The sequence below is a fragment of the Melioribacter sp. Ez-97 genome (genome assembly GCF_051488665.1).
In the GTDB taxonomy this organism is placed as follows: domain Bacteria; phylum Bacteroidota; class Ignavibacteria; order Ignavibacteriales; family Melioribacteraceae; genus Melioribacter.
In genome coordinates, this window is sequence record NZ_JBPSEG010000006.1 from 1 (window position 1) to 57671 (window position 57671).

At 41.4% G+C, this 57671-nt stretch carries 54 protein-coding genes; 46 read left to right on the top strand and 8 right to left on the bottom strand.

Annotation, left to right across the window (positions count from 1 at the left end; genetic code table 11):
- Positions 1–52 precede the first annotated feature (52 nt).
- Entirely contained in the window at positions 53–676 is a 624-nt protein-coding gene (locus ACSSWA_RS08345) for a T9SS type A sorting domain-containing protein (protein ID WP_437356110.1), read from the top strand.
- Positions 677–701: 25 nt separating this feature from the next.
- Entirely contained in the window at positions 702–1088 is a 387-nt protein-coding gene (locus ACSSWA_RS08350; RefSeq protein ID WP_437356111.1) for a hypothetical protein, read from the top strand.
- A gap of 70 nt (positions 1089–1158) precedes the next feature.
- On the opposite strand, the gene ACSSWA_RS08355 is transcribed toward ACSSWA_RS08350, so the two are convergent.
- The 4 genes from ACSSWA_RS08355 to crcB are packed head-to-tail and all read right to left on the bottom strand — an operon-like array spanning position 1159 to position 4607.
- A complete protein-coding gene (locus ACSSWA_RS08355; protein WP_437356112.1) occupies positions 1159–3084 on the bottom strand; it encodes a sialate O-acetylesterase in 1926 nt (641 codons plus the stop codon).
- A 15-nt stretch (positions 3085–3099) separates the two neighbouring features.
- The gene (locus ACSSWA_RS08360) at positions 3100–3891 is read right to left on the bottom strand and encodes a phosphatase PAP2 family protein (protein ID WP_437356113.1); all 792 of its coding nucleotides are present in this window, start codon (positions 3889–3891) and stop codon (positions 3100–3102) included.
- Complete coding sequence (locus ACSSWA_RS08365; protein WP_437356114.1) at positions 3888–4235, bottom strand: DUF190 domain-containing protein; 348 nt, start codon at positions 4233–4235, stop codon at positions 3888–3890. The genes ACSSWA_RS08360 and ACSSWA_RS08365 overlap by 4 nt, the downstream gene beginning before the upstream one ends.
- Positions 4236–4238: 3 nt before the next feature.
- Positions 4239–4607, bottom strand: a complete 369-nt coding sequence (crcB, locus tag ACSSWA_RS08370; protein ID WP_437356115.1) for a fluoride efflux transporter CrcB — start codon at positions 4605–4607, stop codon at positions 4239–4241.
- Positions 4608–4695: 88 nt separating this feature from the next.
- Here crcB and ACSSWA_RS08375 point away from each other — a divergent pair, with 88 nt between their 5' ends.
- From ACSSWA_RS08375 to ACSSWA_RS08425, 11 genes are all read left to right on the top strand, one after another.
- A complete protein-coding gene (locus tag ACSSWA_RS08375) occupies positions 4696–5595 on the top strand; it encodes a DUF4097 family beta strand repeat-containing protein (protein WP_437356116.1) in 900 nt (299 codons plus the stop codon).
- A 232-nt stretch (positions 5596–5827) separates the two neighbouring features.
- On the top strand, positions 5828–6067 hold the full coding sequence (locus tag ACSSWA_RS08380) for a hypothetical protein (RefSeq protein WP_014857053.1): 240 nt from the start codon (positions 5828–5830) through the stop codon (positions 6065–6067).
- Positions 6049–7269, top strand: coding sequence for a type IX secretion system plug protein domain-containing protein (locus ACSSWA_RS08385; RefSeq protein ID WP_437356117.1), 1221 nt, complete (start codon positions 6049–6051; stop codon positions 7267–7269). The genes ACSSWA_RS08380 and ACSSWA_RS08385 overlap by 19 nt, the downstream gene beginning before the upstream one ends.
- The gene (locus tag ACSSWA_RS08390) at positions 7262–8269 is read left to right on the top strand and encodes a Gfo/Idh/MocA family protein (protein WP_437356118.1); all 1008 of its coding nucleotides are present in this window, start codon (positions 7262–7264) and stop codon (positions 8267–8269) included. The genes ACSSWA_RS08385 and ACSSWA_RS08390 overlap by 8 nt, the downstream gene beginning before the upstream one ends.
- Before the next feature lie 19 nt (positions 8270–8288).
- On the top strand, positions 8289–10796 hold the full coding sequence (locus ACSSWA_RS08395; RefSeq protein ID WP_437356119.1) for a putative LPS assembly protein LptD: 2508 nt from the start codon (positions 8289–8291) through the stop codon (positions 10794–10796).
- Positions 10797–10955: 159 nt separating this feature from the next.
- Complete coding sequence (locus ACSSWA_RS08400; RefSeq protein ID WP_437356120.1) at positions 10956–12206, top strand: ammonium transporter; 1251 nt, start codon at positions 10956–10958, stop codon at positions 12204–12206.
- Positions 12207–12220: 14 nt separating this feature from the next.
- The gene (locus ACSSWA_RS08405) at positions 12221–12559 is read left to right on the top strand and encodes a P-II family nitrogen regulator (RefSeq protein WP_437356121.1); all 339 of its coding nucleotides are present in this window, start codon (positions 12221–12223) and stop codon (positions 12557–12559) included.
- 22 nt (positions 12560–12581) lie between these two features.
- Positions 12582–13298 carry a glutamine amidotransferase-related protein gene (locus tag ACSSWA_RS08410; RefSeq protein ID WP_437356122.1) on the top strand — a complete coding sequence of 239 codons (717 nt, stop codon included), beginning with the start codon at positions 12582–12584 and terminating at the stop codon, positions 13296–13298.
- A gap of 187 nt (positions 13299–13485) precedes the next feature.
- A complete protein-coding gene (locus tag ACSSWA_RS08415; protein WP_437356123.1) occupies positions 13486–14811 on the top strand; it encodes an ammonium transporter in 1326 nt (441 codons plus the stop codon).
- 39 nt (positions 14812–14850) lie between these two features.
- Positions 14851–15558 (top strand): TorF family putative porin, encoded by a 708-nt coding sequence (locus ACSSWA_RS08420; RefSeq protein WP_437356124.1) that lies wholly within the window; start codon positions 14851–14853, stop codon positions 15556–15558.
- Positions 15559–15577: 19 nt separating this feature from the next.
- The gene (locus ACSSWA_RS08425; RefSeq protein WP_422881611.1) at positions 15578–15916 is read left to right on the top strand and encodes a P-II family nitrogen regulator; all 339 of its coding nucleotides are present in this window, start codon (positions 15578–15580) and stop codon (positions 15914–15916) included.
- Positions 15917–15952: 36 nt separating this feature from the next.
- Here ACSSWA_RS08425 and ACSSWA_RS08430 read toward each other — a convergent pair whose 3' ends face one another.
- Complete coding sequence (locus ACSSWA_RS08430) at positions 15953–16711, bottom strand: nitrilase-related carbon-nitrogen hydrolase (RefSeq protein WP_437356125.1); 759 nt, start codon at positions 16709–16711, stop codon at positions 15953–15955.
- A 90-nt stretch (positions 16712–16801) separates the two neighbouring features.
- Here ACSSWA_RS08430 and ACSSWA_RS08435 point away from each other — a divergent pair, with 90 nt between their 5' ends.
- The 11 genes from ACSSWA_RS08435 to accD all read left to right on the top strand — a co-directional run bounded on the left by ACSSWA_RS08435 (position 16802) and on the right by accD (position 33781).
- Positions 16802–18370 carry a nucleoside recognition domain-containing protein gene (locus ACSSWA_RS08435; RefSeq protein ID WP_437356126.1) on the top strand — a complete coding sequence of 523 codons (1569 nt, stop codon included), beginning with the start codon at positions 16802–16804 and terminating at the stop codon, positions 18368–18370.
- Positions 18371–18373: 3 nt separating this feature from the next.
- Complete coding sequence (locus tag ACSSWA_RS08440; RefSeq protein WP_437356127.1) at positions 18374–19333, top strand: 2-hydroxyacid dehydrogenase; 960 nt, start codon at positions 18374–18376, stop codon at positions 19331–19333.
- A gap of 56 nt (positions 19334–19389) precedes the next feature.
- A complete protein-coding gene (ald, locus tag ACSSWA_RS08445; RefSeq protein ID WP_437356128.1) occupies positions 19390–20511 on the top strand; it encodes an alanine dehydrogenase in 1122 nt (373 codons plus the stop codon).
- Positions 20512–20525: 14 nt separating this feature from the next.
- Positions 20526–21878: an acetyl-CoA hydrolase/transferase family protein gene (locus tag ACSSWA_RS08450; RefSeq protein ID WP_437356129.1), complete on the top strand. Its 1353-nt coding sequence runs from the start codon at positions 20526–20528 to the stop codon at positions 21876–21878.
- Entirely contained in the window at positions 21875–22564 is a 690-nt protein-coding gene (locus ACSSWA_RS08455) for a metallophosphoesterase (RefSeq protein WP_437356130.1), read from the top strand. Before ACSSWA_RS08450 ends, ACSSWA_RS08455 begins: the two co-directional genes overlap by 4 nt.
- Before the next feature lie 168 nt (positions 22565–22732).
- Entirely contained in the window at positions 22733–29557 is a 6825-nt protein-coding gene (gene sprA / locus ACSSWA_RS08460; protein ID WP_437356131.1) for a cell surface protein SprA, read from the top strand.
- 15 nt (positions 29558–29572) lie between these two features.
- Positions 29573–31135 (top strand): response regulator, encoded by a 1563-nt coding sequence (locus tag ACSSWA_RS08465; RefSeq protein ID WP_437356132.1) that lies wholly within the window; start codon positions 29573–29575, stop codon positions 31133–31135.
- A 1-nt stretch (position 31136) separates the two neighbouring features.
- On the top strand, positions 31137–31577 hold the full coding sequence (gene tsaE, locus ACSSWA_RS08470) for a tRNA (adenosine(37)-N6)-threonylcarbamoyltransferase complex ATPase subunit type 1 TsaE (protein WP_437356133.1): 441 nt from the start codon (positions 31137–31139) through the stop codon (positions 31575–31577).
- Positions 31567–32217, top strand: a complete 651-nt coding sequence (tsaB, locus tag ACSSWA_RS08475) for a tRNA (adenosine(37)-N6)-threonylcarbamoyltransferase complex dimerization subunit type 1 TsaB (protein WP_437356134.1) — start codon at positions 31567–31569, stop codon at positions 32215–32217. Before tsaE ends, tsaB begins: the two co-directional genes overlap by 11 nt.
- Complete coding sequence (locus ACSSWA_RS08480; RefSeq protein WP_437356135.1) at positions 32214–32942, top strand: DUF1573 domain-containing protein; 729 nt, start codon at positions 32214–32216, stop codon at positions 32940–32942. Before tsaB ends, ACSSWA_RS08480 begins: the two co-directional genes overlap by 4 nt.
- A complete protein-coding gene (accD, locus tag ACSSWA_RS08485) occupies positions 32942–33781 on the top strand; it encodes an acetyl-CoA carboxylase, carboxyltransferase subunit beta (protein WP_437356136.1) in 840 nt (279 codons plus the stop codon). The genes ACSSWA_RS08480 and accD overlap by 1 nt, the downstream gene beginning before the upstream one ends.
- On the opposite strand, the gene ACSSWA_RS08490 is transcribed toward accD, so the two are convergent.
- A complete protein-coding gene (locus ACSSWA_RS08490; RefSeq protein WP_437356137.1) occupies positions 33782–34936 on the bottom strand; it encodes a cysteine desulfurase family protein in 1155 nt (384 codons plus the stop codon). It lies immediately after the preceding gene.
- Positions 34937–34950: 14 nt separating this feature from the next.
- Positions 34951–35718 (bottom strand): biotin--[acetyl-CoA-carboxylase] ligase, encoded by a 768-nt coding sequence (locus ACSSWA_RS08495; RefSeq protein WP_437356138.1) that lies wholly within the window; start codon positions 35716–35718, stop codon positions 34951–34953.
- A 230-nt stretch (positions 35719–35948) separates the two neighbouring features.
- Here ACSSWA_RS08495 and ACSSWA_RS08500 point away from each other — a divergent pair, with 230 nt between their 5' ends.
- The 11 genes from ACSSWA_RS08500 (at position 35949) to ACSSWA_RS08550 (ending at position 47582) form a co-directional block, all read left to right on the top strand.
- On the top strand, positions 35949–36383 hold the full coding sequence (locus tag ACSSWA_RS08500) for an Hsp20/alpha crystallin family protein (protein ID WP_437356139.1): 435 nt from the start codon (positions 35949–35951) through the stop codon (positions 36381–36383).
- A gap of 64 nt (positions 36384–36447) precedes the next feature.
- Positions 36448–38364, top strand: coding sequence for a molecular chaperone DnaK (gene dnaK, locus ACSSWA_RS08505; protein ID WP_437356140.1), 1917 nt, complete (start codon positions 36448–36450; stop codon positions 38362–38364).
- A 34-nt stretch (positions 38365–38398) separates the two neighbouring features.
- A complete protein-coding gene (locus tag ACSSWA_RS08510; RefSeq protein WP_437356141.1) occupies positions 38399–38797 on the top strand; it encodes an Hsp20/alpha crystallin family protein in 399 nt (132 codons plus the stop codon).
- 71 nt (positions 38798–38868) lie between these two features.
- Positions 38869–40845 carry a M1 family metallopeptidase gene (locus tag ACSSWA_RS08515; RefSeq protein ID WP_437356142.1) on the top strand — a complete coding sequence of 659 codons (1977 nt, stop codon included), beginning with the start codon at positions 38869–38871 and terminating at the stop codon, positions 40843–40845.
- A complete protein-coding gene (locus ACSSWA_RS08520) occupies positions 40842–41729 on the top strand; it encodes a hypothetical protein (protein WP_437356143.1) in 888 nt (295 codons plus the stop codon). The genes ACSSWA_RS08515 and ACSSWA_RS08520 overlap by 4 nt, the downstream gene beginning before the upstream one ends.
- Before the next feature lie 16 nt (positions 41730–41745).
- Positions 41746–42288, top strand: a complete 543-nt coding sequence (def, locus tag ACSSWA_RS08525) for a peptide deformylase (protein ID WP_437356144.1) — start codon at positions 41746–41748, stop codon at positions 42286–42288.
- A 17-nt stretch (positions 42289–42305) separates the two neighbouring features.
- Positions 42306–43208, top strand: coding sequence for a methionyl-tRNA formyltransferase (fmt, locus tag ACSSWA_RS08530; protein ID WP_437356145.1), 903 nt, complete (start codon positions 42306–42308; stop codon positions 43206–43208).
- A 10-nt stretch (positions 43209–43218) separates the two neighbouring features.
- A complete protein-coding gene (locus tag ACSSWA_RS08535; protein WP_437356146.1) occupies positions 43219–44196 on the top strand; it encodes a PLP-dependent cysteine synthase family protein in 978 nt (325 codons plus the stop codon).
- Between the two features lie 56 nt (positions 44197–44252).
- A complete protein-coding gene (locus ACSSWA_RS08540; RefSeq protein WP_437356147.1) occupies positions 44253–45038 on the top strand; it encodes a DUF4380 domain-containing protein in 786 nt (261 codons plus the stop codon).
- Between the two features lie 85 nt (positions 45039–45123).
- Complete coding sequence (locus ACSSWA_RS08545; protein WP_437356148.1) at positions 45124–46443, top strand: trans-sulfuration enzyme family protein; 1320 nt, start codon at positions 45124–45126, stop codon at positions 46441–46443.
- Positions 46444–46445: 2 nt separating this feature from the next.
- Positions 46446–47582 carry a TonB family protein gene (locus ACSSWA_RS08550; RefSeq protein ID WP_437356149.1) on the top strand — a complete coding sequence of 379 codons (1137 nt, stop codon included), beginning with the start codon at positions 46446–46448 and terminating at the stop codon, positions 47580–47582.
- Here ACSSWA_RS08550 and ACSSWA_RS08555 read toward each other — a convergent pair.
- Entirely contained in the window at positions 47570–48181 is a 612-nt protein-coding gene (locus ACSSWA_RS08555) for a thioredoxin family protein (RefSeq protein ID WP_437356150.1), read from the bottom strand. The genes ACSSWA_RS08550 and ACSSWA_RS08555 overlap by 13 nt on opposite strands.
- Positions 48182–48328: 147 nt before the next feature.
- Here ACSSWA_RS08555 and ACSSWA_RS08560 point away from each other — a divergent pair, with 147 nt between their 5' ends.
- The 11 genes from ACSSWA_RS08560 to guaB all read left to right on the top strand — a co-directional run bounded on the left by ACSSWA_RS08560 (position 48329) and on the right by guaB (position 57669).
- The gene (locus ACSSWA_RS08560; RefSeq protein ID WP_437356151.1) at positions 48329–49084 is read left to right on the top strand and encodes a DUF6600 domain-containing protein; all 756 of its coding nucleotides are present in this window, start codon (positions 48329–48331) and stop codon (positions 49082–49084) included.
- Between the two features lie 117 nt (positions 49085–49201).
- Complete coding sequence (locus ACSSWA_RS08565) at positions 49202–50101, top strand: phosphoribosylaminoimidazolesuccinocarboxamide synthase (RefSeq protein ID WP_437356152.1); 900 nt, start codon at positions 49202–49204, stop codon at positions 50099–50101.
- The gene (locus tag ACSSWA_RS08570; RefSeq protein WP_437356153.1) at positions 50091–50387 is read left to right on the top strand and encodes a DUF971 domain-containing protein; all 297 of its coding nucleotides are present in this window, start codon (positions 50091–50093) and stop codon (positions 50385–50387) included. Before ACSSWA_RS08565 ends, ACSSWA_RS08570 begins: the two co-directional genes overlap by 11 nt.
- 1 nt (position 50388) lies before the next feature.
- Positions 50389–50985 carry a CDP-diacylglycerol--glycerol-3-phosphate 3-phosphatidyltransferase gene (pgsA, locus tag ACSSWA_RS08575; protein WP_437356154.1) on the top strand — a complete coding sequence of 199 codons (597 nt, stop codon included), beginning with the start codon at positions 50389–50391 and terminating at the stop codon, positions 50983–50985.
- Entirely contained in the window at positions 50969–51427 is a 459-nt protein-coding gene (locus ACSSWA_RS08580; protein ID WP_437356155.1) for a phosphatidylglycerophosphatase A family protein, read from the top strand. Before pgsA ends, ACSSWA_RS08580 begins: the two co-directional genes overlap by 17 nt.
- 15 nt (positions 51428–51442) lie before the next feature.
- Entirely contained in the window at positions 51443–52699 is a 1257-nt protein-coding gene (locus ACSSWA_RS08585; RefSeq protein WP_437356156.1) for a competence/damage-inducible protein A, read from the top strand.
- The gene (gene thpR / locus ACSSWA_RS08590; RefSeq protein ID WP_437356157.1) at positions 52689–53264 is read left to right on the top strand and encodes an RNA 2',3'-cyclic phosphodiesterase; all 576 of its coding nucleotides are present in this window, start codon (positions 52689–52691) and stop codon (positions 53262–53264) included. Before ACSSWA_RS08585 ends, thpR begins: the two co-directional genes overlap by 11 nt.
- Entirely contained in the window at positions 53254–54303 is a 1050-nt protein-coding gene (gene recA / locus ACSSWA_RS08595) for a recombinase RecA (protein ID WP_437356158.1), read from the top strand. Before thpR ends, recA begins: the two co-directional genes overlap by 11 nt.
- Complete coding sequence (locus ACSSWA_RS08600; protein WP_437356159.1) at positions 54300–54929, top strand: regulatory protein RecX; 630 nt, start codon at positions 54300–54302, stop codon at positions 54927–54929. Before recA ends, ACSSWA_RS08600 begins: the two co-directional genes overlap by 4 nt.
- A gap of 56 nt (positions 54930–54985) precedes the next feature.
- Entirely contained in the window at positions 54986–56155 is a 1170-nt protein-coding gene (locus ACSSWA_RS08605; protein WP_437356160.1) for an acyl-CoA dehydrogenase family protein, read from the top strand.
- A gap of 35 nt (positions 56156–56190) precedes the next feature.
- Complete coding sequence (gene guaB / locus ACSSWA_RS08610; RefSeq protein WP_437356161.1) at positions 56191–57669, top strand: IMP dehydrogenase; 1479 nt, start codon at positions 56191–56193, stop codon at positions 57667–57669.
- Positions 57670–57671 lie beyond the last annotated feature (2 nt).

The following is a 57671-nucleotide window of genomic DNA, read 5'->3' on the forward strand; positions in this document are numbered from 1 at the left end:
ATTCGGTTTATTTGAGGGAAAGACTTTGATATTAATATCAGGAGGCGACAAAATGTTACGGTATTTAATTATATTAATTCTCTTTTGCGGTACGGACAATTACTTTCAGACAATTCACGAAATACCTTTCGGAAGCCGTAACAATTTAATAGAACTGGAAATTGTAAACGGCACGGAAGTGAATTTAAGCGGCATATATCTTGAAATCAAAAGCAAACCCGACTGGCTGGAAATAGTGTCCGTTGATGACAAAATCGACGAAATCAAACGGGGAGGACAAAAAACGGCGGAAATTATTTTTTCCGTTGACAAAAATGCCGAATTAGACAAAGAAGAATCGATGACTATCGAAATTCGTAATCAATACGGAGTGATTGAAGAAAAAGAGATAAAGATTAAAGCGGCGCCTCCGAAGGAATATCTGCTCGAGCAAAACTATCCCAACCCGTTTAATCCCGTAACTAAAATCGGATATCAGATTCCTTCGGAAGGAAAAATAACACTGATAATTTACGATATTCTCGGCAGAGCAGTAAAAGTCTTGTTCGAAGGCGTGCGCAAACCCGGCTATTACGTAGCCGAATTTAACGGCGCTAATTTATCCAGTGGCGTTTATATTTGCAGTTTGAAAGGAAACGGCATCAGAATCGACAGAAAAATGCTCCTTCTGAAATAAGTTTTAATAATAAAAGGCGTTCAAAATGAAAAAGAACTTAGTTTTCATACTTATTTGCTTTTTAACGATTAATAATATTTACGGTCGTCTTCAGGACAAAAATAAAATCCTGACCGATATTAATAGCCCGGTCGATTCCGTAAGAATTAAAGCGGTCGGTATTGTTATTGAACATAATATTAAAGAAGCGCTGCCCGTTCTGGAAAATGATTTCGAGAAACAGGACATTTCAATCATGCCGTTATATCTGGAAGCACTGAAACGTCTCGGCTCCGCACGCCTGGAAGAAAAACTCAATATATACATCGATAAAATCGGATCTCAATCGTCCGCCAAAGGGGAAATATTGGACGCTTCCGTAAGATCAAAAATTCAGTCCGGTTTTATTAATAAAATAGGGATTGGGGATTAGTGGCCGGAAGCCGTAATGAATACTGAATATTACATTGAAAACATTTGTTAATCGAAGCGCGTGTTGCAGCTTACCAGTCGTCGGTTCTGAAAGGCGAGGCGGGAAGACCCTCTTTGTTGTAAAGATTAGCGCCTTCGGGATTATCCGCCCACGCATATCGAACGGCGACCGGATTTTTAATCTCATCGCTCCAAACAATTACTTTATTGTCTTTAATTTCCGCATTAGCCCATACGAATTTTTTGTCGGCGCCTGCAATGGCAAAATGTTTTAATTGATTTCCTTTGCAAACTAGACCTCCGCCCGTATGCGAAAAATCGATAATTATTTTGTTCCCTTCGATTCGTATCGATTTATATACCGGTCCGGAAAAAACCAGTTCTTCGTCATAAGCAATTTTCATTGCCGCCAACGCAAGTCTTTTGCCAGCGTCTTTTTTGTTTAGTGGATGTATATCGTTCCATTCGCCGATATCGATTGTTACAGCCATTCCTGTATTCGGCAAATCGAGAGCTTTTGTTTGAGCTTCCCTCAAAAGAGCCCAATTGCTGTTCGAAGGCTCCGAATCGGGTTCCATAAAATTTGCCAGTTGAACGAATAGGAACGGGAAATCACCCTGATGCCAGTTGTTTCGCCAGTCCTTTATTAAAGCAGGGAAAAGACGCCTGTATTCAACCGGTCTGTCCGCATTCGATTCGCCCTGATACCAAACGACGCCTTTGATTTTATAATTGAAAAGCGGGGCTAACATTGCATTAAAAAGTCCGCCTGGTTTCCATCGGATAAAAGTCTGACTTTCGAGCGGAGGCATTACTGCTCCGGTTTTATATTTCCAGTATCCCTTCAGGTCGATTGTCGTGTCTTTTAAAAAGAGTTCGTACTGTTTGTCGGGCACGAACCCTCCATTGCCGATATTGCTTATCACTCTAACGGTAATCAGGTTTTTGCCGGGCTTAAGAACGCCTTCTGGTATTCGATATCTCCTCGGCGGATATTGGTAACTGACAGAGCCTGCGAATTTACCGTTTATAAAAACCGAATCGGCGTCCACAATTCTGCCGAGTATAAGAAGTCCCGAACTTTTATCGGCGGATTCAGGTATCTCGATTTCTTTTCGAAACCATACCGCTCCGTTCGTTCCTTCGAGCGGGGTATTTGTCCAATATCCCGGAATTGCAATCGAATCCCAGCCGGCAGTATTCAAAGCGGTCGAATACCATGGCGTATCGGGATTTTTATATCCCTCGTCTTTGCGCCTGAGGGCAGTAAACCAATTATTAATTCTTACGCTGTCGCTTTTTCTGATTTTTTCGATTAAACTATAATCCTTGAACTTTTGGAGCTCTTCGTAATAATGCGGAAATTCTTTTAAAGCTTCTTCGCTCATCCAGGCTTCGGCAGGCGAACCGCCCAAACTCGTATTTATCAGTCCGATCGGAATTTTATATTTATCGTATAACTCTCTTGCAAAAAAATAACCGACGGCGGTAAAGTCGAGAACGGTTTGAGGATTCGCTTCAGTCCATTTAGCGTCCGAAAAATCTTCCTTCCTTTCGGTAAAACAATATTCGCGCGGTACGTAAAACTGTCGTATGTATTTATTGCTTGAGTTTGCAATTATATCCTTATAAACGGGTTCGACCCTGCGCATCGGCAGTTCCATGTTCGACTGACCCGAACAGACCCAAACGTCGCCGATTAAAATATCTTTTATGGTAATTTTATTGGAAGCCGAGATTTCCATTTTATAGGGTCCGCCGGCATTTTGAGGAGGAATCATTATCTGCCATTTGCCTTTATCGGAAGCCGCGACGCTATAAGCGGAATCGATAAATTTGATTTCGACTTTTTCGCCTGGCGAAGCCCATCCCCATATTTTAATAGGAACTTCGCGTTGCAATACCATTCCGTCGCTTATCAATTTGGGAAGACGAACCTGCGCATACAGAACAGTCGCAAGCAAAAGTAGAATGATTGTCGATTGAAACTTTTTCATAATTATCCCCCCGATTTAAAAATTAATTTTTACATATATCCAGTTGAACTCACCGCCCCGCATAAAACCGATTTGTTCGCTTGAATCGTTTCGAGCGTGTTTGCCGTAGACCCATCTGGCTGTTAAATAACCGATTGCCGCCCCGAGCAGTACATCGGAAGTCCAGTGATTGTCGTGATAGACTCGCGAAACTGCCGTCAAAACAGCCGGAAGATAGAAAAGAGCTTTCAGATAATCGGAATCCGTATTGTTTGCAAGAACGGTCGACAAACCGAAAGCAAGCGTGGCATGACCGGACGGCAAAGAATGATAGTCGTCGTCAAAAAGGGTAAAAGGTTTATAGAAAGAAGAACCTTTATCCGTAAAAGGGCGAGCGCGTCCCGCAGCTGCTTTAATAAAACCCGTAACCATGCCCGAATAGAGCATCGTTTGCATAATTTCAAACCCGATTTTAGAATAAGTTTTATTGCCTGACAGATTTCCGTACAAACCGGTCAAAAGAGCTATGGCGGGAGCCGTATAAAGATCGCCCCAGGCTTTCCCGAATTTCATCGGAAAAGAAGAATAGTACCGCCGGTCTTTCATTACGGCGTCTCTTACGGGTTGGTCCGCTTGCATGGCAAGAAAGGCTCCGGCGCTTATTATGCCGAGCGTGATAAAATCATTCCTGTCGGCTTCGAGCGGTATCTTAACAAATTCGATTGTCTCTTTTCCGAATTGATTGAGGTTATAACGGTTTTCTGTCTGGGCAAAAAGAAGATTGAAAGAAAAAAATAGAAAGAAGGACGACTGAAAGATTAACTTCATTTGTTTGCCGTGTATTTAATTATTTCAGCGCGTTCGAGCGTAATCAACCCGCCCGAATTCGATTCTTCGAAGATTTTTTCGACCGTGGGAATAAACTTTTCGATTTTCTCGGCTTCGTCCACAATTTCGATAACCAGCGGCAAGTCTTCCGAGAGGCGCAAAAATTTTGCGGTGTGAATTCTGCTAGTTCCGCCATAACCCATAATTCCTTTATAAACCGTCGCGCCGGCTAAATTCGATTTGCGGGCTTCCGTCACAATCTTTTCATATACGGTTACCGTCCCGCATTTGTCGGACTCGCCTACAAAAATCCTGAGCAATTTGGCTTCGCCTGATATCCTCATAATTTACCTCGTTATAATATATGCCGTGTAAACGCCGGCGAGCGATACAGCAACGTTAAGCAATATATTCAGTCCGCCGAGAAGGAATTGCGATTCTTTTAAAAGATTGAGAGTTTCCAGCGAAAATGTTGAAAACGTAGTAAATCCGCCGCAGAATCCCACTCCGAGCAATAACTTCATATTCGAAGATATCAATTCTCGTTCGTCAAATCCGTAAATCAATAATCCGAGAAAGAAACTGCCCAGAAAATTTACCGCCAGAGTTCCGACGGGAAATAAAACGGGAAATATTCTGTAAAATAGAGCCGATACGTAATAGCGGAGACTCCCTCCGAAACCGGCGCCGATAAAAACTATAAAAAATTTTGCCATCGTCTAACTTTTTGTGTCTGTTACGAGTCTAAAGCCGTGTAATTCAGAAATACTTCCAAAAAATATAAAATAATAGGGAGATGCAAAAATGAGACTGATTACGAAATCAATTACAATCCTGGGTCTGCTGCTCGTATCGTTCGGTTATTTAAATGCTCAGAATATAATTGCCGAAAAAACATTCGATGTTTCAGCCGGAGAGAGCCTTTACGTGGAAGCTTCCGGCAGCGACGTAAAAGTTTCCGCATGGGATAAAAACAGCGTCGAAGTAAAAGTCAAAGGGAGTAAAAAAACGGCTTCGAAAGTAAAAGTTGATATCGACAGAATTGAAGACGGTGTAAAAGTGACAGTAAAGAAAAAACGGAGCGGATTTTTCGACTGGTTCGGCGGCGCGGGAGGCTCTTTGGTTGAAGTTAAAGTACCGTCCGATTTCAAACTGGAAATCGAAACTTCCGGCGGCGACATAGCCCTCTATTCGATTAAAGGAGAAAAAAGGCTGGAAACATCGGGCGGCGACATTAAACTTTCGAATACGAAAGGCGCTCTTAACGCGGAAACCTCAGGCGGCGATATTGTAATCGATAATCATTACGGCGACGTTTCGGCTTCAACTTCAGGCGGCGACATTACGGTAAAGTCGATTAAAGGAAATGTCGAAGTGTCGACTTCGGGAGGAGATATCAGAGTCCGTTCGAACGACGGTCAAGTCAATGCCGAAACTTCCGGCGGCGATATTATGGTTGACCTGGACGGAAAATTCAAAGGGATTAACGCCTCGACTTCGGGCGGAGACATTATAATAAATCTGCCTTCCGGTATCGACGCTGACGTTCTGCTGGAAACATGGGGAGGCGATATCGACTGCGACTATCCGAACGCAAAGGAGATGTCCGTTAAAAGAGGAAAATACGAAGCGCGGTTTAATAACGGCGGCGTCAAATTGTACGCTTCGACTTCAGGAGGCGACATAAAAGTAAGAGAAAGATAATCTTTTTTTCATAACGAATTTAATGGATTCATTCCCGCCTTCGAGCGGGAATTTTTTTTACTCCAAGAACTTCTTGTATGATATCCGATCGGTTGGCAAAATTGTTACGCGTATACGGAAAATGTTACGGCGCTTAAATAAAGATAACTCATTTACCGCGCGGTCGATTGTAAAAGTTTGCATTTTTATATAGTTTTAATTTCGCATAAAAAAATATTCGGGAAAAAATAAAATGAAACTCGACTGGTCAGATTTTACGGGTAAAGTTCTCAATATCACAATGAACGAAAATTACGGAGTAGTTTATGGCAAAGAGAACTCCGACCACCCGGCATTTTACGAGATTGTATTCAAGACCGGAAAACTTGTAGGAGCATACGACGACGGACTTTTGCTCGAAGCAAAAAGAGAAGATAAAACATTCAATATTTTCGTACCATTCAGCTCGATAAAATGCGTCGAAATATTCTGATATTTTTTCTTTTGCTCTGCGGCGTAATTGACGCCGCTTATTTCGATATCAAAAGTCTGAAGGTCTATTCTACCGGAGACGAAACTTCTTTTCCGTTAATCGACGCAAAAGCCGAACCGAAACAGACTATCACAATTGAATTCGACGTCGATTCGGATTCCGCTCCGAATTTGAATATTATATTCCGTTTTTGCGATAAAAACTGGAAGCCTTACGAAGACGCATTTCTTTTGAATCAGAGGTACAATACCGAATATTATCTCAATTTTCAGAGACTGCCGCTTCACATCGAAGGAGCGCGATATCATTATGCGGGAGTTTTCCCGAATAAGAACGTTACTTTTCCGTTTTCGGGCAAGTGGAAATTCTATATTGTCGATTCCTACGATCCTGCTATCGTATTTGCCGAGGGGAATTTTTATGTGGTTTATCCGGAAATTAAGCCGATAACGGTTTTGCATAAAGAACGGTTTCAGGGCAACGAACCCGATATTCCCGCTCTTGCCAGAACAATTTCGATCAATACCGAATTCAGAATTCCCGATTCGCTCTACCCGTCGGAAATATTGGGAGTCGAAATAATTGAAAACAGGAAGATCGGCTATCCCGTTATAATCGATCCGGCGCATACGGACGACGAGCGTTTTTACGAATGGAACGGCAACGACGAATTCAAATTTATTGCAAGAAATATTCGACCGGGAAACGAATACCGTCAAACGGATTTGAGGGATTATAACATTTATAACGCTAAAGAAGTCTATGCTCAATTCGACGGAATTGAAACTTCCGACTTTTTTCATAAAAGAAAAAAAGATTTAAATGGCGGTTCTATACTTACAAATTATAAAAGCGATTACGCGGAGTATCTTTATGTTACTTTCAGAATCAGACCGCCGGAAGATATTCAAGCGCCCGTTTATCTTACCGGAGCGTTCAACAATTGGCGCATTCTTCCCGATTACGAAATGTATGACGATAACGGGCTTCTCTATTTGACTCTGGAACTCAAACGCGGAATTTACGATTACCAGTACGTAACAGCGTACGATATAACTCAACCCGACTGGTATATTCTCGAAGGAAATTTTTGGGAAACTGTTAACGAATATCATATCTTCATTTATTATAAAAGTCAGGAATACGGATCTTATCACAAAATAATCGGTTATAACAAAATAATTTCGGTGAATTATGAATAAACTAAAAATAGGCGTAATCGGTACGGGACATCTCGGAAGAATTCACGTTAAATTGCTGAAAGAACTTGATAACGTGGAATTGTGCGGAGTTTACGACAAAGACTTCGAAAAATCGAAAAACGTTTCGGAAGAATTCGGCGTAAAGCAATATCAGGATATGGACAAATTGATGAACGATTCGGAAGCCGTGGTAATCGTAGCGACAACCAGCGCTCATTATGAACTGGTTAAAAAAGCATTCGGGTACGGAAAACACGTTTTTGTCGAAAAGCCGATTACGGCGCACATCTCCGAAGCCGAAGAATTGGTGGCGATTTCAGAAGAAAAAAATCTCAAATTGCAGGTGGGACATATCGAGCGTTTCAATCCCGCGCTCGTCTCGCTCGAAAAATACGAACTCAATCCGATGTTCATTCAGTCCGACCGTCTGGCGCAGTTCAATCCTCGGGGAACCGACGTGGCGGTTATTCTCGATTTAATGATTCACGATATCGACATTATATTAAGTTTGGTTAAAAGCGAAATTAAAGATATTCGCGCAAGCGGCATTTCGGTAGTATCGAATAATATCGACATTGCAAACGCAAGAATCGAATTCGAAAATTTTGCTGTTGCAAATGTTACAGCCAGCAGAATTTCTCAAAAGAGGATGCGCAAAATGAGAATGTTTCAGCAGGACACCTATTTCTCGGTCGATTTTATAGAAGGCTCTTCCGAAATTATCCGTTTAATGCCGCAAGGCGTTTTGCCGGAATCGGGCGCTTTCCCGATCGGTCAAATAGGAATCGAAGATAAAAAAAGAACCGTCGTTATAGAACGTCCGGACAGCGTTAATATTAATCCTCTGCAGTACGAACTGAAATTGTTTGCCGAATCCGTTTTAAATGATACCGTTCCTCCGGTTACGGGTTACGACGGTTTAAAAGCGCTGCGCGTTGCCGAACAAATAATCAGAAAAATTGAAGAGTCGATTTCGAGAGCAAGATTCAATAATTTATGATACGTATTTGAAAAACGGAATGAAATATTTTCTTCTCGCAATATCATTATTATTTTCGACGCTGCATGCTCAAACCGAAACGCCGCGGGATACTACCGCCGGAACCGCCGGCGGAGAAATTGACGACGTGGTCTACGCTTCCGCGTCGGATTCTCTTATTTTTGACGTCTCTTCGAAAAAGATGTATCTCTTCGGTCAAGCCGACCTTAAATATAAAGACATCGAACTCAACAGCGGTTTGATAAATCTCGATTACAACACAAACGACCTCGAAGCTTTCGGAATCGAAGACACTTCCGACACCGCAAAAGTGCGATGGAAAGATACGCCCGTTCTTAAAGAAGGCTTCGAAGTTTATGAAGGCTCTTCATTGAAATATAATTTCAAAACGCAGCGCGGTTTTATCTCGATGGCTAAAAACAGAGAAAAAGACTCGAGATACGAAGGAGAGAAAGTCAAAAAAGTAGAAAAGAATATCTACTTTATCGAGCATGGAATGTTTACAACCTGCGAGCTCGATACGCCTCACACGTATTTTACGGCAAGTCAGATGAAAGTAATACAAAAAGACAGAATAATTGCCCGCTGGATTTTTATGAATATTGCAGGAGTGCCTTTTCCGCTGCCTTTGCCTTTCGGAATATTTCCCTCCGAAGCGGGCAGAAAATCCGGCTTAATAATTCCTACTTACGGACAGGACGCAAGGCGCGGTCAATATTTCAATAATTTCGGATACTTCTGGGCAATCAGCGATTATATGGATTTGTCTTTGACCGGCGATTATTACTCTAAAGGCGGTTACGGACTTCACAGCCGTTTTCGATACTCGAAAAGATATTCTTTTGACGGTTCCTTCACAGCAGATTTTTCTAAAATAAGCATAGGCGAATCGACCGACCCGCTTTCGAAAAGAAGCGAAGTCGACGACTGGTATTTATCCTGGACTCACAGACAAACAATCAATCCGACGACGCAACTGAACGCCGATTTGCGATTCTCTTCATCGTCGTATTTACAAAATAATAGCATTAATTATAACGACATATTATCGCAGAACATCATATCGAACGCTACATTTACAAAACGCTGGGACGAATCGGGAACGAGTCTTACGATTAATTATAGCCGTACGCAAAAATTACAGTCGGGCGACGTCACTGAGTCGCTTCCTTCCTTAACTTTCACAAAAAATCTTTTCTATCCGTTCAGAGGCGAAAGCTCCGACCCGAGAACTCAAAAATGGTACGAGCAAATAGGCGTTTCGTACTATGCGAATCTGTTGAACAGAAAAACTAAAACAGGCGATAAAATTGACAAGAGAGCCGGAGCGCAGCACAGGCTTCAAATTAACGCTGCGCCCAAAATCGGATATTTCAATATATCGCCTTCAATTAACTACAACGAAAAGTGGTATAATAAGAGGATAAAAATAGAAAATGTAAAAATTACAAAATATGACCCTGAGACGGATACCGAATACGAAAAAGACACTCTCATTACGAGAGACATTAACGAATATAATTTCGTAAGAACTTTTGAAATGAGCTTGTCGGCGTCGACAAAATTGTACGGCATTTTCCAGCCCGGTATGCTGGGAATCGAAGCCTTCAGGCATACGCTCCGACCTGCAATTTCATACACTTACCAACCCGATTTTTCCGACGACACATGGGGCTATTACGATTATTACACCGATTCGGAAGGAAAAATTGTGAAATACGATAAATTCCGAAACGAGGTCTACGGCGGCGCAGGCTCGGGCAAAAGACAATCGATTAACCTTTCGATCGGCAATGTTTTCGAAATGAAAACTCAAAAAGACCCGTCGGATACTTCGGAATCGGGCGGCAATAAAATACAATTGCTCAACCTCGACGCTTCCGTGGGGTATAATTTTGCATCGGAAGAATATAAACTTTCCAATCTGAACCTATCGTTCAGAACGCAGATCGGACAGTACCTTAGTTTTAACGGCTCTTCGGCTTATACTTTTTATGATTACGAAGGCGATACAAAAGTAAACAGATTTCTCGTATCGGCGGGAAAGGGACTTTTTCGTCTTTCCAGCTTTTCTTTTACCGTAAATACAAATTTAAGCTCGGATAAATTATACGGTAAAAAAGAGCAAAGTTCGGATGACAGTCTGAATGTTAATCCGGAAAAAGAAAAATTGAAAAAACCCGCCTATACAATTCCATGGGATCTGAGTTTAAGCTACAGCTACAGCCTTAATAAACGCACTCCTTCAGAAACAAATATAATCTCGAATTTAAATGCCAATTTATCGTTCAGTCTAACGGAAAACTGGCGGTTCATTGTAAGAGGGAGTTACGATTTCGACCGCAAACAATTCACCGCTCCGCAAATTTCGATCTATCGCGATTTACACTGCTGGGAATTCAATCTAATCTGGAATCCGATAGGAACCTACAGAGGCTTTCGTTTCGAGTTGAGAATGAAAGCGCCGGAATTCAGGGATATTAAAGTCACCCGGTCTCACGGCGTTTTTTCCGGCAGAGGTTATTAAAAGAAATTCCTTGCCTTAATATTTACTTTCCTTCGATTTGGATAAATAACAGATTTTTGTATATTTGCAGTCAAACCTAAATAAATTAGGCAATATCATAATACGGGCAAATATAATAAGGTTAGTATTTTCTCTTTATTTAAAAAAGGAGGTTGTTAAATGGAAAAAGAATTATCCGCCGCAGTATACGATAATCTGTTTACCATAAATAATTTGTGGATACTGATTTCGACGGCGCTCGTCTTTATAATGCATTTGGGATTTGCATCTTTAGAGGCGGGATTAACGCAGTCCAAGAATACAATTAATATTCTTTTTAAAAATTCGATAATACCCGGAATAGGGCTGCTGACGTACGCGTTTATCGGATTTAATTTAATGTATCCGGGTTCGGATTACGCAGGCGGTTTTCTCGGCTTTTCGGGCTTCTGGATTCATACCGATCCTTCGGGACTGACAAAAGATTATAACATGGGGTATACATACTGGACTGAATTTTTATTCCAGGGAATGTTCGCCGCTACCGCCGCTACAATTGTATCGGGAGCCGTGGCAGAAAGAATTAAACTCTCGTCGTTTTTAATTTTCTCGACAGTTTTCGTAGCAATTTCATATCCGATTACGGGTATGTGGAAATGGGGCGGGGGCTTTTTAGACCAGCTCGGATTTTACGATTTTGCGGGTTCTACTTTAGTTCATTCCGTCGGAGGATGGGGCGCGCTGACCGGTATTATTTTACTTGGCGCAAGGAAAGGAAAATATGTCGGTAATAAAATCAATCCGATTCCGGGGCACAGTATGCCTCTGGCTACAATCGGAGTTTTTCTGCTCTGGCTCGGATGGTTCGGTTTTAACGGCGGATCAGTCCTGAGCGCCGATCCGGCGGCGGTTTCGTTGGTTTTGGTTACAACTTCAATTGCCGCTGCAGCTGGAGGAGTCGCCGCTGCATTTACATCGTGGTTTTATCTTAAAAAGCCCGACCTGACAATGTTATTAAACGGAATACTTGCTGGTCTGGTCGGAATTACCGCTGGAGCGGACGTAATGAGTCCTTTCGAAGCTTTGATTGTCGGCGCTGTTGCCGGCGTTATCGTGGTATTTTCCGTAATTATTTTCGACAGACTAAAGCTTGACGATCCCGTCGGCGCTCTTTCGGTGCATCTTGTTTGCGGAATCTGGGGAACTCTGGCTGTCGGAATATTCGGACAGCTTGCCGGTTTTGATCAACTGATAAGCCAAATTATCGGCATTGTTTCGGTTGGAGCTTTTACTCTTCTATTTACTTATATTCTCTGGTACTTACTTAAGAAAACAATCGGAATTCGCGTTTCGGAGTCGGAAGAATACGAAGGGCTCGATCTGGGCGAACACGGAATGGAAGCTTATCCTGATTTTGAAAAATTAGTATAAAAAAGGGAGGAACTATGAAAAAAATCGAAGCAATTATACGTCCGCATAAACTCGACGAAGTTCAGGAAGCGCTAAGCGACGCCGGCTTCCAGGGACTTACGGTATCCGAAGTGCGGGGCTATGGCAGACAAAAAGGTCACAAAGAAGTTTATCGAGGCACGGAATACAACATTAATTTTGTGCCGAAAGTAAAAATCGAAATGATTTGCACGGACGACCGCCTCGAAAAAGCAATTGATATTATTATGAAAACGGCTAAAACCGGCGAAGTAGGCGACGGTAAAATTTTCATCTATGACTTAAAGGACGCCATAAGAATACGCACCGGAGAATCGGGCGAAGCGGCTCTTTAATTAAAAAAGGACTCCGTTTCTTATGAAAAAATTATGCATTTTGAAATTAGGTACAACCTACAAGACTTTAAAAATCCAATCTGGCGATTTCGAAGACTGGATTGTGTCGGTATTGGATATCCCGCGCGATGAAATTGAAATTGTCGATCCCGGAAACGGAGTCCCGATTGATATCGAAAAATACGGCGGTTTTATTTCCACGGGATCGCATTCGATGTTAAGCGAAGAGGGCGAATATGCCGAATATCTTTCGGGAATTGTTTCCCGAATTCTGGATCTCAACATTCCTTATTTCGGTATCTGTTACGGGCATCAACTCCTGGCAAAAGCGGCGGGTTGTCAAATCGGTTTTAATCTGAATGGACTTGAAGCCGGAATAGTTGATATTATTACGACGCCGGAAGCAAAAAACGACAATCTTTTCGGTCTTCTGCCCGGAGATTTTCGAGCCTTTGCTATACATTCGCAAACAATTTTAAAAACTTCGTCAAGAATAACGCGACTGGCTTATAACGAATTTGAAAATCACCATGCCATCCGCGTCGGCGAAAACGCATGGGGCGTGCAATTTCATCCCGAATTCACCCCTTTTATCATGGGAGAATACCTCAGACAAGAAAATACTCCCGCAAAACTATCGCAGATTTATGAAAATAATTCTACCGAAATCTCTTCACTGATACTAAAAATATTTGTTAATAACATTATAAAACCTTATAAACTAAGTAAAATACACTAATATTCATAAATAATTAATATTTATGCTTGACATTTAAGGAGAGAAGATTATATTTGCAAATAGAATTTAATAAATAAGGAAAATATCTTGATAAGTATTATTTTCTAATATATAAGGGCGCAAATAACTAAATTATTAAATCCATCAAGCAATTTATTTCTTATTTCAAACTAAACGAGGAGGGTTTATGAAAAACTCCAAAAAAGTAATCTTATTTCTGTTTGCCTTGCCTGTATTGCTTATGGCGCAAAGTTCAACGCCGACGCTTGAAAGCAATGCTGAGAAGATTGCCGAAGTTCAGACGCATGCCGACTATGTCTGGACAATGGTTGCAGCTTTTCTTGTATTCTTTATGCAGGCCGGTTTTGCGATGGTCGAAGCCGGTTTGACCAGGGCTAAGAATACGGTTAACATTCTTATGAAGAATCTGATGGATTTTTCCGTCGGCTCGTTAATTTTTTGGGCGATCGGATTCGGAATTATGTTCGGAACGACTACAACCGGATTTTTTGGAACCGACGGATTTTTCCTGTCCGACTTTACAAAAGACGGCGACCCCTGGCTCTTTGCGTTCTGGCTCTTCCAGGTGGTCTTTGCTGCTACGGCTGCCACTATAGTTTCGGGAGCTATGGCAGAGAGAACAAAATTTATCGGATATATTGCCTACTCGGCGGTAATTACTGCTATTATCTATCCTGTTTTCGGATCGTGGGCATGGGGAAGTCTTTACAATGGCAGCGGATGGTTAGAAGGGTTGGGTTTTATCGATTTTGCAGGTTCTACAGTTGTTCACTCGGTAGGAGGATGGGCGGCTCTTGCCGGAGCAATTGTACTCGGACCGAGAATCGGTAAATTCGACAGAAACGGAAGGGCAAAGGCAATTCCGGGTCATAATATAACTTTAGCGGCACTGGGCACATTTATATTGTGGTTCGGGTGGTTCGGTTTTAATCCCGGCAGCACTACGGCAGCGATAACCGATATAGCGTCGATAGCCGTTAATACAAATTTAGCCGCCGCAGCCGGAGCGGTAGGGGCAATGTTTACCGCATGGTTTGTATTCAAAAAGCCCGAAGCTACTATGACTTTTAACGGCGCTCTGGCTGGGCTGGTGGCTATTACGGCAGGCTGCGCTAATGTAAGCGCGCTCAGTTCCGTTATTATTGGTCTTACATCCGGCGTTATAGTAGTGCTTAGCGTTATCTTTATCGAAAGAACTTTGAAAATTGACGACCCGGTCGGAGCAATTTCAGTTCACGGCGTTTGCGGAGCTTGGGGCACTTTAATGGCAGGCGTTTTAGATATAAACGGATTTTCACTTTCAGTGGTCGGCGTGCAGCTTCTGGGTATAGTATCCGCATTTGTATGGACGTTTACGACCGCATTCATTCTCTTCAAACTGATTCAAAAGACAATCGGATTGCGGGTTTCGCCGGAAGAAGAACTCGAAGGTCTCGACGTCGGCGAACACGGTCTTGAATGTTACCCCGAATTTGAAAAAGTATCCAAATAGTATAAACAATAACATCATTCAATTACACGGAGGAATAAAATGAAAGCTTTTTATAAAATTTTTGCGATTTTGATTTTGTCTTACGGTTTTATTACCGCTCAGGAATTATCCGTCGGCGCCGATATAGTCAGCCGTTATATATGGAGAGGAGCGGATCTGGGCAATAATAATCCGAGTATACAGCCGACCGTAGAACTTTCTGCCGGCGGATTTTCAGCCGGATTCTGGGGAGCTTATCCGATGTCCGATCCGGCAGGATTAAATGAAATTGATTTCTACGCTTCTTATTCATTTTCATTGGGCAAAGCGGGCGATTTGAGTATCGGATTTACCGATTATATGAATCCGAACAGCGGTACGAAAATCGGTAATTTCAATAATTACGACGATGCCGAAGGTCCGGGCGCTCATTTTATCGAGTTAAATGTAGGCTACGGCGGCTCGGAAAGTTTTCCCGTTTCGATCAGCTTCAACTACTTTTTGTATAACGTAGAAAACAATCCTGTTTATGTGGAGCTCGGCTATTCGACTTCGGTTAAAGACGTCAGTCTCGACCTGTTCCTCGGCGCCACTCCTGGCGAAGACGCTATGTATTACGGAACGGATAACTTTAACATAATAAATCTAGGCATAACCGCCGGTAAATCAATAAAAATAAGCGAAAGCTTTGAACTGCCCGTTTTCGGTTCCGTCATTCTAAATCCTGCAACGGAAGACCTGTTTTATGTAATCGGAATCAGTTTATAAAAAAATAATAGAGGTAAATATGAAAAAAATCGAAGCCATTATACGTCCGCATAAACTCGACGAAGTTCAGGAAGCTTTGAGCGAAGCCGGATTTGCAGGTTTAACGGTTTCCGAAGTAAGAGGTTACGGCAGGCAAAAAGGACACAAAGAAGTTTATCGCGGCACGGAATACAACTTAAACTTCGTACCGAAAGTAAAAATCGAATTGATTTGCGTTGACGACCGGGTCGAAACGGCAGTCGAAACTATAATTAAAATTGCCAAAACCGGTCAGGTAGGAGACGGAAAGATTTTTATCTACGATGTGAAAGATGCAATCAGAATAAGAACCGGCGAATCGGGCGAAAGTTCGCTTTAATTCCGGAGGCTGCCTTATGCGGGCAGCCTTCTCTTTTTAAATCAAACAGATATCTTCGCCGAATTTGAACGTATCGCGCGTCTTTCGCACTTCGTCACTGTCAAGATCCGCAATTAAAACCTTTTCTTCGTCTTTTGATTCCGTAATTAAATTTCCCATCGGGTCGTAAACCGACGAGTAACCGTTGTATTTATAAAAAGGATCATTGCCGGTGCGGTTAACTCCGATTACATAAGATTGATTTTCAATTGCCCTGGTTCTCAAAAGAACGCGCCAGTGTTCAATTCTGTCGACAGGCCAATTTGCTATGTCAATCAGGATTTCAGAGCCTTCTTTTCTTAGCAGTCTGTATAACTCGGGAAAACGTAAATCGTAACAGACGCTCATTCCTGTCTTTATTCCGCCGACTTTTGTAACGACCGGGTCTTTTCCCTTAGCGTAATAATTATTTTCCTTTGAATGGCTGAAGAGATGAATTTTTCTGTAGACTGCGGCAATTAATCCTTTGCTGAAGTGAACAGACGAATTGTAATAATTAGAGCCTTCTTTTTCTATTATTCCGCAAATTACGTCAGTCTTCAGTCGATTCGATAAATCCATAAAATATCGAAAAGAAGCGCCGTCTATATCTTCGCCGAAATCTTTTTGATTCATCGTAAAGCCGGTTAATGTCATTTCGGGAAAAACGATTAAATCGAGAGGCGAACTTATGCCGGACAAAAGTCTTTCGATTTTTTCGATGTTTTTTTCGATGTTTTCCCACTCGGGCGAATACTGAACCAGAGCCGTTTTCATATATTTTTCCTCCGGGTAAAAAAAATCCCATTTTTGTCTATTAATTTATAATTTTGTCAAAAAAGAAATCAAATTAAAGAATAAAACCGTATGCTCAATTATATCTGGCTGGCTCTCCTTTCAATCGGAATCGCTTCGGCTGTTATCTGTGACTTATCTGATTATCATGAAAACAAATATATGAACGGGAAAAATTTGCCCGCCTATTTTGTCCGAAGCGGAGAAAGCGAAGGCAAAGGCGAGTTGATAATTCCGAAAGATACCTATTCGGAATTTTACCGCTCTGAAATTCAAAGAGACATAAGAAATAAAGTAGAGTATAAATCGACTAAAGAAAAAAACAAATACAACATAAAAATTACGATCGGGGAGAACGACCCTCAATTATGGAAGGAAATAGCCGCCGCAAACGGGGATAAAAACGACATTACGGGAAAACTTATAATAAATAAAGAGATCGATTCGGACAGAGCCGAAGCGTTTCTGCAAGTGGAAGAAGTAAATTTTCTAAAACTGAAAAACGTTACAAATGCGGCAATCGACTATGCGTCTACCGCCGTGAATATTTCTTTGGGATTGATCGGAATAATGGCTCTGTGGCTCGGCTTAATGAAAATAGCGGAAGACGCCGGTCTAATTCGTAAAATATCGGTACTGATTAAGCCTCTTACAAAATTTCTTTTTCCCGATGTGCCGCACGACCATCCCGCAATCGGTTCGATTATTATGAATATATCGGCAAACATGTTGGGATTGGGTAACGCCGCTACTCCGTTCGGTCTTAAAGCAATGGAAGAACTCGACGCTTTAAATGATAAAAAAGGAACCGCTACGAACGCAATGTGTATGTTTCTGGCAATCAACACAGCCGGATTGACATTGATACCCGCTACTGCAATAGCAGTGCGAGCCGCGGCTGGCAGCAGCCAACCTGCAATTATAATCGGCACTTCATTTTTCGGAGCTTTATGCGCCACTGTTGCCGGAATTACCACGGCAAAAATTTTCGAGTACGTTTCAAAAGGGAGAGTAGATTTAAGATCGTTTGTCAAACCTCTTTTTTTCTTTTTGCTTTTCATTGGCATGGCAGTAATTCTATTCTTTTACGGCATTTCTGCCGAGGCGCTAAAAAATACAGTGCAAATTGTATCGACTGTCGCTATCCCTTTGATAATACTGGCGTTCGTAGGATACGGCGTTTTGAAAAAAATAAAAATTTATGAAGTATTTGTGGAGGGCGCAAAAGAAGGATTTAAGATCGCCGTGAAAATAATTCCATATCTGGTTGCAATGCTCGTTGCAATCGGAATTTTCCGAGCCGGCGGCGCGCTCGATTTGTTTGTAAAACTCCTGTCTCCGTTGACTGATTTAATCGGTTTTCCGGCAGAGGCTCTGCCGATGGCTCTAATGCGTCCTCTTTCGGGAAGCGGCTCGCTCGGCATTATGTCAGAAATTATTACCGTTCACGGTCCCGATTCGTTTATCGGAATTTTGGTTTCAACAATTATGGGTAGCACCGAAACTACATTTTATGTCTTGGCGCTCTACTTCGGTTCGGTTAATATTAAAAGAGCTCGTCATGCCGTTATCGCAGGCATAGCCGCAGATATTGCCGGTATTCTCGGAGCGCTTTTTATCGTAAAACTTTTATTCGGATAAAAAATGGCTAAAAAAGTATTCATAACAAGCAAACTCCCCGGTAAAATCGACAGGTATTTGAGGTCAAGAGGTTTTACGGTTTCGGTTTACACCGGAAAAGAACCGGTATCAAAAAATGAATTGATTAAAAAAGCTTCAAAAGCCGAAGGTATTATAACGTTGCTGTCAAATAAAGTCGACCGGGAAGTTTTAGACGAATTGTCAAATTGTAAAGTGATTGCAAATTTCGCCGTCGGTTACAATAATATCGATATTCAATACGCAAAAAAGAAAGGGATTGTAGTTACAAATACGCCCGGTGTTTTGAGCGACGCAACCGCCGAACTAACAATCTCTTTAATTCTGGCGTGCACGCGACGTTTGATCGAAGCCGAAAAATTTATGCGCGAAGGCAAATTCAAAGGATGGATGCCCGACTTGTTTTTGGGAACAGAACTGAAAGGTAAAACCGTAGGGATAGTCGGCGCGGGTGAGATAGGAACGGAAGTAGCCCGGAGAATTAAAGCTTTCAAAACAAAAATCATCTATTTCAATAGATCGAAAAATTCGATTATCGAAAATGAATTGAAAGGGAAAAAAGTTAGTCTCGATTTCCTGATGAAAAATGCGGATATAATTTCCGTTCATCTTCCCCTTACGGAAGACACTTATCATATTATCAATCGCTCTAATCTGAAACTGATGAAAAAGAGCGCAATTATTGTAAACGCAGCGCGCGGAGAGGTGATTGAAGAAAAATATTTAATAGAATTATTGAAGAAGAAAAAAATTAAAGGCGCGGGTTTCGACGTCTATGAAAACGAGCCGGATATAAATCCGGAATTGTTGAAACTGCAAAACGTCGTTCTTCTGCCGCATATCGGCAGCGCTACTACGGAAACAAGAGAAGAAATGGCTATGCTGGCTGCCCGGAACGTCGAAGCCGTATTGAAAGGCAAAAAGCCGATTACTCCGGTTAATTGATTTGTGGAATGGATAGTAAATAACTATTTTTACTTAAAATAAATAAAAGTGTGCTTATGAGAATCGGAATACCGAAAGAAAAGCATTATGAAGAAAAGAGGGTAGCTCTGGCTCCGGCCGGAGTCAATACTCTGGTTAAATCGGGTCATACCGTTTTTATCGAAACAGGCGCCGGATTGGACAGTCATTTTACAGACGAAGAATACAGGCAGGTGGGTGCAAATATTGTTTATTCCGCCGAAGAGGTTTATCAACGCGCCGATATGATTGTTAAGATTGCCCCTTTAACGGACGAAGAAGCCGATTTGTTAAAAGACGAACAAATAATTTTTTCATTCTTATATCTGGCTGTTAATAAAAAGAGCATTATCGAAAAACTGCTGAAAAAGAAAATAGTGGCAATTGCTTACGAATTAATCGAAAAGGGAGATCACCTGCCGGTGCTTCAGTCGATGAGCGAAATAGCGGGACAGCTGGCGGTTCAAGCCGGCGAGCGTTATCTCGGCAGCGATCATCCGATCGGCAGAGGAATATTATTGGGAGGCATTCCCGGCGTAGCGCCTGCGGCAGTCGTTATTTTAGGCGCCGGCGTAGTCGGTTTTAATGCCGCAAGAACAGCTTATTCGAGAGGAGCTCATGTTATCGTCCTCGACAAAGATTTGAGAAGGCTTCAAAGAATTAACGACCTGATTTCGAAATCGATTACTACCGTAGCCGCGAACGAATATACGATTGCAAGGGGAGTAAAATTTGCCGATTTGCTGATTGGCGCAGTCCAAATGAAAGCCGAAAAAGCGCCGCATTTGATTACAGAAGAGATGGTTAAAACAATGAAGAAAGGTTCGGTAATTGTTGATGTATCGATCGATCAGGGCGGATGCGTCGAAACAAGCAGACCCACTTCAATTTCCGATCCTATTTATGTAATGCACGATGTAATCCATTATTGCGTTCCGAATATGCCCGCGTTTGTTTCGAGGTCAGCTTCTTACGGTCTAACGAACGCAGCCATCGAATATATACTCGAAATTGCGGACAACGGACTTTCGAGAGCTTTATTGAGCGACGCCGGGCTTTCGAAAGGCGTTTGCACTTTTAACGGCTTTTGTTCGAATGAAAACATTGCCGACGTTTACGGACTCGAATTCAGAAGATTACATATTTTCCCGACTAATTAAAAATTGGGTGCTTTATGACTTTAGAACAAACAAGCATAAATAAAACTTCCGGCGCTCCGTGGATCAGCAAATATACGTCCAAACTCGTAAGCGCCGAAGAAGCGGTCAAGGTAATCAAAAGCGGAGATAAGATTGTAATTCAACCGGGATGCGCCGCGCCTTTGAATTTGATTAACGCAATGGTTAAAAGAAAAGACGAATTGTTCGGCGTCGAAATTTATCATATACTCGTTGTCGGGAACCTGCCTTATACTGAACCGGGAATGGAAAAACATTTCAAACACAAAGCCTTTTTTATCGGGCATAATACAAGAAAAGCCGTAAACGAAGGACGCGCCGAATTTATTCCGATTTTTCTTTCCGAGGTTACGCTTCTCTTCAAGCGCGGAGTTTTGCAGGCTGACGTTGCCATGATTCACGTTTCGCCGCCGGACGAACACGGTTTTTGCAGTTACGGTATCGATGTAGGCAATATTAAAACTCCGGCGGAAAAAGCTAAAGTGGTAATTGCGCAGGTAAACAAGCAAATGCCGAGAGGTCTGGGCAATAGTTTCATTCATATAAATAAAATCGATTATATCGTCGAAGTGGACGAACCGTTGCAGGAACTGCCGCAGGTAGACCCGAACGCATCCAAGGAAGAACTCGAAATATACGATAAAATTGGCCGTAACGTTGCCAATCTTATCGAGGACGGCTCAACTATTCAAATGGGTATCGGATCGATACCCGATGCGGTGCTGAAATATTTACACGAAAAAAATGATCTGGGCGTCCACACGGAAATGTTTTCAGACGGACTAATAGAACTGATTGAAGAAGGAGTGGTAAACGGCGAGAAGAAAACTCTTCATCCGGGAAAAATAATAGCCGGATTCGTTCTCGGCACGAAAAAGTCGTATCGTTTTATCGACAATAATCCGATCTTCGAATTTCATCCGCAGGAATACGTAAACGATCCGTTTTTAATTGCCAAGAACAATAAAATGGTGGCTATCAATTCTGCCATCGAAATAGACCTTACAGGGCAGGTGTGCGCCGACAGTATCGGCACTAAATTATACAGCGGCATAGGCGGACAGGTCGATTTTGTGCGCGGAGCCGCTAGGTCCGAAGGAGGCAAGCCGATTATCGCGCTTCCGGCTGCAACGTCGAATATGAAATTTTCTAAAATTGTGCCGACTCTTAAAGAAGGCGCGGGAGTTGTTACCTCGAGAGGGGACGTCCATTACGTTGTTACCGAATACGGAATTGCCAATCTGTTCGGTAAAACCATTCAGGAGCGGGCTCGCGCTTTAATTGAAATTGCTCATCCTGCTTTCAGGGACGAATTAACGGAATTTGCCAAAAAGACTTATCATATATGATTGCTGTTATCGGCGACATTCACGGTTGTTTTTTTACGCTTAAAGCGCTTTACCAGAATATTAAAGAAAAATATCCGGGTATCGAAATTTATACTGTCGGCGATCTGGTCGACAGAGGAAATTTCAGTTATGACGTAATTAAATTCGTTATTAAAAACGAGATTAAAATTACTCCGGGCAATCACGATTATATGTTCTATCATTTCTTTAAAGATCCATCGAGCGTATTTGCCCGTTCCTGGTTTTTTAACGGCAACGAACCGACGCTTCTTTCTTATGAAGATCATCAAAAGGAAATGTTCGAGCATATCGATTTTATAAAACAGGCTCCGCTCTATTATAACCTTGAGGATTGTTTTATTTCGCATGCAGGTATTTCGAACAGTTACGAAAAGTACCTGCCGGAAGATTTCCGGAATAATCTCGAACTCCTGGCTCCGTTTATCGAAGCCGATATTAATACCGACCGGGGAGTGATGTGGACGCGCGATCCTTTGCTCAATTTAGGAAAACTCCAGATTGTCGGTCATACCAAACAGCCCGACGTAACATTTGTTGAAGATTCAAACGCGGTTTATATCGATACGGGCGCTTGCGTAGGAAACAAATTGAGCGCAGTTATTGTCGAAAAAAATAATATTATCGATACGCTTGACGTTAAAACCGAATTGAAGGATATTATTTAGGGATTAGGGATTAGTTGTTAGGGATTAGTAAGAGGGGATTGGTTGTTTTGTAGAAGAAAATTTATTTATTGACGGATTGTAAAGTCAAAAAAAATTGCTAAATTTTGAACGAAAAAAAGGGGAGGTATATAGATTATTATTCTACTATTCTTGTAACTAATTGGCAGGTTGAAAATCTATTCCGGTAAAAAAAATATTCTTATTCGGGTAATAATCTTTATAGCCTTAAGCGGACTCGTTACAACGGGATTCAAATTAGCCTCCCCGAAAGGCAAAAAGGGCAATCTGTACAATCCCGAAAGTATTTTAAATTATCGTCAGTCCGGATTAAAATATCTTTCCGTCCCGGATTCCACAGAAAAAGACGAAGAAGAATTGAGACGCGATTCAACGATTGTCGAATTATCGCGCCGGGATTCTCTGATTCTAAAAGCCAAACAGGATTCGATACGCCGGATTGATTCGCTTGCAGCGGATTCGACTGCGCGCATAAAATATTTCAGCGCAAAACGCGACGACTATTATGTGGTGCCGTTCAGACCCAAAAGAAGATATCCCTTATTTATCGAGCCCTCGTCTGCTGTTCTAAAAAGGGTAGTGGAATTGGATTCAACCGGCTCTAAAGTGATTATCAAAGAGTTAATTGGCGACGACGAATACAGAATTTTACTCGAAATGTCGCTCGAGGATTATATTAATCTTAGACTTGCTTCGATAACAAAGGACGAATGGGAAAAGCTGGCGTACAAGTACGAACTCAAAGATCAGAATAAAGATTTAAGTCAGCTTATAACCGACATTACCAATATCGAAATTCCGCTGCCGAGCAAATCGTTGTTCAGCATTTTCGGACCTCCTAAAATAAACATTAAAATAGCAGGAGCGGTTGACATTCACGGAGCTTGGCGTAACGAAACCACAGAAGGGATTACCACTTCCGCGTTAGGCAACACTCGTAACGAGCCCGATTTCCGGCAGCAGGTGCAAATCAATCTTAGCGGAACAATAGGCGATAAACTAAACATTGCGGCGGATTGGAACACGGAACGTACGTTCCAATACGAAAACCAGCTGAAATTAAAATATACAGGCTACGAAGACGAAATAATCCAGAGTATCGAAGCGGGAAACGTATCGCTTCAAACTTCGCCGTTGATTGGCGGGAGCGAAGCTCTTTTCGGTATTAAAGCCAATTTTCAGTTAGGACCGTTGAAATTAACCGCTCTTGCTTCGCAGAAGAAAGGAGAAACTCAGGAAGTATCCGTCAGCGGCGGTTCTAAATCGCAGGAGTTTCAAATTCACGCTTACGATTATTCGCCTAATCACTTTTTTGTTCATGAAGTTTATACCGACCCGAACTTGAAAGTTTTCAATCGCTATTACAGTAAATTTATTCCGGAGGTAATCGATTCTCTTAGGATAAAAGAAATTGAAGTCTGGAAAACTTACACCGGTTTATATAATCCGAATGAAAGAAAAGGGCACGCGTTTATCGATTTGCGACCCCGCAGAGCCAATGAAAAATACGACGATTTGAGGAATACTGATCAGCAAACTGTCAGCGGCGTACAGGAAATAGGCGTCCGCTGGATAAAATTACAGGAAAATGTCGATTACGAAGTTCACCCAGAGACAGGTTTCATCAGTTTCAAAACACAAATTCAACAGCAAGAGGCTGTTGCAGTTGCCTTCAGACGAGAAGGTCCTACTGCTTCTCCTGACGACGATATTTATTACGGCGAGTTTCTTAAAGACGTTGCAGCCGACAGTTCCGCAAATATTGTATTGCTCTTAGTTAAACCTCCTAATCTTCAGCCTCAATTTAAAAAAGCCTGGAAACTTCAGCTAAAAAATATTTACGCTATCGGCGGAAGAGAAATTAATAAGGAAGGTTTCAAACTCGATATAAAATACCAGTTTGAAGGAGGCGAGGCTCAGAGCGACTATAACGGAATTAAATTAATTCAGGCGTTCGGATTCGATAAAACCGACGAGAGCGGTACTGGCGGTCCCGACGGCGCTTTTGATTTCATTCCGAGCAAAACAATTATAAAATCGACGGGCGAAATAATTTTCCCTGTCCTCGAGCCATTCGGAGACGATTTGCCGTCGGATTTGCCTTCTGAACTGCGCTACGACGCAGTCTACGATACAACAGTCAATTTTGCCCGCCAGGACAGAGCCAAAGATAAATTTTTGATTACGGGCGAATATACCGCATCTGTAACGTCTTCATACAACATCGGATTCAACGTTGTTGAAAATTCCGTAAAAGTTCTTTTGAACGGCAACGCTTTGACTGAAGGCGTCGATTATACGGTCGATTATAATATCGGTCAGGTAATTATCAGGAAACCGGAAGCTCTTGTTCCGGGGGCTGATTTGAAAATTACATATGAGCAAAACGATTTGTTCCAGATGGCGTCAAAAACGTTAGTCGGTTTAAGAGGTCTTTACGAAATCGACCGCAACACTACGCTCGGATTTTCTTTTCTTAATTTGAATCAACAGACGTTAAGCGACAAAGTGAGAATCGGAGAGGAGCCGTTGAACAACTCGATATTCGGACTCGATTTCAAAACCAGCCTCGACATGCCGTTTCTCACAAAAGCAATCGACTACGTTATACCCACAAGCACGATGTCCAAACTTATTCTGAATGCCGAATATGCTTACATGAGTCCCGACCCGAATACTAAAAAAAGCGCTATTACGAGCGACGAAGGAAAAAGTATCGCATACATCGACGACTTCGAAGGAGCCAAGAGAATTATTCCACTCGGAATGCAATACGGAGCCTGGAAAGATATAAGCGTTCCAAACGGACTTCCATTTATCGATGCTCTGCCGGAAATGGAAAGAATGAATCACAAAGCAAAAGCATACTGGTTCAACAGAACGCCTTCAGATGTGACAATATATGATTTGTACGGCAATAGAAAGCAAGCCGCGCCGGATCAAAGTCTTATTACTGCTCTCGATTTTGTATACATTCCCGATAAGCCAGGATTTTATAACTGGAATCCCGATTTAGGCGATAAAAAGAAAAATTGGGCGGGAATGATGAAGCTTCTGTCGACTACGGCAAACAATCTTATTGAAGAAAACATCGAGTTTATTGAATTCTGGGTTAAAGTCGAGGACGCTCCGCCGGATTTAAAATTGAACATCGATTTGGGGCAGATAAGCGAAGATATAATTCCAAACGGACAATTGGACACAGAGGATAAAAATTTCAACGATTTAATTGACGAAGGAGAAGACACCGGTATCGACGGGTGGATTGACGAGCAGGAGCCTAATTACGACCCTGTAACAAATCCGGATCCAAGCAACGACAACTATTTCTTCCAATTGACCCAGAATCCGGACTATACGCAAATTAACGGAACGCAGGGCAATGCCGTTTCCATAGATATCGGAAGACTGCCCGATTCGGAAGATTTAAACCACAACTTTACTCTTGACCGGGTTAACAGTTATTTCCGTTATGAAGTGCCGATCGACACAAACAGGTCAAATCCCTTTATACAGGGCGGCGGCGATAACGCCGGCTGGTATCTATTCCGTATACCGTTAAAAGATTATGTCGAAAAATACGGCGACCCGAGTTTTTCCGTTGTGGAAACAATCAGATTCTGGATTTCGGGTTCGGACAGACCGGTTCATTTACGATTTGCCGAAATGAACCTTGTGGGCAATCAGTGGCAAAAAGTTCTGGAACCGCCGCGCGTTACCAACGACGACACCGTATTGACCGTTTCGGTAGTTAACGTAGAGGATAATCCCGAATATCATTCGCCTCCCGGCGTTGAACGCGAAAGGGACAGAAGTCAACCGGATTACGAAATATATAAAAACGAACAGTCGCTGGAACTTTTAATCAAGAATCTTGAAGACGGCGATAAAAGAGAAGTCGTAAAATATCTTTATAAGCCTCTCGATTTATTTAATTACAAACAAATGAAATTCTTCGTCCACGCAGACGAAAACGATATGCCGGGCAGCGTTACGTATTACGAAAGTCCCGATAATTATTCCTCCGAAGTCTATATCCGTTTCGGGTCGGACTCGTTGAATTTTTACGAGTACCGTCAACCGCTCAGAAGCGATAGTAAAAATAGAAACTGGAACGAGGTAAAAATAATTTTCTCCGAATTGACTGCAATTAAACAGAGACGCGACAGTTCGAATATCAATACGGTTTACAGAGTTCCGGTCGAAGGGGAAGAAGGGCACACTTACGGAATACGAGGCAATCCTACTCTTACGAGAGTTTCTTTCTTTACGATTGGAATTATTAATCCGGCAGACAAAGGAACGCCGGGCGAAAAAATATCCGGCAGCGTATGGATTAACGAATTGAGAGTACTCGAAGCCGACGACACTCCGGGATGGGCTTACAGTCTTTCGGGCTCTTTCGGTCTGGCGGACGTTATGAAAGTTAGTTTCAACGCCAGTCAAACAAATCCCTATTTTCACAGATTGACCGATCGTTTCGGTTCGCGTAACGAAGCCATTTCGTGGGGCGTTTCTGTCGATTTGGACTTGTTAAAACTTATTCCCCTTAATTTAGCCGGAAGCAATTTCAGAATTGTTTATTCGCGTAATGAAAGAAGGCAGAATCCGCTGTTCAAGCCCGGTACGGATATAAAAGTTTCCGAAGCTCAAACGCAGTTAAGACAGGCTCTTACAGAACAAAACTGGGATTCGCAGGCAATCGAAGATTCCATCAGTGAATTTATTAATTCGACAAGAACCTACAGCCTATCCGAATCGTGGGCGTTATCGAATGTAAGATTCAAAGTGCCGACCGATCTCTGGTATATTCGCGATTTAATCAATAATCTGACGTTCAGCTTTAATTACAATAAAACGACAAATACGTCGCCGACGATATTGACAAGCAACAGCTGGCAATGGAACGGCAGCATTGCTTATTCGGTAAATCTTAGCAGAGAGCTTTTCTTCAGACCCGCAGACATTCCGATAATCGGAAGCATTTTCGATTTGTTGACTGATTATAAAGAAATGAAAGTTTATTTTGCTCCTCAGACAATAAGCGCGGGAATAAATGCCTCGCGCAAAAGGAACTATTCCGTCAACAGAACGCTTGCAAACAAACCGAATATTCAACGCGACTTTACGGCTTCTCGTAACGCCGGATTTACCTGGGCAATTACCGAAGGCGGACTTCTGAATTTGAGTATGGCTTACAATTTCGACGTCCAGTCTTCTCTGGCATATCTGCTGTTGAAAGACAGTTTATATGAACGTTCCGAAAGCGAAGTATGGCGCGATATTTTTAACGGCGAATATTTCGGAAGAGATTTTAATTACAGACAAAGTTTCGACATAAGAACAAATCCCAAGATACCGACTTTTTGGGATTTGAACAGATACGTAAACGTAAATGCGTCTTACGGCGTAACGTATAATTGGACCTACAATTTCAATCAGGAAGATTTGGGTCGATCGGCAGGATATTCGAATAGAATTTCAGCGGGTATGACTGTAAGACTAAAATCGATTTTTGCTCCGCTGTTCCAGGAAAGCAGTCCTTCGCAATCTCAGACGCAAAGGAACCAGCCTGCTCAGGGCGGCAGAGGCCGCGGCGCCAGAAGATCAGATCAGCAGCGAGGAGTTGACGTCGACAGACAAATAGCCAGGGATAACGCGCAACAAGATTCTGCCGCAGTGAAAGACTCATTGATTTCCGATTTAATGAGCGAAGCTGAGTTAAGCGAAGGTCCCGGAACATTTACTGTCGTGCTGGAATATTTGAAACTCGGCATAAAATGGCTCCTGATCGACTATGATCAGATTTCTTTCAACTTTTCGCAGTCGAGCAGTTATACGGGAGGCGGTTTAAAAGGCGAAGGCACCGGATTCAACAATTTCTGGGGATTCAAACAATCGTCCGCCAACGGGCCGTCCCGGCTGTTCATGCTCGGGTTTTCAAATGATATCGGTCCCAGATCGCCGTTCGGAAATTTGACTGACAATTACACGCACAAAAACGATATCGATATGCGAACGTCCAGACCGCTTTGGGAAGGCGCTCAACTCGATATAAGCTGGAAAGTAGGTTGGGGCATAAACAAGTCGATTAACTTCAAAACCGACGAAAACGGATTAGCCTACGCCGAGGTTTATAACACAACGGGAACGTTGAACAGATCGTTCCTGTTTATTCCCTTCGGTTTCGGCAACGGCATTTCAAAAGTCCACGAACTTTATAACAAGAATTCGGAGAATCCCACTCAAAGTTTGTCCGATGCATTTGTAAGAGGATTTGAAACTACATCGATACTGGAAAAATTTCCGGTACTCTCAAAGTTATTCAAATACATACCTCGTCCGAACTGGAGCTTCTCGTGGACCGGACTCGAAAAATACGAACTCTTGTCGTTTGCAAAAAGAATAACGATTAATCACGCTTATTCTTCCAACTACAGCGAAGGGTGGTTGATAAATCCCGACGGAATTCAGGAGATACAAACACAGAAAGTCGATTACTCGTTTACTCCGCTTTTGGGAATTACATTCCAATTTGATAATTTATGGGGAGGCTCTTTACAGAGCACAATAAGATATACAACGAGGAATTCGTACTCGCTCGGTTCTTCCACAAGAAATATTACTGAATCGTTTTCTCGCGATATAAATGTATCCTTGAGTTATTCGAAAAGCGGTTTCGACTTGCCTTTGTTCGGAATTTCTTTAAAGAACGACCTGGAGGTTTCGATATCGTACACCAACGGTCAGAATTCGACCGTCGTTTATAATATGGATAATTTCAAGGAAGGAGGAACGCCTCAGGACGGTAAAATAAATACGGTTCTGGAACCGAAGATTAAATACGTAATGAGTTCCAGAGTTACATTGTCGATTTTCTACAGAAGGTCGACTATCGAACCGCAGGGCGCATCGCGCGTGCCTCCGACTACCACAAACGAAGCGGGCGTCGACGTAAGAATTGCAATCCAATAATTAAGAGGTTTTGAAATGAGACCGAGTCGAATTTTATGGATCGACGACGAAATAGAACTTTTAAGATCGCACATTATTTTTCTTAACGAAAAAGGCTATGAAGTAGATACCGTTACAAACGGAAACGACGCTATCAATCAGGTGAAATCGAAAAATTACGATCTTATTTTCCTCGACGAGATGATGCCCGGAATGGGCGGGCTCGAGACTCTCTCGAGAATAAAAGAAATAAATCCGAATATTCCAGTCGTTATGGTTACGAAAAGCGAGGAAGAATCTCTTATGAACGAAGCCATAGGCAGCAAAATATCGGATTATTTAATCAAGCCTGTTGTGCCCTCGCAAGTTTTAATGGTTTGCAAAAAAATGCTCGAAAAGAAAAAAATATCGGGCGAATTTGTCGCCAAGGATTATCTCGAAGATTTCAATTCGATTACCCGGATATTAATGAACGAACCGAATTACGACGATTGGATCGACATTAACAATAAACTAATTTATTGGGATATGGAATTGGACGTTCATCCCGAAATCGACCTGCGCCAGACTCTAAACGAACAAAAGAAAGAATGCAATCAAATCTTTTCGAAATACATAGAAAAAAATTACAGACATTGGCTCGAAGAAGAGGAAACCGGACCGGTCTTAACAAATCGTATCCTGGAAAAATATCTTCTGCCGCATCTCGACAACGAAGGAAATCCGGTTTTCCTTTTTGTTATCGACTGCCTGAGAATGGATCAATGGCTTGTAATGGAAAAACATCTAAAAGATTATTTCAGCATCAAGAAAGAATACTATTTGTCGATATTGCCCACAGCCACGCCTTATGCTCGCAATTCGTTATTTGCCGGTTTGTTTCCTTCTGAAATCGAGAAATTCTATCCGCAGCTCTGGACGTCCGGCAACGACGACGAAAGAAGTATGAATAAATATGAAAAAGAATTGCTCGAGAGGCTGCTCGAAAGGAAAAGAATAAAACTTAAGAACGATTTGCAGTACATTAAAATTATCGATCCGGAAGTCGGAAGAACTTTTGAACAAAACGTTCTCTCGTATAAAAACACTCACTTAACGGCAATAGTGGTAAATTTTCTCGATATGATCGCTCACGGCAGGTCGGATTCTCAAATATTAAAAGAAATAGCTCCGGATGAATCGGCATACAGATCGCTGACGGAAAGCTGGTTTAAGTATTCTTATCTGTTCAACACGCTTAAAACAATTTCGAGCATTCCGAAAGTAAAAGTAATTGTAACCACCGATCACGGAAGCATAAGAACAATGCGCGGAGCAAAGGTGCTGGGCGACAGGGAAGCTTCGACAAATTTAAGATTCAAATTCGGAAGAAATCTGAAAGTGGACGATAAACATGCAGTCTATATTAAAAATCCTTCCGACTATCGATTGCCCAAACGCGGCGTGACTATCAGTTATATTATCGCCAAAGAAGATTACTATTTTGTTTACCCGACCGAATATCATAAATATCTGAGTTATTACAAAGACAGTTTTCAACACGGAGGCATTTCGATGGAAGAAATGATACTGCCCCTCGTAACTTTAGAGAACAAATGAAATGAAACTTCCGTATGAAAAAATAGTCGACTCCGAAGCGGAAACGTGCGCGGTTGCGAAAGAATTTATCGAAATCCTCGCGCCGCGTTCGATAGTGGCTTTAAAAGGCAATCTGGGCGCGGGCAAAACTTTTTTCGTAAATTGTATTTGCAATTATTTGGGAATAGATAAAACTTCAAGCCCGAGTTTTTCCCTCGTAAATATTTACGAAGGCAAGCATCGTATCTATCATTTTGATTTTTACAGAATAAAAAAATTGGAAGAACTTTACGACATCGGTTTCGAAGACTATCTGAACGACGAAAATGCGATTGTCTTTATAGAATGGGCAGATCTTTGGAACGAAATACTTCCTGAAAATTATTTTGTAGTGGAATTAAACTACTTTCCGGAAAAAGAGAACGGGAAAAGAATAATCAAAATCTACGAGAATGAAAAATAACAAAACGATATTGTCGATTGAAACTTCCGGCGAAGTTTGCAGCGTGTCATTTTTTAATAACGAAAACGATCTGTTCGAGTTAAACTTTGTCAGAAAAAATATCCATTCGGAAAAGATATTCGATATGATTGAATTCGGACGGTCTAATTTTGGAATTCAACTTCCGGAAATCGATTCGGTTGCGGTATCGTCAGGACCCGGTTCTTTTACCGGTCTCAGAATCGGAATGACCGTAGCCAAATCGATCGCGATGGGATTGAATAAACCTGTAATTCCGGTTCCGACTTTCGACGCGTTCGCTTTTCATTTGACGAAAGAGTTGCCGCGTAATACAAAATTCGCCATTGTCAAAAAGGCAAGCATAAACGATTTTTATTATGCCAAGTATTTATCCGATGGAAATTCTTATTCGGTTGTCGATGAGTTGCAATTGATATTAAAAGAAGAAGTTGAAAAAAAGGCTGCGGATGCGGATATTGTATACGCCGATATTTATAATTTACCGGAGGCGCGAAAAATAACGGCTCCTACTGCTTCGCATATTGCCGTTTGGGCGCGCGAATTCGGGGATAAAGTTACGGATTATGATTACCTCGAACCGTTTTATTTAAAAAAATTTATAGCCAGGGTTAAAAAATGAAAAGAGCTCTTAAATTATTGGTTTTACTTTTAGTTATTGCAGGATTTGCCAATGCGCAGGAAAAAGATCCTAAAATATTTTCTCCCGAACCGGAATATGACTTCGGGGAAATTATCGAAGGGGAAACGGTAAATCATGAATTTGTAATAATGAATAAAGGCGAAGGAAAACTTGTAATTGAACGAGTTCGCGCTTCGTGCGGATGCACCGCCGCAATGCCGACCAAGAAAGAACTAGAACCCGGAGAGAGCGCGAAAATAAAAGTTAAATTCGATTCGAAAGGGAGATACGGACAACAATTTAAACATGTCTACGTATTTTCCAACGATCCAGAAAATTCATATCTCAAGCTTACATTCCGGGCAAATGTGGTAGCGAAATTGTCTAATCAAAATCCGGAATCGGCTCCGAATATCGAACTTGAAAAAAATAAAATTGATTTCGGTGAAATCGAAGAAGGCGCTCTAAAAGAAGCTGCGGTAAAGATTAAAAATTCCGGTAAATCGACACTTGTAATAAGGGATATTAAAAGCACGTGCGGGTGTACCGCGGCATTAATTTCAAGCGCTCAAATCGATCCCGGCAAAGAAAACGAACTGAAGGTTAAACTCGATACTAAGGGTAGAGAAGGGGAATTGGTAAGAACAATCACAATATTCAGTAACGACCCCGATAACCCGAAACAAGTAATAACTGTTACCGCCAACATAATTAGGAAAAAATAATGCCCTGGTTCAGAAGAAAAAAAGAAAATATATCGCCCGAAAGCAAAAAGACCGATATACCTGACGGACAATGGTCAAAGTGCAACGATTGCGGCGAAATCATACATAACAGACAACTGGAATCTAACTTGTGGGTCTGCCCAAAATGCAATTATCACTTCAGAATCGGCAGCGACCAATACATTTCGATAATATTCGATAAAGGCACATTCAAAGAATACGACAAAAAAATGAAATCCGGCGATCCGCTCCGCTTCGAAGACACTAAAAAATACACCGACAGAATAAACGATACGATAAAGAAAACCGGACTTAACGACGCGGTGAGAACAGGAACTGGAAAGATAAACGGTAAAAAGTCCGCTATGGCAGTAATGGATTTTCGTTTTATCGGCGGAAGCATGGGCTCGGTGGTAGGCGAGAAGATTGCGCGTATAACAGACGTTGCGTATCAGAATAAAATTCCGCTCGTTATCATCAGTCAAAGCGGCGGAGCGCGTATGATGGAAGGCGCATTTTCATTAATGCAGATGGCAAAAACGAGCTCGCGGCTTGCGCGTTTGGCAGACGCGGGAATTCCTTATATCTCCGTTTTAACCGATCCTACTACGGGTGGAGTTACGGCAAGTTTTGCAATGCTGGGCGACGTAATCATTGCGGAACCAAAAGCTTTAATCGGATTTGCAGGACCCAGAGTTATCAAACAAACGATAGGGAAAGATTTACCGGAAGGATTTCAACGCTCGGAATTCCTTTTGGAAAACGGTTTCCTTGATTTCATCGTAAATAGGAAAGAACTCAAAGAAAAATTGAGTTTGATGATCGATTATTTGACGTGATTACTTCCGAAATTTTCGCAGCAATATTTTTAATATATCGAGAGTATAATCGATTTCTTCCGGAGTATTAGTCGCGCCGAGCGAAAATCGTATTGTGCCTGCCGCGTCTTCGTATTTCATGCCGGAATTCAACAATACATGCGAAGGTTTAAGAGCGCCGGACGTGCATGCGGCTCCGCTCGAAACCGCAATCCTGTTAATATCGAGATACATTAAGATTGCTTCTATATCGTTATTGTAATAACCGGATAAGAGGGTGATGCTTGTAATATAAGGAAACTTATGCGGTTCTCCGTTGATGATAAAACTGTTGTCGTTCAATGAAGACAAACCTTCGAGAAATCGTTTTTGCAAAGATTTCACATATTCGTAATTGTTATGCATCTCTTTCGATGCAATTTTTACGGCTTCCGCGAAACCGACAATAGCCGGTACGTTTTCAGTGCCGCCTCTTCGATTCCTTTCTTGAGCTCCTCCGAAAATCAAAGGCGATAACGGAGTCCCGGATTTTACGTAAGCAAATCCGACGCCTTTCGGTCCTCTAATTTTATGAGCCGAAGCAGTGAAAGCGTCGACTCCCAATTGATTTACGTCTGTTTTAATTTTTCCGAAACTCTGCACGCCGTCCGTGTGCAAAAAAATATCGAGCGGTTTTTGCGCGGACAGCTCTTCTATATTATTAATAATTCCGGTTTCGTTATTAACATGAATTACAGAAATTAAAGATGTGTCGTTATCAATTAATTCAGTGATATTTCGTGGCGGCACAGATGTATTTTTATCGACCGCAGCTCTGTGTATTGTAAAGCCTTCGTCAGCTAATTTATCGCAGGTTTCAAGAACCGAATGATGTTCGGATAAAGAAGTTATAACGCTCTTTCTGCCGGATTCAATCAATTCCGTTTTGGCGATTCCAAACAACACAAAATTATTGGCTTCGGTGCCGGAGCTCGTAAAATAGATTTCGCCCGCTTTGCAATTTATAAATTCGGCTATAACTTCGCGGGCTTCTTCGACCGCTACGCGGGCTTTTCTGCCGTATGAATGTATTGATGACGGATTCCCAAAATACTCATTCAGATACGGCAGCATTTTTTCGACCACTCTCGGATCGGTCGGCGTAGTTGCGGCATTATCCAGATATATATTCTTCACAGTGTCGCCTTCAATTATCTCAGACTAACGTCCCCGTAATGAATTTTTTCGAGCTTGTCCGTAGTTTTAAGAATCAAATACCCGTCGTCGTCGATATCGTCAAAAACTCCTACTACAGTTCTCTTATCCTGAATTATCTTAACTTTTTCTCCGATCATTTTGCATCGTTCTCGCCAGTCGTTCAGAATTTTCTCCGGTTTTTCAAATGCGGTTTCGAGCAGATTCTCGAACAAGTTCAAAATTTCGCTCAGTAATCGTTCCCGGCTCACTATCGATTTAAATTCTTTCCTTATAGAAGTGGGTTGAATTTCGAATTTGCCGGGGAAATTCGGCTGATTAACGTTAATGCCGATTCCTACGACAAGCTTTTCGATTTTTTTCCCTTTTGACGTAGATTCGAGCAGTATTCCTGCAATTTTCTTTTTATTTACAAGAACGTCGTTTGGCCATTTCAATTCGACGTTTAATTGGTATAAATTTTCCAGCGCCTGGGCAACCGATAAGGAAGAAAGCAAGTTTATAAGATTAATCTTTTTTTCGGGATAATTTTGTTTGAGCAAAATCGAAAATGTAAGATTTTGTCCCGAATTGCTGATCCATTCCCGGTTTTTTCTGCCTTTGCCGTGCGTTTGATATTCTGCCAGCAAGACCGTGCCATGCTGATTGAAATCCTTGGATTTAAGAAGAAGATCGTTGGTCGATTCTACCTCGTCGCAATAGACAAAATTACGTCCTATAATTTCAGTATCGAGCTTAATATCGAATTCTTCAATATTAAACACTTTTTACCTCCGTAATTTCTTGTGAATTTTTGTCTGCCATTTTTGTCAATATTAAAGAAATAGTTTCATTATGTCAGAGATATGTCATAATTACTTAATTTCATAATGTCAGCTTAATTTGCTGTAATTTATTTTATTACAATAAGTTACGAAAATATACGGGTTTTGGCACGCGTATTGTGATTATTATAAGCGAAAATATGTAAAACCAAAAAAAGGAGGTGATGGCTATGACACTCGTAAAATTTGAACCTTTGAAAGAACTCGAAACCTTGCATGACAGAATCCAGAGATATTTTGAAGATTTCACCAACTTTGGTTTTACATTTGCCGATAATTTCAATCCTCGCATCGATATTTCAGAGGACAACGATTCGATCCATGTAGTTGCCGAAATTCCCGGCGTTAAAAAAGAAAATGTAAAAATTACACTGCAAGATAACATTTTAACCATAGAAGGTGAAAAGAAAAAAGAAGAAGAAAAGAAAGATAAAAATTATTATCGCTCCGAGCGTGTATTCGGCAGCTTCAAGAGATCGTTCACGCTTCCGACTGAAGTGGATGCCGACAATGTTGAAGCCAAATTCGACAACGGCATGCTCAATATCAGACTGAAAAAATTAAATCCGAAACCAAAGAAAGAAAAAGTAATAGAGTTGAAGTAATCCGCTTCAACTCTATTCTTTCTTATTTTTTATAGAACAAAAAAAGAAATAAAAGGAGAAGAAAATGGGAAAAATTATTGGAATTGACTTGGGTACTACTAATTCGTGTGTCGCTGTGATGGAAGGCAACGAACCGGTAGTTATACCTAATTCCGAGGGCGGAAGAACTACTCCGTCCGTTGTTGCATTTACAAAGAACGGCGAAATTCTTGTCGGTCAACCTGCAAAACGACAGGCAATTACAAATCCGAAAAATACTGTCTTTTCGATAAAGCGATTTATGGGAAGGCGAATTGATGAAGTTCAGCAGGAAATTAAAGAAGTTCCTTATGAAGTGGTTGGATCTGACAACGGTTCTGCGCGCGTTAAGATTGGGGACAGACTCTATTCTCCGCCTGAAATTTCCGCTATGATACTCCAAAAGATGAAAAAAACGGCCGAAGATTATCTCGGTCAGGAAGTTACTGAAGCTGTTATTACTGTGCCTGCATATTTCAACGACGCTCAAAGACAGGCTACTAAAGACGCAGGCGAAATTGCAGGTTTGAAAGTCAGGAGAATTATAAACGAACCTACAGCCGCAGCTCTGGCTTACGGTCTCGATAAAAAACATAAAGACCAGTTGGTTGCCGTATATGACTTAGGCGGAGGTACGTTCGATATCTCGATTCTTCAGATTGGCGAAGGCGTTTTTGAAGTTAAATCGACAAACGGCGACACTCATTTAGGCGGCGACGATTTCGATCAGCGTTTGATTAATTATCTTGCAGACGAATTCCAGAAACAGGAAGGAATCGATCTTAGAAAAGACCCGATGGCGTTGCAGAGACTGAAAGAAGCCGCCGAAAAAGCAAAAATTGAACTTTCATCGTCCGCTCAAACAGACGTTAATTTACCGTTCATTACAGCTACTCAGGACGGTCCCAAACATCTTAACATTACGATTACAAGAGCAAAATTCGAACAATTGATAGACGACCTGATTCAGAAGACGGTCGAGCCGTGTGAAAAAGCGATGAAAGACGCAGGCGTTACTCCTTCTCAAATTGACGAAGTAATCCTGGTCGGCGGTTCGACCCGTATACCGAAAGTTCAGGAAATAGTTAAGAAAATTTTCGGCAAAGAGCCTCATAAAGGAGTTAATCCCGACGAAGTTGTGGCAATCGGAGCTGCAATTCAAGGAGGCGTTCTTGCAGGCGACGTGAAAGACGTTCTCTTGCTCGACGTTACTCCGCTTTCGCTCGGTATCGAAACTTTAGGCGGCGTTATGACGGTACTGATTCCCGCTAATACGACAATACCGACGCGTAAGAGTGAAATATTCTCGACGGCTGCGGACAATCAGCCTTCTGTGGAAATTCACGTACTACAAGGCGAGCGTCCGATGGCTGCAGATAACAGAACTCTCGGTCGGTTCCATCTCGACGGAATTCCGCCGGCTCCGAGAGGAGTGCCTCAAATCGAGGTAACATTCGATATCGACGCTAACGGTATTTTGCACGTATCGGCTAAAGACAAAGCCACTAATAAAGAACAAAGCATCAGAATTACATCTTCGAGCGGTCTGTCGAAAGAAGAAATCGAAAAGATGAAGCAGGAAGCCAAAGCTCACGCTGCAGAGGACAAGAAAAAGAAAGAGGCTGTTGAAATCAGGAACAATGCGGATAATCTGGTATTCCAGACGAAGAAACAGATCAACGAACTGGGCGATAAATTGCCCGCAGACAAAAAAAGCAGACTCGAAAGCGAAATTCAGAAAGTTGAAGACGCTCTTAAATCGAACGACGTCGATCAAATTAAAACTGCTGCAGACAGTCTGACAAAAGCTTGGAACGAAATTGCACAGACTCTCTATCAACAGCAAGGACAACCGGGAGCGCAACAAGCTCCGGGCGACGGAAGCGCCAAAACCGAATCCGAACCTAAAACTGAAGGCGATGTTGAAGACGCTTCCTACGAAGTTGTAGACGACGATAAATAAATATAAAGTTTAATAAAAAAAGGAGGTGATAACTATGGCAGAAACAAAAGACGTAATGGAAGTTCAGAGCCAGACCCAGAAAAGCTGGGAAGAAGCTCTCGAAAGAGAATCGTGGGTTGCTCCTTTGGTAGATATTTATGAAACCGATAACGATTATTATCTGAACGCTTATTTACCCGGAGTTACTAAAGAAAATCTTAAAATAAAACTCGAAGACGAACATCTGATTATAATGGGCAGAATCAATTTCGACGAAGCCGTCAACAGAAAATACGTTTTGAAAGAAACGGAAACTGGAAACTTCTACCGCAGCTTCAAAATCGGCGATTCAATCGACGAGTCGAATATCGAAGCTCATCTCGAAAACGGCATACTCGAAATAAGACTGCCGAAACACGAAAGGATCAAACCCAGAACCATAGAGATAAAATAAGATTAAAAAAGGCTGCTTGAGGCAGCCTTTTTTATTGAATTAATCCCGCCTCATTTTTATGTTTAACGACTATGAAAATCCGTTATATTATTCTGTCTATCCTTTTAATAGGAGTTATCGTACAATATTCCGAAGAAAAGTCCGTATCCGATTTTTTATATAGCGGCAAAATTAACGGGTACGAAAAAGGATTAATAAAATCGGAAATCACAACCTTTAACCCCGTTGCCAACTATAACTTCATCATCGATTATGACCCGATTAATGATGTAGCCGACGTCCGTGAAGAAATCCGATGGATTAATAATACTGAATACCCGACTGAAGAAATATACCTCCATTTGTATCCGAATGCATACAGCAATAACAATACTTTTTTTGCGCAGGCATATCGTCTAAAAAAAGAAAATATGACTCGCGTTAATATTGAATTTGTGGAAGCCGAAGGCGAAAGGAAAGATTTAATTTACGTGAATCCGGAAATCGTCAATCCGTACGACAGCACGGTTGCTAAATTTATTCTTAGAAAAAAAGCTAATCCCGGAGATACGGTTAAAATCAATATTAAATATACTCTTAAAATTCCGGTGTCGGTCAAAAGGTTCGGCACAGCCCGCGGACGAAATTTTGACTTTATTTCTCAATGGTATCCTAAAGTCGGAGTTTTTGAGGACGGCAGGTGGGTATGCAGTTCGTATTACCCGTATCTGAATTATTATTCCGATTTCGGAGAATACAGATTGACGATTAATATACCGAAGAATTTTACATTGATTGCAGGCGGAGAAATAATTGACGTTCAAGAGAAAGGCGTTAGCAGGAAATACACAGTAGTTCAGTCTGGGATTCACGATTTTGTTTGGGCTGTAACGGATAAAATTGAATACGAAAAAGCTTATTACAAAAGGAAGGACGGTTCGATAGTCAATGTAAATCTTTTTATTCAGCCGGAACGAACCAAGTACACGGAAAGATATAAAAATGCAGTTATTAATTGCCTCGCCTATTTTGAAGAGAAAGTCGGAATTTATCCCTACAGCAATTTAACGATGGTGGATGTGCCGCGTACCTCGGCTTCGGGTGGAATGGAATATCCCACAGTATTTACGGTAAGCGCGGATTTATTCTCGCCTCAAAAAACCGGCTGGCCTGAATATCTGGTTGCGCATGAGTTTGCGCATCAATATTTCCAGGGAATTATTGCCAATAACGAAGTTTACGAAGCCTGGCTCGACGAGGGATTTGCCTCGTATTTTGCAACTAAATTTATGTACGAGTTTTACCCCGATATCCTCTCTTACTTTCGCATCGCCAAATTCATTCCTGTGTTCGGACTCAATTTCCTGTCTTATAATGAAATCCCGATAATTTATACTATTGCAGACATACCGATAACGATTGGCGCCAATAGCGCCGCAGTTTATTACAGAAATCTCACTATCGGATCAATAGCCGACCTTTCCTACGCTCAACCGGGAAGGCTTGCCTATGTGGTTAATTCCTATTCCAAACCGGAACTTATGCTGCACACGCTCGAAAGGTATCTCGGTTCAGATAAAATGGATAGAATTCTTAAGGAATATTATAACGCTTTCAAATTCAGACACGTAAAAGCAAAAGATTTTATTAACCTCGTAAAACGCTTTGCGCGCGAAGACATGGATTGGTTTTTTAAGGAATTTTATTCCGATTCAAAAATTTTCGATTATTCCATTACATCCGTAAATAAAGCGGGCAATAATCTGTACGCCGTAACTGCCGAACGAAAAGGCGACGGTTTTTTCAAAAACGATATAGCCTTCTACACCGAGAACGACACTTTATACGCAAAATGGGAAGACGACTCCAGGTGGAAAATATTTTATTTTGAGACTGAAGATAAAGCGCTCGGCGCGGAAATTGACCCTCACAGAAAAAATCTTCTTGATATCGACTTTGCAAACAATTCCTACATGATTGAAAAAAGATATTGGGCTTCTTTGTCGATTTCAGCCCGCTGGTTTTTCTGGGTGCAAAACGCTTTGATAATTCTCGGGAGCATCGGGTGAAATTAACAATTAAAGATACTCTCGTTCAGGCTTCGCGACTTGTGTTTTACAACGCTAAATTTGTAGTTCTGCTCTGGATTACGAATTCAGCATTCGCTCTCTTAACCAGCGTAGTGATTTATACTCTGCTTGAAAACAGTCTGAGCCATTCCATTATAAGCGATCAGTTAAACAAACAATTCGACTATTTCTGGTATATTCAATTCCAGAATCTGAATAAAACGCAACTCGATCAAATTCCGCTGCTAATTTATGTCGTTGTTGTTATTTATACATTAATTCAGACTTTTTATCTTGGCGGACTGATCTCGGTATTCAATTATCACGAAAAAAATCACATGGTCGATTTCTTTTATGGCGGGGTGAAGTACTTCTTCCGGTTTTTCAAAGTGGTTCTCGTATCGACTCTATTATATGCTCTCGGTTTTATACTTAACGATACACTCGGAAATGTGATTTCGTATTTATTCCGGAATTCCGAAAACGCGCTGGCGGAATTTGTTATTCGCAGTTTGCGATACTCTTTTCTTATTTTTTTAATAGGAATTATTTCTATCGTTTCCGATTATACTAAAGTTTCTCTCGCAATCGAAGATAATCACAACATATTGAACTATATATCGAAATCCGCCCGTTTTATATACGACAATTTCAGGATTACATTCTCCGCATTCTTAATTATTGCCCTGATAGGAGCGGGGGGAGCTCTCCTTTACAACGTGATTGTCTACTTTTTGCCGCGAACTCCTTATTACTTTTTGGCGATTGCCTTTATTCTTCAACAAATCTTAGTTATTTTTCGGTTGTTGATTAGAATGTATTTTTATTCGAGCGAAGTTTTGTTATATAAGGACCTAAGCGCGGAAATAATTAATAAACAATAATTCATACGGAGTTTAAATGGCTGTTTTACCCATTAAAATATACGGCAGCAAAATATTGAGACAGAAGGCAAAGAAAATTGAACAAATAGACGATACAGTTATCGACTATATACGGAATATGTTTGAAACGATGCGCAAAGCGTACGGAGTAGGACTGGCGGCAAATCAGGTAGGGATCGACAAATCCATATTTGTTATCGATTTGAAAGATGTGGAAGGATACGAAAAATTCAAGCCGCTTGTTATGATTAATCCCGAAATTATCGAAGAATCGGACGAATTGATATCGATGGAAGAAGGGTGCCTCAGTTTACCGACGCTGCGAGCCGACGTTGAAAGACCGAAAGAAATTAAAGTTAGATATCTCGACACTGACGAAAATATTCGGGAAATGGAAGCTTCCGACTTCTTAGCCAGGGTCATATTGCACGAGTACGACCACTTGATTGGGAAAATGATACCCGACAGAGTCGCCGACGAAGTCAAAAAGCAACTTAAGGAACAACTCGAAAAGATTCGCAAAAAAGAAGTTGAAATCGACTATCCGGTATCCGATTAATCGCACGGAGGAAAGAATTGGATCTTGTTTTTATGGGCACGCCCGATTTTGCCGTCCCTTCATTGGAACGTCTGATCGCCAGCGAACACAATGTAAAACTCGTAGTAACCGCACCCGATAAAGAAAGAGGACGCGGCCGCAAAATAACGCCTACGCCTGTAAAAGAAGTTGCCCTCAGAAATAATTTAAAAGTCGTTACTCCTTCGGATTTAACAGATGATTCTTTTATTAATCTGCTGAAAGAAATAAATGCCGATTTGTTTGTGGTTGTAGCATTCAGAATACTTCCCGCAAAAGTCTTTACAATTCCGCCTGCCGGAACAATTAATTTGCACGGCTCGCTTCTTCCGAAATACCGCGGCGCCGCGCCCATCCAATGGGCTTTAATTAACGGAGATAAAGAAACCGGACTGACTACTTTTTTTATCGATGAAAAAGTCGACACAGGAAATATTATTCTCCAGCAAAAAATAAAAATAGAAGACGACGACGATTACGGTTCGCTCTACGATAAAATGAAGACAGAAGGCGCAGAATTGCTCCTTAAAACGGTCGATTTAATTGAATCGGGAAATTATACTTTGCAAAAACAGGATCCGGCTCAAGTTACAATGGCTCCGAAAATAACAAAAGAATTGTGCCGTATCGATTGGAATTTGCCTGCAAAAAAAATTCATAATTTAATCAGAGGACTTTCGCCTCATCCGGGAGCTTTTTTTGTACATAACGATAAAACGTATAAGGTTTATAAATCCGCGGTTGTAAAAGAACCGGCACTAATACCTTCTGAAATTCATCAGACAAAAAAAGAAATTTTTATCGGGACGGGAGAGGGTACGCTTCAAATACTTCAAATAAAACCCGAAGGCAGAAAAACCATGACTTCGGAAGAATTCCTGCGCGGGTATTCATTAATTTAACGGAAATACGATGAGAAATTTTTGCTATCAAAATATTCTGGATGCAATTGGCAGAACGCCGATTGTAAAATTAAACAACATATCCAAAGACCTTAAAGCCGATATTTATGCCAAACTTGAATTTATGAATCCCGGCGGCAGCATAAAGGACAGGATTGCAAAGTATATGATCGAAAAAGCGGAGAGGGAAGGAAAAATAAAACCCGGAGATACGATAATTGAAAATTCTTCGGGGAATACAGCGCTTGGACTTGCCATCGTTTGCAGGCAAAAAGGTTATAACTTGAAAATCGTAATCCGCGATACTACTAGCAAAGAAAAGATTAAAATGCTCGAAATTCTCGGCGTAGACGTAATTAAAGTTGACGCCAGTCTGCCTCCCGAAGACCCGAACTCGTACAATAATTACGCTCTTAACTATGCCAAAGCAAATCCTTCGGTTTATTATATCGACCAACATAATAATCTTGATAATAACGAAGCTCATTATATGACAACAGGCCCTGAAATATGGGAACAGATGAACGGAAAAGTCGACTATTTGATAGGAGCTTTCGGCACGGGAGGAACAATTTCGGGAACGGGCAGATTTCTAAAAGAAAAAAATCCGGACGTTAAAGTTATCGGCGTCGACCCTGTCGGCTCGGTATTCTATGAGTATTTTAAAAATAAAAAGTTGATAAAACCTTCGCGTTATTTGATTGAAGGCATGGGCGACGAGTTTATTATTAAAACGGCTCAGTTCGAGTATCTCGACGATATGTATCAGGTCGACGACAAGAAAGCTTTCGGGTGGACAAAAAAATTGGCGTACGAAGAAGGCATAATAGCGGGAGGTTCGAGCGGCGCAAACATCTGGGCGGCGGTTAAATTGGCTAAAGAAATCAACAGACCGGCAAATATCGTTACTGTCATTTGCGACAGCGGATATAAATATTTTTCAACCATCTATAACGACGATTGGCTCGCCGAGCACGATCTGATTTGAAATACATGCAAGATTTTTTCGCAGATAGTTTAAACCTTTCTAATCGTAATTCTGTTATGGCAGTTTCGCCCCGATACGGAGGCAGAATAATTTCTTTCAAATACGGGGAGTCGGAGCTGATTCGCAATAACTCGGACGATTTACTTTCCGTCGGTTCAACTTTTTGGACATCTCCGCAAGCCGTATGGAATTGGCCGCCTCCGGCAAATATCGATTCTTCGCCTTATTCCTTTAATAGAACCGGTAATTCTATAATACTTACGAGCAGTATCGACGGCTTAACGAACATAAAAGTAATTAAGGAAATTTCCCCTCACCACTATGACGATTCGTTTATAATTAAATACAAAATAATTAATTGTAACAAAGAATCCGTTTTTACGGCTCCGTGGGAAATTACAAGAGTCAATAAAGGAGGAGAATTTTTCTTTTCTTCCGATGACGAAAATCTAAATCCCAAAACCTTCGAATTGTCAAAAACCGATAAACATGGAAATATTTTCAGGTATAAAAGCAGCGTTAAAGAATTACTGACCAAGCCTCAGCTTTCGGCGTCTCGATCGTCGGGAGGGTGGTCGGCGTATTTGTATAACGATTTAATTTTCATTAAAATTTTCGAGAGTATTAAAGAAGGGGAAGCCGCCCCCGGCGAAGGCGCCGTTTTGTTTTATGTGAGCCGCGACGACGATTTCCTGGAACTGGAAAATCAGGGGAAATTTAGTAAAATTCAACCCGGCGAAGAATTAACGTATGAAGTAATCTGGACTGTTTTGGAACCCGAACCAAACGCATCATTTCAAAAAATTGTAGCCGCAGTCGAAGATCACGTCTCAAAATTCTGAACATGCTTTCAAAATAATCCGATTCCGTTTTTTTAGAATGCGGGGATTGTATAATTTAAGGGTAAGAAAAAAATAGGAGTGTGTCATGTCTGAAGAAAAAAAGAACAACCAGATAATCGATGAATCGAAGTATTCGATGGGCACTCATCTGATTTACGGAAAATACAAAACCGATAAATGGGATTACGCTCATCACGTTACCGCTCCGATTTCGTCTTCAACTACATTCAGACTCGATTCTGTTGAAAGGGGAGCTCAGGGTTTTTCGCAATTTGCAAACACTAAAATTTTCGGAGAAGGTCAACCAATTTTTATATATGACCGGCTTGGAGAACCGAATAAGGATATGCTCGAAGAAAATATCGCCTATGTGGAAAAAGGCGAAATGGCTGTAAGTTTTGCCAGCGGAATGGGTGCAATTTCTGCCGTTCTCGGAATTCTCACTAAATCCGGCGACGAAATTATTACCCACAATACTTTGTACGGTTGCACTTTGTCTTTATTGAGTAACTGGTATCCCAGATATAATATCAAATGGAATCCCGTCGACCTGAAGAATCCGGATAATATCTATACTAAATTGACGGACAACACTAAAGTAATTTATTTTGAAACTCCGGCTAATCCTAACCTTGAGATTATCGATATCGCAAAAGTTCGCGAAATTGTCGACAAAATTAATGAACAACGTAAGCCGGAAAACAGAATTAATATAGTAATCGACAATACGTTTGCAACGCCTTACTGTCAAAGACCGATAGAACTTGGCGCCGATTTCGTAGTTCATTCTCTTACAAAAGGGATAGGCGGATTCGGAACGGATATGGGCGGAATTGTAATCGGCAGAAAAGAATATCAGGATATGCTGCAATTGTACAGAAAAGATTTCGGAGCGGTGCTCAATCCCAAAAGCGCCTGGTCTATTTTGACTTACGGATTACCCACGCTTCCGATTCGAATGAAAAAACAGATTGAAACCGCAATGAAAATTGCCGAATATTTGAACACTCATCCGAAGATAGAATTCGTAAATTATCCCGGACTAAAAATCTTCAAAAATTATGAACTGGCAAAAAAACAGATGATCGATTTCGACGGCAATTTTGCGCCGGGCAGTTTGATTTATTTCGTTATAAAAGGAAGCTCTCCGCTCGAAAGCAAAAACAACGGAATTAAATTTATGGATTATGCCGCCGACCACGCTTACACTATGACGCTTGCGGTTAGTTTGGGGCATACGAGAACGCTGATTGAACATCCTGCTTCGATGACTCATTCGGTTGTGCCTCCGGAACAACTTGCCGACAGGGGAATCGACGCCGGCGGAATCAGAATTGCGGTAGGACTCGAAAACGCAGACGATATTATTCAAGACCTGGAAAATTCGCTCGGAGTAATCGAATAGTAATGATGATTAAGTATTTCCGTTTATTGTTTTTAATTAATATATGTCTTTTTGCTCAAAACGGTGTCAGCAGAAGTTACTATCCCGACGGCAGCATCCGGTCGGAAATTTCTTATGTAAATGACGTTCTCGACGGAGCTGCCGTTGAATATTATCCTAACGGTAATCTGAAATCCTACAAAGAATTCAGTAACGGAATTCTACACGGTAAAGTTATATTTTATTATCCGGACGGTTTAATCGAACGGCAATACGATGTTAATAACGGCGTAAAGGACGGAACTGAACGGATTTATTATCCGAACGGTTCGCTGCGAGAAATTTCAATTTACGAAAGCGGCAGACTGGTAAAAAGAAACCGCTTCGATATGGATCCCGATTACCGACCTTTACCCGAACAATATCTTGCGGGCAATAAACAAAGAGAATTGATTAAAAGAAAAAAACAGGAATTAATTTGCGACGCTGAAATATGCCCTGTGCCAATCGACGGAATCGATGCAATCCAGAAAAATCTGGTTTATCCCGAACATGCTCTGCTCTACGGACTCGAAGGCGAAGTGATTCTAATAGCAACCGTTGACAAAGAAGGCGATGTAAAAGACGTTGAAATTGTAAAAAGCCTCGGGCTCGGCTGCGACGAGGCGGCTCAGGAAGCCGTAAAAAAAACTAAATTTATTCCCGGTCAGACCGCAGGCAAACCCGTCGAAAGCCGCGTTACGCTCTACGTCCAGTTTAAAATATTCGACAGGAACCTGGCTGCAAAGAATTCAGAAACGATTGTCAGCAAGATGGATACGGAGACTGTAACTCCGCCCGATAAGTCGACCAAAACAGAAATTATTTGCGATTATGAAGAATGTCCTTATCCGAAAGGCGGGTTAAAGAGTATAAACGACAACCTGGAAATTCCTCAGATTGCCAAAAGACTTAAACTGAAAGGCGAAATTGTAATCGAGGCGGAAATTAACGAATTCGGTATTGTAATCGACACGAAAATATTAAAAGGAATCGGTTACGGATGCGACGATGCCGTTGAATCCGCTCTTTACAGAACGGCATTCAATCCGGCAAGAGATAACGGTAAAGAAGTAAAATCCCGCGTTAAAATTATTTTTCCCTTCAGTTACGAAGACTGAATCAAATTGCCGATAATATCTTTGAATTCTTCTTCGATGGCTTTGCCCCGGTTTCTGCCGTACCAAAGATGCAATTCTTTCATAAATGCTTCTTTCGACTTACCGGCTTCCTTGGCTCGTATGATTAAATCCTGAGCTTCTTTGGGACGAGGTCCCCACTGGAATAATTCATTGCCTTCATAATCGAATGCCACTAATTTCGGTATGCTCCTCGAACCGTTTGTCAAATAAAGATCCATTATATCGATGTTCTTGTCTCTTTCCAGTATTTTTAATTCTATAATCGGATTGCACTTTGCAATCTTGTTGATATAAGGCAGAGTCTGCGCAGAATCGCCGCACCAGTTTTCCGTCAATACCATCCATAGTTGAGGCGTATCTATTTTTTTTACCATTTGGCAGAGTTGGTCGTCTACGACATAACTCTTTTCAATTCTTTGCGACCTCTGAAAATTCATTATCATATAGTTCAGATTCGGATCGTCTATTTCATCCAAATTGTTTTTAATCATTTCGACCGTATTTCGAAAATTGTCCATATATTCTTCGTAAGACATTGCGTTATGAGGACGCTTTTCGAGGAAAAACTTCTTTGGCATTTTTGCTCCTTTTTAAGTTGTACTAACAAAAATCAAAAATGTACTCTTTAGTGTACACTCTGCAGTGCAATATGTGAAAAATATTTAATAAAGGCTTTCAAATAACGGCATATTTGTTGCGACAAAAATAAGAAAAAGGAGGTTGTCATGAAAAAGATGATTTTAATCCTGACCTTTTTGATATTGACAGCGATAAATTCGGAAGCTTTGCATCGTAAGCATCCAGACTTTTACAGAGCGCTGAAACCTTACGGCGAATGGATTATGCTCGGGCATAACATAAACGTATGGAGACCGACGTTTGTGCATATGGATTGGAAACCTTATACGATAGGTCGTTGGAAATGGACATCGGTCGGATGGAGCTGGGTCTCATACGAACCGTTCGGTGAAATTGTTTTTCATTACGGCAGATGGGAATATCATCCGAGATACGGATGGATTTGGTTTCCCGACGACGAGTGGGGCCCTGCGTGGGTCGAATGGAGATACGACGACGATTATATCGGATGGGCTCCGATGCCTTATACATCGCATTTCAGACTCGATATCGGTTTGAGAATATCTTTCAATTGGATTACTATTCCGGATTATTGGTGCTTTGTCCCCTATAAACATTTCTACTCTCGAAATATCCGCGATTATATGATCCACGAAAGACATATAAGAGATGTTTTTTACAAATTGCGTTTCAAGAAACGTCATTTTGATCCTCCGCGAAAATATTATGTCGATAAAAGAATGAAGGACTACGACAAACGAGAAAAATACGAAAGAAGTGAATCGAAGTATGACGACCGCCGTTACAGAAAAGATGTCGGGCCAGGTCATGATGAAAACGATCGAGACTACAGAAATGACTCGCGGCGCAACAGGGAAGGAAAAATAATCAGAAGAAGATAGTACTTAATACGGCTGCCGGATTTCGGCTGCTTCTCGTCCGGCAGCTTCAATTTGCTTTATGCACACATCTATTTTTATATTGCCTACCTAAAATAACCCGATTATTTGGTATTAAAAATGAAAAACGAAGCCTTGCTCCAAACCGATTTCGACAATTTGAAATTATTTAAAAGAGGCAAAGTCAGAGACATTTACGACCTCGGGGAATATTATCTGATTGTCTCGACCGACAGGATATCCGCTTTCGACGTAATTATGAACGAAGGTATTCCCAATAAAGGAAAAGTATTGAATCTGATATCCGCATTCTGGTTCGATTTTACGAAAGATATTGTGGATAATCATCTGATAACGATTAATACTGACGAATACCCTCAAGAATGCCGGCAATATAAAGACGTATTGAATGGAAGATCGATGTTAGTTAAAAAAGCCGAATTGATCCCTCTTGAGTGCATTGTCAGAGGATATATAACCGGGTCGGGCTGGAACGACTATAAAAAAACCGGCAAAATATGCGGAATCGAATTACCCGCCGGTCTGGTCGAATCGGAAAAATTACCAGAACCGATTTTCACTCCGTCCACAAAAGCCGAAATCGGTTTGCACGACGAAAATATAACGGAGGACGAAGCGGTCAAGATTGTAGGCAGGGAAGCTTTTGAATTTATGAAAAATACTTCTCTGGAATTATACAAAAAAGCAGCCGATTACGCGCTTTCAAAAGGAATTATAATTGCTGATACTAAAGTCGAATTCGGATATTACGACGGCAAAATAATATTGATCGACGAATTGCTCACGCCCGATTCGTCGCGCTTCTGGCCGCTCGAAAATTACGAAAAGGGAAAAACCCAAAACAGTTTCGACAAACAATACGTCAGGAATTATTTGCTGTCGATTAATTTCTCCAAAAAGCCGCCCGCCCCGCCTTTGCCGGACGACGTTATTTTGAATACCAGCAAAAAATATTTGGAAGCGCTCAACAGGTTGACCGGAATATCTCATGTTCCCTGAAAAAATAACCGCAGGCGAAAATAATTTTATTATCGGCTGGCGGGACGGTAGAGTTTCGGAAATCAAGTACGCTAATTTGCGAGCTCTGTGTCCGTGCGCATCTTGCCGCGCCGAAGCAGAAAAAAACGGTAAGGATTATATCCCGATTTTTTCGGAAGAAGAGATTACGGTGGAAAGAATTGAACAAGTTGGTAATTATGCTTTGAAGATAATCTGGAAAGACGGGCACGACACCGGTATTTATGAATTTAACTATTTGACAAAAATCGCTGGTCTGAAATCCTGACATGGTACTTCCAAATCAATTAACGGTATTAAGAATAATTCTGACACCTGTCTTCTTCTTCCTTTTCCTTTCGGGCGAACCTGTGTTGATTCAGATTTCCGCAGCCGTTTACATAATTGCCGCAATTACCGATTGGTACGACGGATGGCTGGCGAGAAAATTCAATTATATTACAGAATGGGGCAAGTTCCTCGATCCTTTAGCAGATAAGATTCTTACTTCGGCGGCTTTTCTGGCTCTTGTTATTGTGGGAATTCTCGAGCTCTGGATGGTCTTGCTTATTATTTTTAGAGATATTCTGATTACCGGATTGAGAGTCTGGGCTGACTACAAAAAAATATCTTTTTCAACGAGTAAATCGGCTAAATGGAAAACTTTTTTCCAGATGACGTTTCAGTATTACTTATTATTGATTTATACATTGAAAAGTATCGAACCGCTCAACAGGGAATACGCACGATTATTTGAAATATTGTTCGATAAGGATTTTATTTACTATACAATGTTGGCAATAACGATTTTCACGGTTTATACGGGCATTACTTATTTTATATCGAATTGGTCACTAATCAAAAAAATAATTGACAACAAAAATTAATAACCTCGAAAAATTAGTCGGGTCGGGAATCTACAGCGGTTATTTCCCGTATTTCAGCGGCACTGCGGGCAGTATTGTAGCTTTATTGATTTATCTTATTCCCGGTTTCGAAAATCCGATTATAATGCTCGCATTAATTTCCTTTTTTATTTTGACGGGACAACAATTAGCTCTCAAGTTCGAGAAACGTTACGGAAAAGACCCCAAAGAATTTACGCTCGACGAATTTATCGGAACATGGATTTCATTACTTTTTATACCCAAAATTATTTGGTATATTTTACCTGCTTTTATTTTATGGAGACTGTTCGATATATTGAAACCGTATCCTATCAAAAAACTCGAAAAAGTCGGGAACGGCTGGGGCGTATTGCTGGACGATATTGCGGCGGGATTTTGCTCTTTTTTCTTAGTCCATATTTTATTTTATTTTTTCAATTAAATCAGGTTTTTTATTATGAATGCATTTCTTATCACTATCGGTGATGAAATTCTTATCGGTCAGGTAATCAACACAAATGCAGCCTTTATTGGAGAAAAGCTTTCCGAATTGGGCGTCGATGTAATCGGTTCGTCCGTATTGCCGGATAATGAAAATGTTATCAAAAACGAATTCGAAAGGGCGTTTAATAATTCCGATCTTGTCATTGTGACCGGAGGTCTCGGGCCTACTCACGACGACGTTACTCGAAAAGTTATTGTCGATTTTTTTGAAACCGAACTTGTCATGAATCAGGATGTCTTGAACGATATAAAAAAATTATTTGAAAGCAGAGGCAGACAGTTAACAAAAATCAACGAAGAACAGGCGTTGGTTCCTAAAATAGCCGTACCTATTCGCAACAGCAGGGGAACGGCTCCTGGCATCTGGATCGAAAAAGAGAACAAAATATTTATTGCAATGCCTGGCGTGCCTTACGAAATGCATCTTATGATGGAAAGTTTTGTAATCCCGAAATTAAAAGAAAAACTGGGAGACAGTAAAAAGATCGTATTGAGAAAAAATCTTCTGACTACAGGTATTCCCGAATCGCATCTTTACGAACGCCTCGGCGACTTGAAAGAATTATTGGGCGAAGCTAAAATGGCTTTTTTGCCAAATCAATTCGGCGTGCGGCTCAGAATTACGGTCGAAGATAATAACGAGGAATCGGCAAAATCGCGCATCGAAGCCATTGAACAAAAAATACGGACGAAAATCGGCAAGTATATCTACGGTAAAGACGACGAAACTCTGGAAGCCGTTGTCGCCAAACTCCTTACCGACAGAGGATTGACGTTAGCCGTTGCGGAGTCGTGTACCGGCGGATACGTTACGCATCGTTTGACGAATATTAGCGGCAGCAGTAAATTTCTTGAAAGAGGGGTTGTGGCATACAGCAATGCAGCAAAGGTAGAATTGCTCAAAGTTGACGAAGACGTTATTTCCAAATACGGCGCGGTAAGTATCGAAGTGGCGCGCCAGATGGCGGAAGGCGTTAAATCGATTAGCGGAACAGATATCGGTCTTTCGGTTACGGGAATTATGGGACCAACAGGCGCGACTCCCGATAAACCGGTGGGACTTGTTTATATCGGCATTTGCGACGATACTATTTGTACGGCAAAAGAATTTCGATTTGGCGACGCCAGACTTCTTAACAAAGACCGCGCTTCGCAGGCGGCGCTCGATATGATTAGAAGAAATTTACTCGGTATTCCGTATGACGATTAGAACTTTTATAGCGCTCGATTTGCCGGAATCTATTTTAGACAGTATTATCGAACTGCGCGATTCTTTCTTCGAAAATGAATCCGACTTGAAATGGGAAGCCAAAAACAAACTTCACATTACATTGAAATTCCTCGGCGATACCGATGAAAATCTGATACCTGACGTTTCCCGGTCCATCGCGGAACTTGTGGAGAGGTATTCTCCGTTTTCTTTGAAAATATCGAAAGCGGGACTTTTTTACAGAAACGGAAAACCTGCAATTTTGTATCTCGATTTTTTGGAAAACGAAGATCTTCTTCGATTCCAGGAGGAAATTGAAAATTCAATGGAAAGTTTCGGCTACAAAAAAGAAAACAGAAAATTCAAAACTCACCTGACGCTGTTGAGAATAAAAAACGACAGGCATTTGAATCGCATTAAAAATTTTACAAAATTAGATATCAATTTACCCGAATTCATTTCCGATAAAGTTACTTTATACAAAAGTATTCTTAAACCGACCGGTTCGGTCTATCAACCGATTGAAAGTTTTAAATTGAATAACAGGAGGAATAATGGCGCTTGAAAAAGACGCAAGATTGAAGATTCTTGACGATACAATAGCAAATTTAGAAAAAGCTTATGGTAAAGGAACCATAATGAAACTCGGGGATGGCGTGATCAATAAAGTGGAAGCCATCTCTACGGGTTCTTTGTCGCTTGATTATGCCCTCGGTATCGGAGGCGTGCCGAGAGGCAGAATAATCGAAATTTACGGTCCCGAATCATCGGGCAAAACAACGCTTTGTCTCCATATTATTGCCGAAGCTCAAAAGCAGGGAGGCATAGCGGCGTTTGTCGATGCGGAACATGCGCTCGACGTTAATTACGCCAAACGTCTCGGGGTAGACGTAAGCAATTTGTTGCTTTCGCAGCCGGATTTCGGCGAACAGGCTCTCGAAATCGTCGATACGCTCATCAGAAGCAATGCGCTCGACGTTATAGTTGTCGATTCGGTAGCTGCGCTTGTGCCCCGTTCGGAAATTGAAGGCGACATGGGCGACCCGCAAATGGCTATGCAGGCTCGTTTGATGTCGCAGGCGCTCAGAAAGATTACCGGCGCAATCAGCAAATCGAAAACGTGCGTTATCTTTACAAATCAACTCAGAAGTAAAATAGGCGTTATGTTCGGCAATCCGGAAACTACTACTGGCGGCAACGCTCTTAAATTCTATGCTTCGGTCCGTCTTGATATCAGAAGAATTGCCGCAATCAAAGATTCAAACAATATTGTGGGAAACAGAACAAAAGTTAAAATCGTTAAAAGCAAAGTAGCGCCTCCGTTTAAAGAAGTCGAATTCGACATTCTTTATAACGAGGGCATAAGTAAAGCCGGCGACCTGATTGATCTTGCTACGGATGCGGGAATTCTCAAAAAAAGCGGCGCATGGTTTACTTATAAAGACGAAAGATATCAGGGACGCGAACAGATGCGCCAAAAATTGCTCGAAGACCCTGAACTCTTTGCCGAAATGGAAAAAGAAGTTAAAACGGCTCTCGGTATGATCGAAGCTCAGCCCGAAGAAGAAAATAAGGATGAAGCCCAGAAGAAAAAATCGAAATGATTATTAATTCGTTAATACGTAGAAACAATAAAGTTAAAATTACTTTCGACGATTCTTCTTCGTTATACGTTAATTATAATGTGGCAGTTCAATTTGCCCTTCGCAAAGGGGACGTATTGGACGAACATATTTTGAACAGACTTCGAAAAGCGGACGAACTTTTCGAAATTAAAGCTGCGGCATACAGATTAATCGGCAGGAGAGACCACTCTTCTGCCGAACTCAAAAGAAAATTATTAAAAAAAGGTTTTGACGACAGTCTGATTGACGAATTGGTTAAAGAGCTCTCCGAAAAAAATTATCTGAACGATTTTAACTTCGCCCGGAAATACTCCGAAGAAGCGGTAGAAAAAAAGAAAGCGGGGATTAATAAAGTTAGAAACGAATTGATTAAAAAAGGGATCGGCAAAGAAATTATCGAAGATGTTTTAAATGACATAGACGATAATACGATGCTTGAAAACGCCCGCGATTTATTAAATAAAAAAATGAAAACTTCCGCTTTTATAAAAACCGAATCCCGCAAAAAGAAACAAAAATTATTTTCCTACTTGAAGTCAAAAGGTTACGCTTCCGATCTGATTATGAAGTTGTTGAGCGAATACGATTTTTCAGATGACGAATAATTTTGCTTATAATCCTAAACTGTTTATTTTTCAGTTCATATTTAAAGGCGACTTATATGGCGGCATATCGCGGTGTTGATTATCTGGAAATCGATTCTCTCCTTTCGGAAGAAGAAATTTTAGTAAGAAATAACGTCTATGAATTCGTCCGTCAGGAGATAATTCCGGTAATCGAAAAACATTACGAAGAAGGGACTTTCCCGCGCGATTTAATTCCAAAGATGGCTGAGCTCGGAATATTCGGCATTACGCTGCCGGAGAAATACGGCTGCGCGAATTTAAACAATGTAGCCTACGGTTTGGTAATGCAGGAATTGGAAAGAGGAGACAGCGGCGTCAGAAGTTTTGCTTCTGTTCAATCCGCGCTCGTTATGTATCCTATTTATACTTTCGGTTCTGAAAAACAGAAAGAATTTTGGCTGCCAAAATTGGCAAGCGGCGATGCGGTAGGATGCTTTGGTCTTACCGAGCCGGATTTCGGTTCGAATCCAGCGGGTATGTTGACAAAAGCCGAAAAGACAAAAGACGGTTATATTTTAAACGGCGCAAAGATGTGGATTACAAACGGTTCAATTGCGGATGTAGCGATTGTGTGGGCAAAGCTGGAAGGCAAGGTAAGGGGTTTTATTGTAGAAAAAGAACGCAAAGGTTTTTCAGCGGTTGAAATGAAAGGGAAGCATTCATTGCGCGCTTCCGTTACATCGGAGCTTATTCTTGATAACGTGGAAATTCCCGAAGAAAATTTACTGCCGGAAACGACCGGATTAAAATCGGCTCTTATGTGTCTTAACCAGGCGCGTTACGGCATTGCATGGGGAGTTACTGGCGCAATGATAGAATGTTATCTGAGCGCGCTCGATTATTCGAAGTCGAGAATACAATTCGATAAACCGATTGCTGCGTATCAAATGACTCAGGAAAAACTTGTTTATATTCTGACAGAAATATCAAAAGCTCAGCTATTGAATCTTCAGATAGGACGCTTGAAAGATCTGGGAAAAGTAAAACACACTCAAATTTCGATGGCAAAAAGAAATAATTGCGAAAAAGCTCTCGAAATAGCTCAAATTGCCCGGGAAATTCTGGGAGCAAACGGAATTTTAAATGAATATCCGGTTATGCGACACGCCGCTAACCTGCATTCGGTTAAAACTTACGAAGGCACTCACGAAATGCATACATTAATTATCGGGGAAGATATTACAGGTTTCCCGGCTTTTACTTAAATTTGTGAATTAAAAAAAGAGAATTTGGGGTTTTCATGAAGAACAGTAAAATTGAATTCGAAGGTTTGACGTTTGACGATTTATTGTTAATACCCGCTAAGTCTTCCGTATTACCGAGAGAAACAGATATAACCACTTATCTTACTCGTGAAATAAAATTGAATATTCCTTTTGTATCGGCTGCAATGGATACGGTTACCGAATCGGAAATGGCGATTGCAATGGCGGCTCAGGGAGGTATCGGTATTATTCATAAAAATATGTCGATCGAAAGACAAGCCGACGAAGTAGATAAAGTTAAACGTTCCGAAAGCGGTATGATTGTCAATCCGATTACTCTTACTCCCGACCATACGATTTATCAGGCGGAAGAAATTATGTCGAAATACAGAATATCGGGCATCCCGATCGTCGACAATAACGGAAAATTAATCGGAATCCTCACAAACCGCGATTTGAGATTCGAACCGAATCGCAGTCTGCTCGTAAGCCAGTTAATGACAAAAGAAAATTTAATAACCGCTCCGATAGGAACAACGCTCGAAGAAGCCGAAAAGATTTTGCATCGACATCGTATAGAAAAATTACCTGTCGTAGATAAAAAAGGCGTATTGAAAGGTTTGATTACGTACAAAGATATTATGAAAAAGAAAAAATTCCCGAATGCTTGCAAAGACGACTTGGGAAGGTTAAGAGTCGGCGCTGCAGTCGGGGTTACGAAAGATACTATCGAGCGTGTGGAAGCTCTCGTCAAAGCGAATGCAGACGTGATAGTTGTCGATACGGCTCACGGTCATTCGGCGGGAGTGTTGAAAACGGTTAAAGAAATCAGAAAGAAATTTAAAGATATCCAATTAATCGCCGGCAATATCGTTACAAAAGAAGCCGCTTTGGAATTGGTCGAATGCGGAGTGGACGCAGTAAAAGTCGGGATCGGCGCAGGCTCAATTTGCACTACTAGAGTAGTTGCAGGCGTCGGAGTTCCTCAGATAAGTTCAATCCTCGAAGTCGCAAGCGCTTTGTCCAAAAAGAAAGTGCCCATAATTGCGGACGGAGGAATTAAACAGACCGGCGACGTTCCGAAAGCAATTGCAGCCGGAGCCGATACGGTTATGATGGGCGGTATGCTTGCAGGATGCGACGAAGCTCCGGGCGAAAAAGTACTCTTCGAAGGCAGAAGCTTCAAGGTTTACAGAGGCATGGGCTCTCTGGGAGCAATGAAACAGGGCAGCGGCGACCGCTATTTTCAGGATATGGAAGAAGATATTAAAAAATTGGTGCCCGAAGGCATCGAAGGCAGAGTGCCTTATAAAGGTTCCCTGGCAGACACAATCTACCAGTTTGTAGGCGGATTGAGGGCTGCTATGGGATATTGCGGAGTAAAAAACATTCACGAGTTAAAAAATAAAACCAAATTCGTTAAAATCTCTTCAGCAGGACTGCGAGAAAGCCATCCACATGATGTGGTAATTACTGAAGAAGCTCCCAATTATCAAATTACTAAAAAATATTAAAC

Excerpts from the sequence above, each read along its gene's own strand:
- ACSSWA_RS08555 (WP_437356150.1), bottom strand. The coding sequence starts at position 48,181 with ATGCCAAAGAAGTTTTTCCTCGAAAAGCGTCCTCATAACGCAATGTCT.
- ACSSWA_RS08360 (WP_437356113.1), bottom strand. The coding sequence starts at position 3,891 with ATGAAGTTAATCTTTCAGTCGTCCTTCTTTCTATTTTTTTCTTTCAAT.
- accD (WP_437356136.1), top strand. The coding sequence starts at position 32,942 with ATGCCCTGGTTCAGAAGAAAAAAAGAAAATATATCGCCCGAAAGCAAA.
- ACSSWA_RS08410 (WP_437356122.1), top strand. The coding sequence starts at position 12,582 with ATGAAAAAATTATGCATTTTGAAATTAGGTACAACCTACAAGACTTTA.
- ACSSWA_RS08430 (WP_437356125.1), bottom strand. The coding sequence starts at position 16,711 with ATGAAAACGGCTCTGGTTCAGTATTCGCCCGAGTGGGAAAACATCGAA.
- crcB (WP_437356115.1), bottom strand. The coding sequence starts at position 4,607 with ATGGCAAAATTTTTTATAGTTTTTATCGGCGCCGGTTTCGGAGGGAGT.
- recA (WP_437356158.1), top strand. The coding sequence starts at position 53,254 with ATGGCGCTTGAAAAAGACGCAAGATTGAAGATTCTTGACGATACAATA.
- ACSSWA_RS08440 (WP_437356127.1), top strand. The coding sequence starts at position 18,374 with ATGGCTAAAAAAGTATTCATAACAAGCAAACTCCCCGGTAAAATCGAC.
- ACSSWA_RS08605 (WP_437356160.1), top strand. The coding sequence starts at position 54,986 with ATGGCGGCATATCGCGGTGTTGATTATCTGGAAATCGATTCTCTCCTT.
- ACSSWA_RS08345 (WP_437356110.1), top strand. The coding sequence starts at position 53 with ATGTTACGGTATTTAATTATATTAATTCTCTTTTGCGGTACGGACAAT.
- ACSSWA_RS08450 (WP_437356129.1), top strand. The coding sequence starts at position 20,526 with ATGACTTTAGAACAAACAAGCATAAATAAAACTTCCGGCGCTCCGTGG.
- ACSSWA_RS08540 (WP_437356147.1), top strand. The coding sequence starts at position 44,253 with ATGGCAGTTTCGCCCCGATACGGAGGCAGAATAATTTCTTTCAAATAC.
- ACSSWA_RS08560 (WP_437356151.1), top strand. The coding sequence starts at position 48,329 with ATGAAAAAGATGATTTTAATCCTGACCTTTTTGATATTGACAGCGATA.
- ACSSWA_RS08550 (WP_437356149.1), top strand. The coding sequence starts at position 46,446 with ATGATGATTAAGTATTTCCGTTTATTGTTTTTAATTAATATATGTCTT.
- ACSSWA_RS08480 (WP_437356135.1), top strand. The coding sequence starts at position 32,214 with ATGAAAAGAGCTCTTAAATTATTGGTTTTACTTTTAGTTATTGCAGGA.
- ACSSWA_RS08545 (WP_437356148.1), top strand. The coding sequence starts at position 45,124 with ATGTCTGAAGAAAAAAAGAACAACCAGATAATCGATGAATCGAAGTAT.
- ACSSWA_RS08385 (WP_437356117.1), top strand. The coding sequence starts at position 6,049 with ATGCGTCGAAATATTCTGATATTTTTTCTTTTGCTCTGCGGCGTAATT.
- def (WP_437356144.1), top strand. The coding sequence starts at position 41,746 with ATGGCTGTTTTACCCATTAAAATATACGGCAGCAAAATATTGAGACAG.
- ACSSWA_RS08380 (WP_014857053.1), top strand. The coding sequence starts at position 5,828 with ATGAAACTCGACTGGTCAGATTTTACGGGTAAAGTTCTCAATATCACA.
- ACSSWA_RS08515 (WP_437356142.1), top strand. The coding sequence starts at position 38,869 with ATGAAAATCCGTTATATTATTCTGTCTATCCTTTTAATAGGAGTTATC.
- ACSSWA_RS08535 (WP_437356146.1), top strand. The coding sequence starts at position 43,219 with ATGAGAAATTTTTGCTATCAAAATATTCTGGATGCAATTGGCAGAACG.
- ACSSWA_RS08585 (WP_437356156.1), top strand. The coding sequence starts at position 51,443 with ATGAATGCATTTCTTATCACTATCGGTGATGAAATTCTTATCGGTCAG.
- ACSSWA_RS08600 (WP_437356159.1), top strand. The coding sequence starts at position 54,300 with ATGATTATTAATTCGTTAATACGTAGAAACAATAAAGTTAAAATTACT.
- ACSSWA_RS08355 (WP_437356112.1), bottom strand. The coding sequence starts at position 3,084 with ATGAAAAAGTTTCAATCGACAATCATTCTACTTTTGCTTGCGACTGTT.
- tsaE (WP_437356133.1), top strand. The coding sequence starts at position 31,137 with ATGAAACTTCCGTATGAAAAAATAGTCGACTCCGAAGCGGAAACGTGC.
- ACSSWA_RS08570 (WP_437356153.1), top strand. The coding sequence starts at position 50,091 with ATGTTCCCTGAAAAAATAACCGCAGGCGAAAATAATTTTATTATCGGC.
- ACSSWA_RS08465 (WP_437356132.1), top strand. The coding sequence starts at position 29,573 with ATGAGACCGAGTCGAATTTTATGGATCGACGACGAAATAGAACTTTTA.
- ACSSWA_RS08425 (WP_422881611.1), top strand. The coding sequence starts at position 15,578 with ATGAAAAAAATCGAAGCCATTATACGTCCGCATAAACTCGACGAAGTT.
- ACSSWA_RS08365 (WP_437356114.1), bottom strand. The coding sequence starts at position 4,235 with ATGAGGATATCAGGCGAAGCCAAATTGCTCAGGATTTTTGTAGGCGAG.
- ACSSWA_RS08415 (WP_437356123.1), top strand. The coding sequence starts at position 13,486 with ATGAAAAACTCCAAAAAAGTAATCTTATTTCTGTTTGCCTTGCCTGTA.
- ACSSWA_RS08390 (WP_437356118.1), top strand. The coding sequence starts at position 7,262 with ATGAATAAACTAAAAATAGGCGTAATCGGTACGGGACATCTCGGAAGA.
- tsaB (WP_437356134.1), top strand. The coding sequence starts at position 31,567 with ATGAAAAATAACAAAACGATATTGTCGATTGAAACTTCCGGCGAAGTT.
- thpR (WP_437356157.1), top strand. The coding sequence starts at position 52,689 with ATGACGATTAGAACTTTTATAGCGCTCGATTTGCCGGAATCTATTTTA.
- ACSSWA_RS08350 (WP_437356111.1), top strand. The coding sequence starts at position 702 with ATGAAAAAGAACTTAGTTTTCATACTTATTTGCTTTTTAACGATTAAT.
- ACSSWA_RS08395 (WP_437356119.1), top strand. The coding sequence starts at position 8,289 with ATGAAATATTTTCTTCTCGCAATATCATTATTATTTTCGACGCTGCAT.
- dnaK (WP_437356140.1), top strand. The coding sequence starts at position 36,448 with ATGGGAAAAATTATTGGAATTGACTTGGGTACTACTAATTCGTGTGTC.
- ACSSWA_RS08565 (WP_437356152.1), top strand. The coding sequence starts at position 49,202 with ATGAAAAACGAAGCCTTGCTCCAAACCGATTTCGACAATTTGAAATTA.
- ald (WP_437356128.1), top strand. The coding sequence starts at position 19,390 with ATGAGAATCGGAATACCGAAAGAAAAGCATTATGAAGAAAAGAGGGTA.
- ACSSWA_RS08400 (WP_437356120.1), top strand. The coding sequence starts at position 10,956 with ATGGAAAAAGAATTATCCGCCGCAGTATACGATAATCTGTTTACCATA.
- ACSSWA_RS08455 (WP_437356130.1), top strand. The coding sequence starts at position 21,875 with ATGATTGCTGTTATCGGCGACATTCACGGTTGTTTTTTTACGCTTAAA.
- ACSSWA_RS08375 (WP_437356116.1), top strand. The coding sequence starts at position 4,696 with ATGAGACTGATTACGAAATCAATTACAATCCTGGGTCTGCTGCTCGTA.
- ACSSWA_RS08510 (WP_437356141.1), top strand. The coding sequence starts at position 38,399 with ATGGCAGAAACAAAAGACGTAATGGAAGTTCAGAGCCAGACCCAGAAA.
- ACSSWA_RS08500 (WP_437356139.1), top strand. The coding sequence starts at position 35,949 with ATGACACTCGTAAAATTTGAACCTTTGAAAGAACTCGAAACCTTGCAT.
- guaB (WP_437356161.1), top strand. The coding sequence starts at position 56,191 with ATGAAGAACAGTAAAATTGAATTCGAAGGTTTGACGTTTGACGATTTA.
- ACSSWA_RS08405 (WP_437356121.1), top strand. The coding sequence starts at position 12,221 with ATGAAAAAAATCGAAGCAATTATACGTCCGCATAAACTCGACGAAGTT.
- ACSSWA_RS08420 (WP_437356124.1), top strand. The coding sequence starts at position 14,851 with ATGAAAGCTTTTTATAAAATTTTTGCGATTTTGATTTTGTCTTACGGT.
- ACSSWA_RS08435 (WP_437356126.1), top strand. The coding sequence starts at position 16,802 with ATGCTCAATTATATCTGGCTGGCTCTCCTTTCAATCGGAATCGCTTCG.
- pgsA (WP_437356154.1), top strand. The coding sequence starts at position 50,389 with ATGGTACTTCCAAATCAATTAACGGTATTAAGAATAATTCTGACACCT.